This is a genomic window from Acetobacter sp., assembly GCF_052102375.1.
Lineage (GTDB): Bacteria > Pseudomonadota > Alphaproteobacteria > Acetobacterales > Acetobacteraceae > Acetobacter.
The window spans coordinates 1-51,312 of the sequence record NZ_JBQDXI010000019.1 but is presented as its reverse complement, the minus strand read 5'-3'; the positions used below and the strand labels follow the sequence as shown (position 1 = coordinate 51,312).

Sequence of the window (51,312 nt, the reverse complement as noted above, 5' to 3'; positions counted from 1 at the left end):
AAGGCTGGCTCCCGAAGTAGGACTCGAACCTACGACCCAGCGATTAACAGTCGCTTGCTCTACCAACTGAGCTATTCGGGACCAGCGAGGCATCGTATAGCCGCACTCCCCGGCACTCGTAAACCCCCTTTTTTCCTTTTTTTTCATTTTTTTGCGGCATGTCTTTTCCCGGCTGGCGACACCCGGCTCAACAGTGTGTAGAACAGACCCATGAGCACGCACGGACCCTCTACCAGCCCTACATCACGTCGCACGGTTCTTCTCAGCAGCCTTGCTGGTCTGGCCGTGGCTGGCGGTGTTGGTGCGTATCAGGTCCTACGGCACCCACGCCCGCCGCGCAGGCAGCCAGATGGCCAATACAGGCAGATCAAACTGGCATGGCCTGATGCCTCCAGCGCCCCTGTGCTGGCCGTGGCCTACCAGAAAGATTTTTTCACACAATATAGTCTGGACGTTGACATTACCTCGGCCCCACTTAACGGGTCCGGTGCGCTGGCAGCCCTTGCTAATGGCGTGGCAGATTTTGCCGTAGCGCCTGCACTGTCATGGCTGCCAAAACTGCATGATGGTCTGGAAGCCAACCTGATTTTGGGCATTCAGCCGGGTGTGTTTCGGCTTCTGGTCCGGCGCGGTGCTGGCATTACCCGGCTTGACCAGTTACTTGGCCGCACCATTGCCATTCCAGACCAGAACATTGCCGACAAACTATTTTTTGCCATCATGATGCGGCGCAAGGGCATTAACGCCATGGACGGCATTACATGGCGGCCCATGCCTGCCGAAGACATGATAACAGCGGCCGCTGCCAAAACCATTGACGCAATAGCCACCCATGACCCCTTTGCCTGGCAACTGCTTGGCACATCAAACGGGCTCTTTACCGAACTTGTGAGCAGTAACACCGGTCATTATGCAGACCGCACAAATATGATTTTAGGGGTATCCAGCAACAAACTGGCCGCAGACCCGGACGCCGCCACAGCCATGACACTGGCTTTGCGGGATGCCGCCCGTTGGGCCAATGCGCACCGGAACGAAGCCGCCACCCTGATAGCGGACGCTACAGCAGGCATGAACTCAACAGGAGTGCAGGACATGCTCAGCAGCGAACCGCCTATCCACCCTGTAACAGGCCACCCCCTGCGCGAACAAATTGCCCAGTACTATGATGAACTACAGCTCATTGGCCTGCTACCCAGTGAAGAAAGCGCTGCGGATATGGCGCACCGCTACACCCGCAACGTACTGCGGGGATAAGTCTAGCTCTTGGCGCTTGCCGCCCCTTCCGGTTTCCGCCGGGCAGGCAGGCGTAATTCACTGGCCAACACCCCTATCAGAATTAGGGCTGCTCCCACCAAAGCCTGCAATGGCAAATATTCTCCAGCCATACGCCCGAACACACCAGCCCACACCGGCTCACCCGCATAAATAACGGTAGCCCGCGTGGCAGAAATGGTTTTTTGCGCCCAGTTCATGGCAAATTGAATAATAGCGCTCATGGCACCAAGTCCTATGGCTGGTCCTGCCCAACTCCATGAAAAGACCGGCATATGTTCGCCCGTAACCGGCATGGCCAGCAAAGCCAGAATACCGGCCACCATCAACTGCACCACGGTAATGCGGCGGCTATCCACACTGATGGCGAAGCGGCTGATCAAAATAACTTCTGCCGCAATGGACAAAGCACCCAGCAGAGTTGCTATTTCCCCGACACTAAACCCAATTGTTGCAACCGCCTTGGGGTCGGTTAATAAGATAAGCCCAATAAAGGCGAGCGCAATGCCAACCCAACTCATGGCGTGCGGCCTGCGTTTCAGCACGCCCCATTGTAACAGCGGAACAATGGGCACATACAATGCCGTAATAAAGGCGGATTGGGTGCTGGGAATGGTCTTCAGGCCCAATGTCTGCAGGCTGTACCCCATGAACACGGATACCCCGATACATAGACCTGCCTTCAGCTCATGCTTGGTAAGCCCCGCCAGAGCATTGCGAAACAGCACGGCAGACATAAGCCCTGCTGTAATAAACCGCACTCCCACAAAAAACAGCGGCCCGGTATGCTGCATACTGTTATGAATGATGAGGAATGTTCCACCCCACAGCACGGTAATGCCGATGAGAATCAGCTCTTGCCGCGAGAGACCGCTACGAGACCGGGTGTGAGATGATGTGGTATGGGTCATAGGTTTTAGCGTATATGAGCACTATAATGCACAATCAAGCCCCCCGTTCTGATGTTCTGGCGCATGTCGGCACAAATTTGCGCCATTTACGTAAGGAAGCAGGCCTTAGCCAGGAAGCTCTGGCCATCGCGTCCGGCATTAGCCGTCGCATGATTGTTAATCTGGAATCGGGGCATGCCAATATCAGTCTGGGAAGTCTGGACCGGCTGGCAGAAGCGCTTGATACAACCTTCCTCAAGCTGGTCAGCAACCCGGAGCGGGAAAGCCGGAGGCTGGAAGATGTTATGTGGCGTGGCAAAAGTGCCTTGAGCCAAGCCACCCTGCTAGGGGCCGCCCCCGCCAGACAGGACACCCAGCTTTGGATCTGGTCACTTGATGTTGGGGAGCATTACAAGGCAGACCCCGACCCTGAAGGCTGGCACGAGATGATCTTTGTGCTTGAAGGGACGCTCCAGCTCGACTTTGATACGGAACGTCAGACCGTTCAGGCTAACGACTTCACCATTTACAGTAGTGCGCAAAACTACAGCTACACCAATGCAGGAAACTGTGTTTTGCGCTTTTTACGGTCTGTATCCTCTTGAAAAACACGCCTAAGCAGCAAACGGAGCAACGCTTAGACGACCAGACTTTTCCTCTTCAACTGGAGCCAGAAGAGCATAAGGTCCGGCAGCCAAAATTTTTACAGACAAGATCATGAACCCTCTTGTCGCATGGTGCTGAAGAGGCAGAACCGCGCTGCCTCTCGTCCATCGGCCCTCCGTGCTATCCAGATCTGCCCAGCCATCAAGCTCTACAGTTGTGAGATGAGTCTTGACCGGAGTGGAACGTGTTGTGTCCAGAAGCGCTATTTCCCCTACAAGAACGCCCCACTCCCGCCGGTCATCAACAAATGGCCCGATGCTGTCAGATTTCCTGCTGGTGCGCGAACATAGTCTTACGCTCCGTACGTCAGCAGGAAGCATGAACATGACACTGCTGCCAACCTTGCGGGCAACAGTAATCGTCTGCCCGCGGTCTGTCTGCAAAGACAAGTCTGGATCAAAGGTTATATCGAAATTCTGTATTTGGCTCGGAAATTGCTTCGCTTGTGCACGCTCCGCAAGCCGATGATAAATAGGTTCCACCACGCAACGCTCTGTTACACGTGGTGCAGCGCCGTCACGCTCCCATGTCTGCTGACCGCAACGCAGCTTGACGACATCTGTCGTCTCATAAAAAAGGCGCTGGCTTTCTGTGTCCAGAAAACTTTCTGTCAGAGCGCCATCTGCCATGATGACAGAATGCTTTTCCGTTTCAACATGGTAATAGGTGTAAGCGTTAAATGTCCTGTCATAAAAAATTGAATGCCCATTTACCAACATTCTGACGGGCACAAATATTGTCTCAAAAAACAGAGAATGATCTGCCGTCACCAGCATATCTTTATACGGCACACCATCAGCCAGAGCATTTTTCAAAATACGAACAGGGTAGCCTGCTTCATCGTCGGGCAGATCTTTACTGACCTGCGCGCGCACACTGCCAGACCACATAATCTTACGTATAGTCCATGTATTTCCAGAAACATCATAGATGCTGATTTCATCGCCCTGAGTCAGCACTTCTATGGGTATTTCTCCTTTTGGCGTACGCAACAGAGTTCCAGCCAGAAAGCACACTGGCTTGATATAATTGGCCATCTTTCCGTGTTGTTTTTTGGGGTCAAGCTGCTCTATGCCTGCAATGGCCAAGTCAAAGCTCTGACCATTCATAAAATTCAACTTTACATGATCAACGCCTGAATAGTGTACGCTTGTAACATCGGCTGTTCTGATATCTGACAGTGTAATACTGTCATGACTCTCATTACCCAGAAAACCTTTTATCAATAAACTTGATTTTTTATTGCCTGTTAAAGTCAAACCAGAATTTTCAGCACCGCAAAGTTGAATAACGCCTCCTGCCGTTGCGGGTACAACAGCCTGTGAACCTTCTTCTAAGGTCAGGACGTCCTGTATGGTTCCGCCTTCTTCTATCATCAGGCTTTCCCCGCATTTTACGACAGCATGACTAACGCCTGCACCCGATTCAACGTAAAGGGCCGAAGATAAGCCAATTAGCAAGGCATTACCGCCTGGTCCAAAAGTCATGACACCACCAGCAACAACGGTGACATTCACGCCATTCCGCACACTTTGATAAACTTGTGCTGTAGGAGACGCCTGCCCGCCACGCGAGCACGAAGCATCCGCCTGCTTTTGACCGGAAGAAATAGTTTTAATTTTCGTTTGCGAAATATCTTTTCCAAAACTGGCGTTTCCTGACGTAACGCCCTGAATATCAAGCTCAACTGGCATGGCTTCAGGCTTCCCTGAGTTTGTATATGTTTTGTGAAACACAACAAAAGCTATCTGCCAAATCTTAATTTTTAGTTATAGATTTTCTGAAACTTTTACTTTTTTGCCTTATTTTACAAACATAAACATAAGGACATGCTTACCTAATAATTCCGTAATTTCCAGATGTTATTGCGTCGCATCTAAGGAAGATACACCCGCCCTTTCGCTCTGGGCACAAAAAAAGCATGACTAATATCTTAGCCATGCTTCCCAAAGTCTCTTTTTGCTTAGCGGAGATTCTGTATGAACCGTGCCAAGCTGGCGCAAGCCTGCTGTAAAACCATATCGCTTGTTGCACAGGACAGCCGGAGATAGGGGGAGAGGCCAAAGGCGGAACCTGGCACTGTTGCCACGCCTTCTTCTTCCAGAAACGCCACAGCAAAATCGTGGTCAGTTTCAATCCGCGTACCACCGGCTGTTGTTTGCCCAAGACAGCCAGCAATGCCGGGATACGCATAGAAGGCTCCCTCCGGCATTGCACAGGTCAGGCCGGGTATGGCACGCAACGCCTCCACAACCATTTTCCGGCGGCGGCTATAGGTTTGGGCCATATCCCGCACCAGATCCGTTGGGCCATCCAGAGCTGCCGCAGCTGCGGCCTGCGCAATACTGCACACCCCAGATGTTGCGTTCCCCTGTACACCACGCATGGCGGCAATCAGATCCTTCGGGCCACCGGCAAACCCGACACGCCAGCCGGTCATGGCGTAAGCTTTGGAGACACCATTCAGTGTAATGGTGCGCTCTTTTAAATCTGGCGCCACCGCGGCTATGGAAAACGCCTGCGCCCCGTCAAACACAAGATGTTCGTAAATTTCGTCGGATAAAATCCAAACATCCGGATGCTGCCGCAACACCTCAGCAACCGCTTCAATATCCGCTTTTGAGCACACTGCGCCTGTTGGGTTATTGGGAAAGTTTAAAACCACCCACCGTGTGCGTGGCGTAATGGCCTGTACCAACACCTGCGCATTAAGGCGGAAGCCGTCTTCTTCCCGGCAAGGTGCATAAACAGGGACACCCCCAAACATACGGGCAATTAACGGATAACTGACCCAGTAGGGCGTGGGTACCACAACCTCGTCACCCTCATTGAGGGTGGCCATAAACGCGTTGAAAATAACCTGCTTGCCACCATTGGAAACCATAATCTCATCAGCGGCATAGCTCAGGCCGTTATCACGCAGGAACTTGCGTGCCACGGCCTCTTTCAAGGCTGGCGTACCATCGACGGGTGGATATTTGGTCTGTCCCGCCAACGCCGCCTTATTGGCAGCGTCAATAACGGCAGCGGGCGTGGGAAAATCCGGCTCTCCCAATGCAAGGGAGATAACAGGCCTGCCCTCTGCCCGTAACATACGGGCACGACGCGCCATTTCTATGGTGGCGGGAGCAGGAAGCCCTGCAAGCCGATGAGCGAAAGACCGAGCCATAAATTACTGCAACCCGGCACAGAAACGCTGAATACGGGTGCAGGCTTCCCGCAGACTTTCCGTATCCGTTGCGTAAGAAATACGCATATAGCCCGGATACATAAAGGCAGAGCCATGAACGGCGGCAACGCCTTCCTCTTCCAGAAGGGCAGTCACGAAATCTTCGTCTGTCGTAATAGCAAAACCCCCAGCAGATGTTTTGCCCAGACATTTTTCAACGGACGGAAAGACGTAAAACGCCCCTTCTGGCTTATCGCACTGCAAGCCGGGTGCCTGATTGAGCATGGACAGTACGAGGTCCCGACGGCCCTGATATGTGCTGACCATTTCTGCAATAAAGTCCTGCGGGCCTGTCAGGGCCTCCACGGCGGCTGCCTGTGCAATGGAACAGGGGTTGGATGTAGACTGCCCCTGCAACTTGTTCATTGCTTTGGTCAGTTCAACCGGAGAAGCAGAATACCCAATGCGCCAACCGGTCATGGCATAGGCCTTGGAAACACCATTCATGGTTACGGTGCGTGGGCGCAGTCGGGGTTCAACTTCCACAAAGGTTGCCGGGCGGAAACCATCGTAAACCAGTTTGGCATAAATATCGTCTGTAAAGACCCAGACATGCGGATGGCGCAACAGCACATCACACAGCGGGCGTAGGTCTTCTGCTGAATAGGCGGCACCTGTTGGGTTACAGGGTGAGTTCAGGAAAAGCCATTTGGTGCGCGGTGTAATGGCAGCTTCCAGTTCCTGCGCTGTCAGCTTAAAGCCATTTTCGCGTTTGCAGGGCACGATAACAGGAGTGCCTTCCGCCAGTGTCACAATGTCAGGATAGGACACCCAGCATGGTGCCGGAATAATGGCCTCATCACCCGGGTTCAGGGTGGCGGTCATGGCATTATAAATGACCTGCTTGCCCCCAGTGGAGACAATAACTTCCTCTGGCGTATAATCCAGCCCGCTATCCAGACGGAAGCGTTCTGCCACGGCTTTACGCAACTCTGGCGTGCCTGCCACATCCGTATAGCGGGTCTGGCCGTTTTTAATGGCCTTAATGGCCGCATCGGCAATGTTGTCTGGTGTGCGGAAATCTGGCTCACCTGCTGAAAGGCTAATGATATTCCGGCCTGCGGCTTTTAGCGCACGGGCTTTGGTAGAAATAACAATCGTCTGGCTTGGGCTGATTCTGTTCAGACGGTCAGCGACAATGCTCATTACGTTCCACACTTCCTGACTTCAGTGTTTGCATGAAGGTTGTCTTGGCAACCAAAGCGGGCAGAAAAAGACACGATGCGACCGCTCCGGACGCACACTAAAACGCTTCATGCCGTGGCGGAACAGTCCAAACGTAATTTTTGATCAATTTACAAGATATTTAGCATATTCCTGACGGGTCAGGCGTCAAACCCCGCTGCCAAACGCACCGCTTCAGGGCTCATGCCTGCATCCCGCATGGCCCGCACAGCCTTGGCACCGTCTCGCTTGGCTAAACGCTTGCCATCTGCGCCACATAACAAGGCATGAAAAGCATAATGGGGCGTAGGCCAGTCCATAAGCGCCTGCAAAAGGCAATGTAGGTCTGTTGCAGGCCGTAAATCGTCACCGCGAGTCACAAGGGTTATGCCCTGCGCGGCGTCATCATGTGTCACGCAGAGATGATAGGAGGCCGGAACATCCCGCCGTGCCAGCACAACATCTCCAAACAACTCCGGCTGACAAATGACCCTCCCCCGCTGGAGGTCATGATAGTGAAGTGGTTCTTTTTTCTGAGTTGAAGCTAAAAGAACGGCTTTTCCCATATCCAGCCGAAGGACATGCGGCCGACCTGCTGCTAGCCAGTCTTGCCGCTGTGCCGGTGCCATATGCCTGCATGTGCCGGGATAAAGCAGACTGCCATCAGGAGCCGCATGGGGAGCAGAAAACATGTCTGCATTATCCCGCAAAATATCGGACCGCGTGCAAAAGCAGGGATAAATAAGCCCCATATCTGTCAATTTTTGCACTGTATGCGCGTAGTGCGCCATGCGGGCGGATTGGTACAAAACCGGCCCATCAGACTTCAAGCCAAGCCACGCCAGATCTTCCAAAAGTGCCTCTGCGTACGAAGGTTTGCAGCGCTGGGGGTCTATATCCTCTATTCGAACGAGCCACTGACCATCAGGCCGGGCGTATCTCCACCCCGCCACTGCGGATGCAACGTGCCCTAAATGCAAGTACCCTGTTGGACTCGGTGCAAAACGCGTGACCCACATATGGCACATTCCCTCCCTTATGCTGCCCGAACACAGTGGGCCAATAGACGGATAAAGAAATAATACTGTTTTATGAAATACTTACCCCTATTCTTGCCCGTCTTCTGGTAATCTGCAATACTTCTCTCAAGTATTGATCTCGACGACGCACTAACCGCAGGCGTTCCGTTCAGAGTTTTAACGCCCGTGTAGATGGTGCGCCCCTGAGAAAACAAGGAGGCACGCCTTGGCTGACGGCAGTATGCTGAACTTTCCGGCACTGGTTTTGAATGCGGATTTCCGTCCGCTCTCCTACTTTCCATTGTCTCTTTGGTCATGGCAGGACACTATCAAAGCCGTTTGTCTGGATCGTGTTTCCGTGTTGAGCGAATATGATGCGGAGGTTCATTCTCCACAGCGCACGTTCCGCCTGCCTAGCGTCATTGCTCTCAAAGATTATATACCCTCAGCCCGCAAACCAGCCTTTACCCGCTTTAATGTCTTTTTGCGTGATAACTTTTCCTGTCAGTATTGTGGGCAGCATTTTCCCACTCACGACCTGACGTTCGACCACGTCATACCCCGTTGCAAAGGCGGCCGCACCACGTGGGAAAACGTAGTGACGGCCTGTGGTGCCTGCAATTTACGTAAGGGGCCGCACCTACCGCACCGCATTGGCATGGTGCCACGCACCCAGCCCGAGCGCCCCACCTCCTGGCATTTGCAGGAAAACGGGCGCGCCTTTCCGCCCAATTATCTGCATGAAAGCTGGCGCGATTATCTATATTGGGACACAGAACTGGAAAGCTGACCCACCTTATTTGGTATAGCTATACCCGTAATCTTCCGCCTGCTTTTGCAGGTCCGGCGCCCCCTTGAGATCCAGAGGTAGAGGGTGAGCATCTTTTTCACCCAGAATGAAATTATGATTACTCATACGTTGGCAGGTGTTGGCGGCCAACGGGAAGCTCAGAAACATAGGGCCTTTCTGCTGCTTACGCAGGCAGGATACATCTGTATCTGTCAGGGGAACGCGCCCAATTTCAGGGGAGCAGCCACTCACAACTATTAGCCCCACCAGCATAGCCCCAAGGCCAAGCACTCGTTGTGCGCGCATCTTCCCCAACCTAACCTTTAACTGGAACAGAAAAACGGGCTGAGGCCCGGCACGATATGCGCTGCCATTGTGCCACGATCATGCAGGGCAGCATAGAGGATGCGCCAGCACATCGCCCCCGTGCCCATCGCATAGCCCCGTGCCTTACCCTACCAGACCGACAAAAGCCGTCTTAGCTGACATCATATCCTGCGCCACGAATGGCATTTTGCAAAGATGAGGTACCCGCGCGCTGAGGGTCATACTCAATCTTGACCTCACCGCTGGTCAGGTTGACCTCCGTGCTTTGCACGCCATCAACAGCAGCCAAAGCACGCCGGATAGCCGATACGCAGCCTTCGCAAGACATGCCTTCAACAATAAAGCTGGCCGTCGCCATGAATACCAAATCCCTTCGTCACTAAAACAGAGCGCATAGCATATCGCACTTATGCACAGATCTAAAGCGCTCCTGTCACATTTGGTCATAAACAGTGACCTTCACAGTTACCACACAGTGCGCCGGAAGGGCCTCTCGGCAGATGCCACAACACCCGCTATGCTAACGCTATGCAGGACACACCTTCTTCCCTCACACCAGAAAAGCCGACCGGTAAAGCACCGCTGTTATGGCGGAATACGATGCAGCACAGGCGTATGCTGGCAACTCTTATTAACCAGTTGGACCATGCCCTGCTCGTAACGGAAAGCGCCACCAGAACCTTGGAAGACTGGAGCCGCCACCATGCCCTGGCAACAGACCCCACCATTCGCGCTGAGCGTACCCCGGACACCATCCGCCCCTGCCCACCGCACCTGTGTGACCATCTGAACGTGCCGCTCTCTGAGGCCCACCACCTACTCCGATACCGACATGTCAGGCTGATGTGTGGCGCAAACGTACTGTCACAGGCAGACAACTGGTACCGCGCCAACCTTTTGCCCCCCAACATGAATAGAGACCTTGAGACGACAGATATTCCGTTTGGTCGTATTGCAGCCCAACTGGGTTTCACCCGCCATCCTATTGCCACCGAGCCATTATGGACGCCGTTACCAGAAGGGTGGGAAGCACCCCCTATGCCTGAAGAAAATGAGGCCTTGCTGGAAATTCCCCCATTCCTCTTCCGGCATCAGGCTGTTTTACGACAGATGGATGGCACACCATTCAGTGCGGTTATAGAAACCTATACGGCGGACCTTCTACGCTTTGCGCCGCCAGATCCTAAGGCAGGCTAAGCCTTGTCTGTGCTAAAAACACAGCTAAAGCCCCTCTTCCGTCCAGTTCATCATGATCACGCGATAGCTCTTATCTGGTAGCTTCTGCCAGATAGTATACGCACCACCCCGCGTATCCGGTGCCGGAAGATAGGACAGACCTAGAATTGGCACAGCAGATTGAAAAATTTGCTTAGGCACAGCAATGCTTTTGGGATGATAAACCGCAACAACCGAATGTCCATCAGCATAGCGCCAAACGCCAGCCCGCCACTGGCCAGAGACCACGGATACCGCCCCGGAAAAGACTGCGTCAGGCAAACGTGGCGGCGTTCCCTCCTCAGGCAAAGACGGCGGTATTTTCATTTTTCTGGCAAAAAGCCGTCCTGCGGTCACCATCACCGCAACGCTATGGTCGGTTATACCCCAGCCATACGCCACTTTTTGCACAACAACGGCGCATTGCTGTGGCCAGGCAAGACTGTAAGCTGCTGCAATGCGTAGGCCTGTGCCCATAAGCGTCAGACCCAGAGCAGTGGGTTCTGGAGAAAGTGCCTGCACACGTCCCTTTGCCACCAGACTCTCCACCGTTGTGCAACGAGGCGCAGCATGAACCGGCAAGGATATAAGTAAAATAAGGAGACTGAGTATGATGCGATGGATCATGTCACGCTGGCTTATTCTGATAAGGTAGCTAGTCTAACCCATAGTCCACGCGGAATTTTACAAAAACTACCAGCCTGCATGAAATTTTACTCAGGCTCAGTAGGAACAGGACCGAAAAAAATCCTGTTCCTGTGAAATAGCTATTTGGTCGTATAACCACCATTGACCAGAATAGTCTGGCCCGTCATCCACCATCCGTCCGTGACCAGAAAGCGCACGAAAGGTGCTATGTCTTCAATATCAGTCAGGCCAGTTTTGCTGAACGCAGAAAGGGCAGCTGCCGTTTTATGATACGCCACAGCATCTGGCGCTTCCTGACCATAAAAGAAGGCTGTATCCATTGGGCCGGGCCCAATAGCATTTACTGATATGCCACGCGCACCAAATTCCTTGGAAGCCGCGCGTGTAAAATGCTCTACCGCAGCCTTAGAGCCGGCATAGGTAGAATAAAACGGCGTGTAAGCACCCAATAATGACGTAACAAGCGTTACCAGCTTGCCATTGTCGGTCAAATGCAGACCTGCTTCCTTAATAAAGAAGTATGCTGCTTTTGTATTGACCGCGAACATGGAATCAAACTCATCTTCAGATGTCTCGCTGATAGGTTTTTTGAGCACCTTGCCAACGGTATTAATGGCAATATCGGGCTTACCTATCGCAGCAATTGTCTGGGCAAACAAAGCCGCGTTGGCTGCTGCTGTTGTTAAGTCTGCCTGAAACGCCACCGCCTCTGCGCCCAGAGCTTTCAGGTCAGCCAGTGTTTTATTGGCCTCGGGTTTGGAGGCCTCACTGTTATAGTGAATGGCAATGGCTTTGGCCCCTGCCGCTGCCAGATCTCGTGCTATCAGGCCGCCAAGGTTTTTGGCACCCCCGGCAATGAGAACGGTTTTCCCTTTAATGCTGTGATCGACCATGTTGCGGCCTCCCCTGTTACGATCAGAACGTGCCTGCCACGCCATCTGTTCCAGTAGAGTATCGGTCATAATATCTTTATAAAGCACTTACTCCTGACAAGATATGTCGTAAAATACGAACAAACTTATCTGACACGGAAAACGGAAGCTCTTTTTGGACCGCATTGACCTCTTTCGTATCTTCACACGCGTTGTGGAAACTGAAAGCTTCACACGCGCTGCTGATTTGCTGAAGATGCCGCGCTCAACCATTTCCACTGCCATTCAGGAACTGGAAACGCGTGTAGGAACACGACTACTGGCACGGACCACACGCTCGGTTTCGGTTACACCAGATGGTGCTGCCTTTTATGAGCACTGCCTCCGGCTGATTGCGGATGTTGAGGATGTGGAGTCCCTATTCCGGCAGGATACAGTCAGCCCGCAGGGTATAGTGCGCGTCAATGTACCAGAGCGCATTGGCCGTTTGGTTATTGCCCCCGCCCTTCCCGAGTTTCTGCAGCGCTATCCGGGTATTGAAATAGAATTAGGCATGACAGACCGGGCCATAAATCTGGTTGAAGGCGGGGTGGACTGTGTGTTGCGGGTTGGGCCATTGCAAAATTCCGGCCTGATTGGCCGTAGGATTGGCACGCTACCGCTTATCAACGTTGCCAGTCCCGACTACCTGCACCGCTACGGCACGCCCACCCACCCGGATGAACTAGGGCAGCACCACATTGTGCGCTATGCCTCCCCTACATCTGGCCGGGTGGAAGACTGGGAGTGGGTAGAAAACACGATTGTGCAAACAACGCCTGTCAGCGGTCGCATAACTGTCAATAGTGCTGAGGCCTCAATTGCCTGTTGTCTGGCCGGTTTGGGGCTTATTCAAATTCCGGCTTATGATGTCAAAAACCATTTGGCCACAGGCGAGCTTATAAAGGTCATGCCTCATTGGAACGCAGAACCCATGCCCATGACCCTACTTTACCCGCACCGCAAACATCTCTCCCGCAGGCTTCAGGTTTTCATGGAATGGCTCACACCCATTTTGGAGAAAGCTATTCAGTAAGCGGCAGAACCCTGCCGCCTTCCACGTTTTAAGCATCCGCTCCCATGCGGGTTGCATCCACAAAATTTTCAGTCTCTGTATCCAGTGCACGAGTTTTACGGCCGCCGGGACCATGCACATACAAGTCCTTACGGTCCATCTTCTCCACGGCATCCGGTTGAATGGGCATCAGGTACCGGGCGCGGCGCATATGGTCAGCAAGCTGCAACTTGGGATTAAAGACCGAGTTGAATTTCCACAACATTTTCACAAAATTGGTCTGGCCTTTCAAAAGAAGATGGCCAGCAATGCCTGCGGTATCTTTCAGGGCCTGCCAGCCCATATGCTTTGTGTTCAGTACCTGCTGTGTTTTGACCAGTTCTTCATAAAACTCTGGCAATGGCAGTTTGGTTGGCAACACAGCATGTTGGATATCAAACAAACGGTAATCCCGCGTGGTCAGGCGACGTGCCTCCTTGTGCCAGATTTCCGTTCCCGGATACGGCGTTGTGACTGAAATATTCACAATTTCCGGTATTTCCAAACACCACTGGCGCACGGCTTCAAACCGGGCACGGTCCCACGAAGGGTCGGCAATAATATTGATGGCCACAATCAACCCAAGTGAGCGCGCATACTCAAGGGCCTCAAAATTCTTGTCCAAAGAAACACGTTTCCGAAACTGCTTCAGCCCTTCTTCGTCAACAGCTTCTAGCCCAATGAAAATGTAGGAAAGCCCTATCTCACTCCAGACTTTAAAAACCTCTTTGTTACGCAACAGCACATCGGCCCGCGTTTCAAGGTAATATTCTTTTTTAATGCCGCGTTTTTTGATTTCGTTTGCAATGGCCATGCCGTGCTCTTCATGCACAAAGGCCACATCATCCACAATAAAAATGCCCGGTTCTTTAATGTCTTCCAGTTCATCTGCAATAACGCTTGGGCTGGCAGTGCGGTAAGAGCGCCCATAAAACGTCCAGGCGGAACAGAAGGTACAGTCCCACGGGCAGCCACGCGCAAACTCAATGGAAGCTGCCGGGTCCAACGTTCCAATGAAGTATTTATGCCGGTTACGCAGCAGGTCACGCGCTGGGCGGATGTCATCCAGTGATTTTACAAAGATAGGGGGCGGCCCTTCCCCATCCATTGTCACAACGCCGGGTACCGTCAAAATATCCTGTTTGTTCTCCACGGCATCCAGCAACAGGCCGATTGTGGCATCCCCCTCACCTTTCAGAATGCAGTCCACCGCCCCTTCTGAAAGAGCCAGAACATCCCGCGCAATAAAGGAGACCGAATGGCCCCCAATAAACTGAAACACATTAGGATAATGCAGGCGCGTAGCCCGGCATAAATCTATAATTTCCGGCACGTTGGCCAGATAGCTGCCGGAAAAACAGACTGCATCCGGTTTGAACTCTTTCATCAGCGCCCAGTAATCTTTATGTGTCTCAGCTTGCAGATCTATAATCTGCACGTCATGCCCGGCATTTCGCGCAGCGCCAGCCACCAGTTCCAGACCCAACGGCTCCAGTTTGAGAAACACGCGGGTATACATAAGAGCACTAGGGTGAACTGCGAGGACTTTCATGCCATTCCTTTCCATATGACACAGGTCATTCTGTTAGTGACCCACGCCATTGTTTCAGAAAATCATGTGACGCACGCTATAAACTCTTGCTGCCATAGAACATGCTGACAGCCTACCATCTCCCATGCGCCATAGAGACGGCTGCAACAGAGTAGGCTTAAAACCTTTATAAAACATTGAGTTCGGGGAAAAACAGGGCTTACGCCACAAGCCGGGCAAACCTGTCATGCAGGTCCAGACAGATTTTATAACAGTTATGTGCGGGTCTTGTTTAAACGAAAACAGGCCCGCAGATGCATTGTCAGGTTACAAATCCCTGCCAATGCCCTGACCGGCCTGTTTTGTTGGCGCACTTACCTTAACGCGTAAACGTTAGAAGCAAGTCTGCCTAACCGTTATTCTCAACCGAGAATTTCGGTTTCCGCGAAGAAGAAGCGGATTTCGTTGGCAGCGTTTTCTGCGCTGTCAGAACCGTGCACGGAGTTTGCTTCAATGCTTTCAGCAAACTGAGCGCGGATGGTGTGTGCTTCGGCCTTTTTGGGGTCGGTAGCGCCCATCACGTCACGGTTCTTGGCAACGGCGTTTTCACCTTCCAGAACCTGCAGCACAACTGGACCAGAAATCATGAAGGACACCAGATCGTTGTAGAAAGGGCGTTCTTTATGCACTGCGTAGAAAGCACCAGCCTGAGCCGGGGTCAGCTGTACGCGCTTCTGGGCAACAATCTTCAGGCCTGCATCTTCAAACACAGCGTTGATCTTGCCGGTCAGGTTACGACGCGTTGCATCGGGTTTGATGATGGAAAGAGTACGTTCTGTAGCCATGGTAAGGTCTCCTCTCTAGCGTTCAGCCACCTGATAAAGATGGCCTTTCAGCGTGTTCCTCTAGAGCATATTCTCGCGGGCTGGTAGGTACTTCCCTCATGAAAGTCTTGTTGCACTTAAATTGAAGGCATTGCGTTGAGTCTCCTCACCCTCTCCGACCTCACCTTACGCATTGCAGGCCGCACCCTGCTCAATCAGGCTGACCTCTCCGTTGAACCGGGGCGTAAGGTCGGGCTGATTGGCCGCAATGGGGCGGGCAAGTCCACCCTGCTGGCGGCCATTGCGGGGGATATCAGCCCGGATGGGGGGGAAATCCGCCTGTCCTCCCGCGCCCGGATGGCCCGCGTCAAGCAGGAAGCCCCTGCTGACGGAGCCTCCCTGATTGAGACCGTTTTATCAGGCGATACAGAGCGTACGGCCCTGTTAGCAGAGGCAGAAACCGCAACGGACCCTGCCCGTATTGGCGAAATTCATGAACGCCTGCGCGCCATTGGGGCAGAAAGTGCCCCGTCCCGCGCAGCCTCCGTACTGGCAGGGCTCGGGTTTAGTGCGGAAGCTCAGCGCCGCTCGGTTTCAGACTTTTCCGGCGGCTGGCGGATGCGCGTCTCCCTCGCCACTGCTCTGTTTCTTGAACCTGACCTGCTGCTGCTGGATGAGCCCACCAACCATCTCGACCTTGAGGCAACTCTCTGGCTTGAAGGATGGCTTACCCGATTCGCCGGCGCAGCCCTGATTGTCAGCCATGATCGGGGTCTGCTGGATTCGTGCGTGGACGCTATTGCCCATCTGGACCGTGGCAAACTGACTCTGACCCCCGGCGGTTATGAAAATTTTGTACGAATCCGTACCGAGCACATGCTGCAACAAGCACGGCAGGCCGAAAAAATTGCGGCGCAGCGGGCGCATATGCAGTCTTTTGTAGACCGTTTCCGGGCGAAGGCTACTAAAGCCAAGCAGGCACAGGCCCGTATTAAAGCCCTTGAAAAGCTACCTGTTATTGAGGCCGTGGTCGAAGATACCCCGACACGCTTTGCTTTTCCCGAACCAGAGCAACTGCCCCCCCCTATGCTGACCATGAACAAGGTGAGCGTTGGGTATGGCGGGCAACCCGTGCTCTCCAACATCTCCCTCCGTCTGGACATGGAAGACCGGATTGCTCTGCTGGGGGCAAATGGTAACGGGAAATCCACTCTGGCAAAACTGATTGCGGGCCGCCTTGAGCCTTTGTCAGGCCTCATGGAGCGCAACCCTCGGCTCAGAATTGGTTATTTTGCCCAGCATCAGGCGGAAGAACTGGTGTTGAATGACACACCAGTTGACCATATGAGCCGTGCGCTCCCTAAAGCACTGCCGCCTGTGGTGCGTGCCCAGCTTGCCCGGTTTGGGCTGGATGCCGAACGGGCAGAAACGCCGGTACGGGATTTGTCGGGCGGTGAAAAAGCCCGCCTGCTTCTGGCGCTCGCCACACGGGATGCGCCGCAAATGCTCATTCTGGACGAACCCACCAACCATCTGGACCTTGATGCCAGAGACGCACTTGTTCGCGCTTTGTCTGACTTTGAAGGGGCTGTGCTGCTTATCAGTCATGACCCCCATCTGGTTGAACTGGTAGCGGACCGCCTATGGCTGGTGGCGGATGGCAAGGTCACGCCCTTTGAAGGCGACATGGCGGAATATAGAAGCTGGCTGATTGAGCAAAGCCGATCCGCTAACCGATCCGCCAAACAGGACGATACTCCCCAGCAAAGCCGCAAAGATGACCGCCGTGATCGTGCCGAGGCCCGTAAAGCTCAGGCTCCTTTGCGCAAAATCATCAAGGATGCTGAGGCCAAGCTAGCCAAACTGGCCGCCGAACGTGCCACAATTGAAGCCAAGCTGGCAGACCCGGACCTCTACACCAACGGCAAGACCGAGGATGTCACGCGTCTGAACACACGCATGGCTGCAATAGGCAAAACTCAGGCAGAGTTGGAAGAAACATGGCTTGAAGCCGAAGCAGAACTGGAAAGCGCACAAGCGGCTGACGAGTAGTTTTGGGCTATAACCGGCTATAAGCCTCGTCAAAAAACGCCGTATTTCTGGTAACTTTTCCGCCAGATGCGGCGTTTATTTTTACTAACAAAAGTGCTCACACACGCTGTGGTTATGAATTTACACCAGACACCGCGCCACTTTACTGTTTTATTTGTGAGATTTTCAGATTTTCCTAAAAACTTCTGTAACTTTCATCCGTTACAAACTCCGGAAAATTTATGCAGACGTTATGCACCTTTGCGTGCATTCTGCGCCTCCTTACCGCACAAATCCTGACCAACGAGTGTTCTATACATGACGCCTGAGCCATCTCCCTCTTCCGAGGATTCTCTTGCCATCCACACGTCTGATGCCTCCCCAGCTGAATGGCTGGGTAGCATAACCCATATTCTGCGCCTTACCGTCACACTGGCTGTTATGGCACTTGTTGTCTGGCTACTGGGGGATGTGCTGACAGTTGTGTTTGCCGCAACCCTTTTTGCTGTGGTGCTGCACGGGCTCTCCCGCATACTCGTAAAACACTTACACCTCCGCTACGGCTGGGCTCTTTCCGCCGTCACACTTGGGCTGATCTTAGCCGTCGTGCTGCTCGTATGGGGCAGCGGCCCAGCTATCGTGAACGAAGCCTCCCGCCTGCAGGATGCCTTGGGCCAGCAGGAAAAACAGCTCCGTGCCACGCTGGAAGGCAGCCCGACCGGGCAGATGATCCTCAACTATCTTCCCTCTTCCCTCGGGGGCCATCAGGGGGGCGGTAATAGTCTGGCTTCTCTAGGGTCACACATTGCCGGGTCCATGACGGGTATTGTTGGCTCTGCCTTCGGCATTGTGGGGACAATTGTTGTTGTTCTTATCGCCGGTCTCTATTTCGCCATGTCTCCCTCCCTTTACGCGAACGGTGCGCTCCGGTTGGTTCCGGTTACGCAGCGTAAACGCGCACGGGCTCTCATGCTCCGTGCGGGGCACACACTCTGGTCATGGGTTGCAGGACAGGCACTGGACATGTTGGTGGTCGGGGTACTGTCTGGCCTTGGGCTCTGGTTTATTGGGGTTCCGCTGGCGCTCGCTCTTGGTGTGCTGGCCGGGCTTTGTAATTTTATCCCTTATATCGGGGCTATTATGGGGGCGGTGCCAGCCCTTTTGCTCGCCCTGTCGCTCGGTACACGAGAAACGATCATGGTGGCTGCACTCTATAGTGTAATCCAGTTTTTCGAGGGGAATGTTATGGCGCCCATCATTCAGCGTCATGCTGTGCAAATGCCACCAGCCATTACCATCCTCTCCCAAACATTGTTTGGCGCTATTCTTGGTTTTCCCGGCCTTATATTTGCATCCCCCATCACGGCGGCCCTTCTTGCCATCTTCGATGGGCTGACTCCTCAACTCGAAGATGACGAACGTGTATAAAACTTCACCGTGACATCTCGGTAGGAACACCGTAATATTTTGGTAATCCACATGTAGCCCGAGTTTATAGAATGCGCATTCTGCTTGTAGAAGACGATCAGACCGTTAGGAATTTTGTTGCCAAAGGCCTCTCTGAGGCCGGACATCTGGTAGAACAGGTTGACAATGGAAAGGACGGCCTCGCTCTTGCTATCAGCGAAAAGTTCGAAATTGTTATTCTGGACCGGATGCTACCCGGCGGCGTTGACGGCCTTCACATTCTGGAAACGCTCCGCAAGCATGGCAACCTGACACCCGTTCTGCTCCTTTCTGCCTTGTCTGATGTGGATGAAAAGGTATCGGGGCTAAAGGCCGGGGCGGATGACTATGTTGCCAAGCCATTCTCCTTCAGTGAATTGCAAGCCCGTATTGATGCGCTTGTCAGACGCAACCGGAACGAAATTCAGCCCCAAACCCGTCTGACGGTCGGGGATCTGGAAATTGACCTGCTCTCCCGCGGGGTTAAACGCGCAGGGCAGCGCATTGATTTGCAACCGCGTGAATTTCGCCTGCTAGAGTTTTTGATGCGCCACGCTGGTCAGGTTGTAACACGTACCATGCTGCTGGAAGGCGTGTGGGATTATCATTTTGACCCACAGACAAACGTGATTGACGTACATGTCTCCCGCCTGCGGCAGAAAATAGACAAACCCTTTGGTCGTCCTTTAGTGCATACTATCCGCAACGCAGGGTATATCCTTCAGGAATGATCACGGGCCTTCCCGCTTTTTTTACAAAAATAAGGAGCAAATTGCAGTCCATTACCCTGCAATTTGCTCTGGCCTACGGCGTTCTGTTTGTTGTCTCCGCTGTTGTGTTCCTCTCGTTTGTCTGGTGGGGCACGGTAGGACTTCTGGAGCGTCAGACGGAGCACTCCATTACGGCGGATGCTCATAGCATTTTCAGTACTTTTGCCGTTAAAGGCCATTCAGGCGTTGTCAGCCTGATTAATGAACGGCTTGAGCAGGATGTGGATGACAATGCCATCTACCTGCTGGTGTCTTCACAAAATGAATGGATAGCAGGCAACCTGGAAGGGTGGCCCGCTATCGTGCGCCACGCCGGGCGCTGGTACACCCTAGATGTCAACCGCATAGACACGGAAAACATGGCAAAGGTGAAAGCCTTTAATATGCCCGATGGCGACCGGCTGCTGATAGGGCGGGACATGAGCGGGCGAACCCAGCTCTCCCGTATGCTTACCGAAGGACTGCTCTGGACCTTCGTCATGGTCTCTGTTCTAGCCGCAGGTGGTGGGTGGCTGACACGCAGACTACTGCGCCTTATTATTGCGTCTATTAGCAAAACAACACAGGCCATCACACAAGGTGACATGACCCGCCGCCTGCCCGTTCTGGGGCTGGATAAGGAAATGGATGAGGTTGCCTACACCATTAACGAAATGCTGGACCGCATTGCCCGCCTGATGGATGGGGTCAAGCAAGTCTCAAACAGCATTGCCCACGACCTGCGAACCCCTATTACCCGTGCTCGCAACCAGCTGGAAGAAGCCGCAAATCAGGCAAAAAGCCCGGAAGAACTGCACGAAGCCATAGACCAGACAATCCGTAATCTGGACCATCTGACTGATATTTGCGCGGCCCTGCTCCGTATTGCCCAAATTGAGGCAGGCGCTCGCCGCTCCGCCTTTGCTCCCTTTGACTTCATCGTGGCGTTGCGGGATGTGATAGAGCTCTATGATGCCGTGATAGAGGATCAAGGTCTGACCTTGGTGCATACAATGCCTGAAACGCTCCCTTGTGTTGGGGACCGGGCCATGTATCAGCAGGCTTTGGCTAATCTGCTGGATAACGCCATCAAATTTTCGCCGCCTCATGCGCAAATTACTATCACGGTAAAAATCGTCCCACCGCCTACCGGCCCCAAAACAGGGCCGGACCATATGATTCTCACTGTTGAGGACCAAGGTCCCGGCATGACGCCAGAAGATATGGCACGTGCAACAGAGCGCTTTTTCCGGGCTGAACAGGCACGCCACACCTCGGGAGCCGGTCTGGGGCTTGCTCTTGTGCAAGCTATCGTACAGTTACATGGAGGTATTCTTAAATTATCAGCAGGAAACCCTGGACTTATTGTGACTATAGACACACCAATTTCTGTTAGAACCCCCTGAAAACTAAGAACTTTCCAATATTTTATTCTTAAATATTTACTACATTTAAATAATTGCGTCTTAATTGTGAACAAAGGCAGCCTTCAAAAAGCCATTTCACACTCGTTAAAATATCGACATGAGACACTCCATCCCCGTCGCTATTGCTTTGATTGCCGGGAACATCGCCTTATCGGCTTTCATGGAACGGACATCCTATACGACAGCGCCCCCTCCCCCGCCGCACATGGATGGCAGACGTGTTCTCTGCCCCCCAAACTGCGGGCAAAGCCAATTGTCATTACTTCTGAGAGTCGAGTATTCTGTGGTACCCTCATTCAGACAATAGACAGCTATCAAAGCGAGAACCTGTCTCCCCTAATTGTGCAAATGCGCAATGAAGGCACAGCCTTGTGCCGGAAAGGCATGATGCGTGCTGGTATTGTACGGTTGCGCCGCGCATTGGTTGCTTTGAAAAGGACCGAAACTCCATGACTCCTTCCCTCCGTGCCAAACTTGTTGGTTCTGTCGCCTATGCATTAGGCCTGCTGGCTGTTGCCCTGCCTTTTAACCTCACCGCACACGCAGAAGCCCCTCAGAATGAGGGGAATTACACCAAGCTTGATCTGACCGGTAAAGGGAGTGTGCAGGCAGCCCCGGACCAGCTCACAGCCAGTTTCAGTGCTGAAAGCCGCAGCAATAGTGCTGCTGCAGCGCAGCAGGCGGTGAACACCTTAGTGCACAAAGCCACTGAGCAGGCAAAACAGGCTGAAGGGGTGAAGTATGCCGTGCTGCATTACTCCGTCTCGGAACTTAATGATGAGAAAGGTAAACACAACGCCTGGTCTGCCAGCCAGAATTTGACCTTTACAGCTCCGGATGGCCAAAGCCTGCTGCCCCTTACCGGACAGCTACAGGCAAGCGGCTTGCTGCTACAAGGGTTAGACTGGTCTTTATCCGCAGATAAGGAAAAGGCGCTTCAGCTTGAAGCAGAAAAAGCTGCCGTGGTAGATTTGAAGAAACAGGCTGATACTCTAGCAGCAGCCCTTGGCCTTCACGTTGTGCGGTTCACGCATGTCTCAATTTCTGGCCAGCCTTTTCCACGCCCTATCTTTATGGCCGCCATGGCTGCCCGCAGTATGGATAGCGCCCCAGCCCCTTCAAGCACGGCAGAAACCCAAACTGTTTCCGCATCCGTTTCTGGCACAGCGCTCCTTGCACCCTAAGGCGCACATAAACTGTCCAACAAAAAACCCCTGTGCACTATATGCACAGGGGTTTTTTGAAACCTGACACACCGCTTTCTATAAAAGCAGTGTGTCTTAGTCATATTACCGTGGTGCGAGCACCATGATCATCTGACGGTTTTCAAGGCGAGGCATCTGCTCAACCTTGGCAAGCTCTTCCATCTCGGTGCGGACACGCTCAAGAACCTTAATACCCAGTTCCTGATGCGCCATTTCACGACCACGAAAACGCAGCGTGACTTTCACCTTGTCGCCATCATTGATGAAGCTTTTCACAGAGCGCATTTTAACCTGGTAGTCATTTTCGTCGATATTCGGACGAACTTTGACTTCCTTGATTTCAATAACTTTCTGCTTTTTACGAGCTTCGTTTCGCTTCTTCTGCTGCTCGTACTTGAACTTCCCGTAGTCCAGAATCTTGGCAACGGGGGGTTCAGCGTTCGGGCTGATTTCAAGAAGGTCAAGCCCAACACCGTAAGCGCGCGCCAGCGCATCGCGGGTGGTCAATACACCGGCCATCTCGCCGTTTTCGTCAATCAGACGAACCTGCGGTACACGGATTTCTTCATTAACACGTGGTCCCTCGCGGGTGGGCGGCGCGGGAATAGGGGGTCTGGCTATGGTCAGCTCCTGTCGTACATTTCAAAATAGGTAAGGCACCTCATTTAAAGAGGTGCCTGCCCTCATACCTTATTATGTGCGCAATTCCTGCCCGTTTATCAAGCGGCGTTAGGGATAAAACACCGTAACGCAGCCCTGTTGGGAATGCTGCACACACAATTTACGCTTTTTTACGCAGATCCGGCGGAGTCGCTTCTGCGGTGAGTTGCGCCACAACGTCATCAAAGCCCAACATTTCCTGTGCCTGACTGCCCAAGCGGCGGGCGGCAACAGTCCGTTCCTCCGCTTCACGGCGCCCAACCACCAGAATTACCGGTACGCGCGCCACACTGTGCTCACGAATCTTGGCGTTAATCTTGTCGTTACGGGTATCAGCTTCAGCAGCAAGGCCAGCAGCCTTCAGTGCAGCCGCTACTTCCTCTGCATACGGTGCGGCGTCACTGACAATAGATGCCACAACAACCTGAACAGGTGCCAGCCAAAGCGGGAAGCGGCCAGCATGCTGCTCGATCAAGATACCAAGGAAACGCTCGAACGAACCAAGAATGGCGCGATGCAGCATGACCGGGCGATGACGGGCTGAGTCTTCGCCAATATAGCTGGCATCGAGTCGTTCCGGCAGCACAAGGTCAACCTGTAGGGTGCCACACTGCCAGTCACGGCCAATGGCATCACGCAGCACAAATTCCAGTTTGGGGCCATAGAAGGCACCTTCACCGGGGTTATATTCATACGTTACGCCCGCCACTTCGCAGGCCTGCTTCAAAGCGCTTTCGGCCTTGTCCCAGACAGCATCGCTCCCGGCACGCTGCTCCGGACGGTCAGCAAATTTGACGCGCACGTGCTCAAAGCCGAGGTCTTTATACACTTCGTGCAGCATACGGACGAACTGCACGGTTTCATCGGCAATCTGGTCTTCTGTGCAGAAGATATGCGCATCATCCTGCGTAAAGCCACGCACGCGCATCAGACCATGTAAAGCACCTGATGGTTCGTACCGGTGGCACGCACCAAATTCAGCCATACGCAACGGCAGTTCACGGTAAGAGCGGAGGCCATGGCGGAAGATCTGCACATGGCAAGGGCAGTTCATGGGTTTGAGAGCGAGGGTCTTATCCTCATCCTCAATGGTCGCCACAAACATGTGGTGACGGTATTTATCCCAATGGCCGGAAGCTTCCCACAGGCCACGGTCCACCAGTTGCGGGGTGCGTACTTCCTGATAGCCGTGGCGGGTCTGGGCACGGCGCATATAATCCTGCAACGCCGTGTATAAACGCCAGCCTTTATGGTGCCAGAAAATCTGGCCAACGGCTTCTTCCTGAAAATGGAACAGGTCCATTTCCCGGCCAATACGGCGGTGGTCGCGGCGCTCTGCTTCCTCAAGCTGGTGCAGGTGGGCGTCCAATTCTTTCTGGTCGCGCCATGCGGTGCCGTAAATACGTGTCAGCATGGGGTTGCGGTGGTCACCACGCCAGTAAGCACCGGCTACCTTCATCAATTTAAAGGCGGTCCCAACATCCTTCGTATTCCGCAAGTGCGGCCCACGACACAGATCCAGCCACTCACCCTGACGATAAATGGAGATTTCTTCGCTGTCCGGCAGGTCACGGATCAGCTCAGCCTTGAAGCGCTCTCCCTTTTCTTCAAAAAAGGCGATGGCTTTGTCGCGTGGCCACGCTTCCCGTACGAAGGGCTCCGCATTGGCCACAATCTCTTTCATTCGTTTTTCAATGGCTTCAAAATCATCCGGGGTGAACGGCTGATTGCGGTAGAAGTCATAGTAAAAGCCATTTTCAATGGACGGCCCAATGGTCACCTGTGTTCCAGGGAACAGGGACTGCACGGCTTCCGCCAGAACATGCGCTGCGTCATGACGGATCATTTCCAGCGCTTCAGGGTCTTTGCGGGTAATGAACCGCACGGAGGCATCGTCCGCAATGGCGTAGCTGATGTCGCGCTGTTTGCCATCTACTTCCATGGCAAGCGCCGCCTTGGCCAACCCCGGCCCAATAGACTGGGCGATGGTCGTGCCCGTAACCGGCCCGTCAAAACTACGAACGGATCCGTCAGGCAAGGTAATGGCGGGCATGGAAGAACTCCGGAAAATAAAAATTAGTGAGAGTGTTTAATGACGCCAGCAGAGCGCGGCTGCAACCCTATCAACCCCAAGTAAGGCCAAATCTGGCACAGAAAATACACAAACCTGCCCCGGCACACGCCCAAGCGGGCTTGTAAGCGCCGGATTGCTCTGCCCGGAGAACAGAACAACACACCGGCAGCCCATCAAAGCCGCAAGGTGCATTGGCCCCGTATCATTCCCGATGGCAGCCGTGGCACGGGCTAGTAGACCGGCAAGCTCAGGCAAACTTGTCCGCCCGGTATAGTCCTGCGCTTGCGGGCAAATTTGCCGGATTTCTTGCGCGAGCGGTGTATCCGCCCCTGTGCCGACAATAAGAGGGCTTATTCCTTGAGCCACCAGTTTTTGCGCAAGATAGCCATAGCGGCGGGCGGGCCAACGCTTGGCAGGCCTGTGGGGAGCAGCACCCGGCACTAGTACAGCATAGGGGTCAACCACATCCGGCCCCTTACCGGCCAACCAACTGACATCCGGTAGCGGCACCTCTGTCAGCCCTGCCATACGTAACTGGTCACGTTGGCGGGCACGCGTGTGCATGTCGTTCCGCCAAGGGTTGGCATGGCTGAGCGGCGTTGCCGCCACATGCCCGCACCAGCCCTTGGGTTTGCCTGCAAGTAAAAAATAGCGGGCAGTACGACTGGAGGTTTGCAGGTCATACACCCGATCATATCCCCGTAGCTGTTGCCTTAGGGCCAAGAGGCCTTTCAGATCATGCCAAGGGGAACGGGCATCCACTAACACTTGGTCAAACCATGGGGAAAGCTGCGCAAGCTCTACGAATGGCCGTGTTGTAAGCAGGGTAATATGCGCCTGTGGATGGGCGGCGCGTATCGCCTGAAACGGCCCAAAGCTCTGGACGAAATCTCCCAACGCCCCAAGCCGGATAACCAGTATGCGTGAGACAGGCCGCAGAGCCATGCTCACGGAACGTCCGGGTCGGCGGCCTGTACGGCCAGATCCTGCCGGGCCATGTCTGCCTCATGCGTATCTGGCGCAAGGTCCAGCACTTTTTGCCAGTCCTGCCGTGCTCCAACCGCATCCCCTGCCTGACCACGAATAATGCCGCGCTCCAAGAGTGCTGCGGGGCTTTCGGGGGCGCGGTCTATCGCTTTTGCAATATGGACAGCAGCCTGCTGCAACTTGCCCCGACGCCTCTCGGCTGAGGCCAGCAGAACATACGCATCCGTACCCACATCTGGCGCTTGGGCCACAAGCGCACCCACATCCCGGATCACACCCTCCGGGTCATTCATCTCAAGTTGGGCACGCGCTTTTACCAAGGTCAGCCCTTCGCTCCCCGGCTTAAGGGTCAGGCCGTATTCTGCAATACTAATAGCGTTTGTCGGCTGGTTGGCGGCAAGCCATGCCCGTGCTGCCTCTATGGCTATCACCACACGCTGGCTGGGCGTGCTTTCCTGCCCCACAAAAGGCTCCTTGCGCGCAAGATCATCCAGCTCCTGTGCCGCTTCCTGCTCATCCCCCAGCTCTACCAAGGCAAGGGCAAGACAATGCCGGGCCGAGCGGCCACCATCCCGTTTTATCCAGTCCTGCGCGTAGTCTCGCGCCCCAAAGGGGTCATCCCCCACCATGTCCAGACAGTTCTGGTCTGACCATTCGGGCACACCATCAGTTTTTGGGGTAGTCGTAGTTGCACGGGCTGTTGCCGCATGTGCCCCACCACGCGTGGCGCCCTGTGGCTGTGCATAGACCACCGGAGCAACCGTTGAGAGGCCAAAGTACAACGGCACACACAGTGCCGAACCACGCACAAGGGAAACAACAGGGTGTGTCATGTCTTTCATAGGAAGCAACCTGCGCCGGTGGTCAAGATACAAAGTCATGATGCCTCAACACTGTAGCTGTGGTCTGTTACATAAAAACCATGCTAACAGCCGAGCATGAGCAGTGTGCCGTCTTCTCCCGTCATCTTGCAAATCTTACCTGCCCTGAACCAGGGCGGCGTGGAGCGCGGCACCTTGGAAATAGCAGCCGCTATTCAGCAGGCAGGCGGGCAGGCTCTGGTGGTAAGTGCGGGGGGCAGGCTTGTCCCGGCACTGGAGCGCACGGGGGCAAAGCATATTACCCTTCCGGACTGCGGCCGCAAAAACCCTTTTGCCATTCTGCGCAACGCCCGCAGACTGGCTGATATTCTGGCGACCTACAATGTCTCTCTTGTTCATGCGCGTTCACGTGCACCGGCATGGGTAGCCCGTTTTGCGTGCCGTCGTACAAAGACCCCCTTTGTCACCACATGGCACGGCGTTCATGCCGCCAATTTTCCGGGTAAAAAACGCTATAATGCCGTGCTGGCTGCGGGTGACCGGGTTATTGCCATCAGTCGTCACATTGGGGAGCGCCTGAGCACTGAGTACGCAGTTGCGGCAGACAGGTTGCGGATTATTCCACGGGGAGCTGACATACAGCTTTTTAGCCCTGAGGCCGTAACTGGCCAGCGGATGCATAATCTGAGCGAAAGCTGGGCGCTCCCACCCCACACCCCTGTTATTCTGCTGCCCGGCCGCCTGACGGAGTGGAAAGGCCAGCGCTTTTTGCTGGAGGCACTGGCGCAGGTCAAACGGCAGGCCCCTACCCTCCTGTGGCATTGCGTGTTTGTTGGCTCCTGCCCCCAGAAAAGCGACTACGCACAAAATCTGGTCGCTCTGGCCAAGAGCCTTGATATAGCGGATTTCGTACGGTTTGCGGGCCATTGTCAGGATATGCCTGCGGCGTTAGCACTCTCCACTGTGGTTGTTATTCCCTCCCTCAGGCCAGAACCTTTTGGCAGGGTCGTGGTGGAGGCACAGGCCATGTGCAAACCGGTTATTGTGACCGGGCATGGTGCCGCGCTGGAAACCGTACAACATGGCCTGACAGGCATAAGCATTCCGCCCGGAGACGGAGCAGCGCTGGCAGAAGCCCTGATAGCCGTTCTACAAGCCCCACCCGAAAGCCTGCTTGCCATGGGCAATGCCGCGCGGGAGGATGTACTGGCACAGTACACAACCACAACCATGCAACAGGCTACTCTGGCTGTTTATGATGAGCTTTTAGGCACACATCTAGCAGCACAGTTTGCTCAGGCGCTTGCGCAGGCCCAGTGGCAACAGGTTGCTGCTGCAATGGGTGCGCCTTCTCTGCCACCAAAGCCTTTTTGCCCTCCCTGATATGTGATAGAAAAAAGCCACCCGCTCGTGCTCTGTCTGCTTTCAGTGTAAGCCCCTTTCATCATGACATTTCAGCTTCCTACGCCTGCCGCACTTGAGGTCCGGCCTGTCCCCCAACGCATTGCCTTTATGGCCGCCCCCACGGAGGGCGCGCGCCATGAATATGATCGGCTGGCTGAGCGCTATGGCAATGTTCCCCCCGGCGAGGCAGAGGTTATTGTCTGTCTGGGTGGGGACGGCTTTATGCTGGAAACCCTGCGCGTGGTTCTGGAAATGGAACTGGACACCCCGGTTTATGGGATGAATTGCGGGTCAGTCGGGTTTTTGATGAACCCCATGGCCGAAGATGCCCTGCCTGAAAAACTGGCCACAACACAGGCTGCGGAACTCTACCCCTTGCGCATGAGAGCCCAGACAAAGTCTGGCGAGGTGTTTCATGCCTTGGCTCTCAATGATGTCTTTTTATTCCGCCAGACCCGGCAGGCCGCCAAAATTCGGGTGGAAGTCAATGGCATGGTGCGTATGCCCGAATTGATCTGCGACGGTGCGCTGGTCTCCACCCCTGCTGGGTCAACCGCTTATAATCTTTCGGCGCATGGCCCTATTGTGCCACTCTCAGGCAATCTTCTGCCCCTAACGCCTATATGCCCTTTCCGGCCACGCCGCTGGCGGGGGGCGCTTTTGCCCTCAACAGCCTATGTTCGCTTTAGTATCCTTGAAGATGAAAAGCGCCCCGTGGCTGCCGTTGCTGATTCGTTGGAAATTCGGGACGTTGTGACTGTTGAGGTGCAGGAAGACCGGACCCGACACGTCACCGTGCTGTTCGACCCCGGCCAAACCCTCTCTGAACGCATCACGGCGGAACAATTTTCGGCCTGATGCCCCATATTTGCCGCCAGTTTCGCGGAAAATACATTGTTCTGTTCCATACCGCCCATTTTCTGGTTTAGTCTGACGCATAATGCAGAGCACTTCTCTTTCCTCGCAGGCGCTAGCTGCGCTGTGCGCCCTCATCCTGCTGCCCGCAGCCGCTGCGCACGCTCAGGTTCTTACCAACTCACAGGCTCTGGACAGCCTTGGCGGTGCGCCCGATGCGCAACCAAAGCCGCAGGAGGACAAGCATGTGCAGGCGGTTCCGCCACAGCACAGGGCACCTCCTGCTGTGAAAAAGGAGAACGAGTCCTCCAAAAAGCCGGGCACTGCCAAAACCAATGCGAGTTCCGCGCCTGCACAGCCTAAAGCTGAACAGGCTAAAGCGGCAGCAACGCCCGAAAAACCCGCAGCAGCCAGCAAAGCGCCTCCCGCCCACACGCCTCCGGCAGCAACAATTCCGCCAGCACCACCCCCTGTCCCTCAGCTAACAGAACCGCCGTCAGATATTGAACTCCACCCCTTCCCGGTGCCGCCACAACCGACAGTGGAGCTGAAGGCGGTGGGAGAAGTCCAGCCTCTCCCAAACGGTGTGCGTATTACGTTTGCCGCGGGTTCGGCTGATCTCAACCCGACTACGCATCAGGCTATTCTGGGGTTCGGGCAGCGCTTGTCTGACAAACCCCACGTTCGCGCCATGATTGATGCCTATAGTTCCGGCATGACGGATGACCCGTCCCTGCCACGCCGTATGGCGTTGAGCCGAGGCCTTGCCGCACGGAGTGTGCTGATGAATGGCGGCATCCCCTCCACCCGCATTTATCTGCGGATTATCGGTATTCCCAAAGGTCAGAGCGCCAAACCTGACACGGCTCAGGACCACATAGATATTTACCAGTCTGACGCCGCGCCGTCCTGACCTGTTTTTCACCTTTAAGTCGGAACTCACGCCATGACCCGTCCCACCCTTTATCTTCTCAGAATGCTCGGGTTTCTTGTTTTTGTGGCGTTAGGGGCTGCCATGCTCTGGCAGCCCCTCTATGAAGCCTTTCTTGGCAACCCCGTGTTGGATGGGGTGATACTGGGCATTCTGGCTATTGGCATTGCCTGGAATGTTGGCATGGTGCAGCGCCTGTTGCCGGAAGTACGCTGGGTGGAAACCCTCCGGCAGTCCCGCACGGGGCTGGCCAGCTTGCCTGCTCCGCGGCTGCTGGCACCACTGGCCACAGCCCTTGGGTCACGGCCAGACCACCGTGGGCAGCCCGTTGCCCTGTCCACCCCCGCCATGCAGGCTGTTCTTGATTCCGTGTCCGGCCGACTGGACGAGGGGCGCGAGGTTTCGCGCTACATGACCGGACTGCTGATTTTTCTGGGCCTTCTCGGCACCTTTTACGGCCTGCTGCTGACTGTCCATTCCATTGCCGATGTCATTGAAGGCATGTCCGCCGGGTCTGGCGATCTGGATGCCATGTTCGGCCAGCTTAAAACCGGGCTTACGAAACCTTTGCATGGCATGAGCACAGCGTTTTCTGGCTCTCTGTTTGGTCTGGCCAGCGCTCTGGTGCTGGGTTTTCTGGACCTGACAGCGGGACAGGCCCAGAACCGCTTTTTTAATGAGCTGGAAGAATGGTTGGCAGAGCAAACCCGTTTTGCGGCACCTGCACAATCCACTCACAACATGGAGGCCGGAGCACCTGTCCCTGCCTACATTGAAGCCCTGCTGGAACAAACGGCAGAAAACCTCGAATCCCTGCAAAATCTTGTTCGCACCAGCGAAGCCCGGCGCGAGAAGGAAAGCCAGATTCTCAGCAAGCTGTCTGACCGCCTTGAAAATGCTGCCAGCCAGACGGAAAGCCTGCACAACATTGAACGCCTACTTCACACTCTGGTGCAGAGCAATGAGGAAGGCCGCAGCCGCATGACATCTGAATTGCGCAATGACCTGCGTGTGCTGGCCCGTACCATTGCTGCTGCGGCAGAGAACACACCACTCCATAAAGGGAACTGACCCATGGCCCGCCGCCGCAGAAAACTGCATGTCGGGCTTGATGCCTGGCCCGGCTATGTTGATGCCCTCTCCACCCTGCTTATGGTGGTGGTGTTTGTGCTGCTGGTATTTGTTATGGGGCAAACCCTGCTTTCTGCGGCATTAAACCGGCGCGAGCATGTGTTGGAAAAATTGCAAGGTCAGGCAGCAGAACTCTCCCGCCAGCTTGATACAGAACACGCCCGCAACCGCGCCCTGAGTGACAGCGTGAGCGGCCTGCAAAGCCAGCATCAGCAGGATGTTGCTGCTCTATCTGCCCATACAGCAGCAGAGGAAGAAGCCCGCAACACAGCCGATGCCGCAGCAGCCCTGACTGTGGCGGACCGCCTGCGCATGACACAGCTTAACGACCAACTGACAGACCTGAACGCACAGTTGGCAGCACTGGGTCAGGCGCTCACTGTTTCCCAGAAAACAGCTCAGAGCCAGAGTGAAAAAATCACGGATCTTTCAAGCAAGCTGAACGCTGCGCTTGTCAGCAAAGTTAACGAATTAAGCCGTTACCGCTCAGAGTTCTTTGGCCGCCTGCGGGATAGCCTGCATGACCAGAAGGGCGTGCACATAGTAGGCGACCGTTTTGTTTTCCAGAGCGAGGTCCTTTTCCCCGTTGGCAGCGCAGAGCTTTCCCCAGAAGGCCAGAAAGAAATTGTGACGCTGGCACATACCCTTAAAACTGTAACGGCGCATATCCCCAACGATATACCGTGGCTGCTGCGGGTGGATGGCCATGCCGACCGACAGCCAATTCATACAGCCTTTCCCAGCAACTGGGAGCTCTCAAGCGCCCGCGCCATTACGGTTGTCAAACTGCTGGTGGCAGAGGGTATTAGCCCCCGCCGTCTGGCTGCCACGGGGTTTGCAGACTACCAGCCACTGGACAGCCAGAACACGCCAGAAGCCTATGCCCGTAATCGCCGTATCGAATTCCGCCTGACGGACAGGTAAAAGCATAATGCACAACACAGCGACGCAAGGCCGGTCTTGGTTTGCGTTCAATATACTCCTGCCGGTTTTGGTTTTCTGTCTTGTTTTGTTTCCTACCGTGTATCGTATTTCATGCGAGCCAATAGAATTATGGGATGAGGCCCGCCACATTGGCTCGAGCTACGAGATGCTGTTTCGGCATGACTACATCGTTAACTATTGGCAGAACACCCAAGATTACTGGAACCTCAAGCCTACGCTCAGCTTTCTGCCCATTGTGCTCTCTCTCAAAATATTTGGGAAAAGCCTGCTTGCCGCACGGCTGCCTTCTCTGTTGTGCTTCGTTGTTACTCTTATAAGCCTCTACCACGCCCTGTGGCGCAGGTTTTCGGGTGCCACAGGCCTGTATGCCGTGCTTGTCTTTTCGGTCTGGTCTCAGAATGTCTTGATCCACAGCTTTCGCCATGCCGACGCAGATGCCCTGTTTTGTACGCTTTTTCTGGCGTGCATTCTGCTATGCCTCCACCGTACTCAACGCGCTTTTTGTCTGGCCTGCGGCGTAGCAGCCTTATGTTTTTTATCAAAAAGCTGGCATTGCCTTACGCTTTTACCACCGCTGTTTTTAACCTATCTCCTGACCAAACCAAGCCTAAGCCTGTTGCTCAAAGGGGCTGTGGCTTTCAGTGGCCCCATTCTGCTATGGGCTGGCTTGCGTGTGCGGCAGGATGGCTGGCGCTTTCTACATGACATGGTCTGGTATGACCTACTCAAACGCTCAGGCCAACAGATTGAGGGGCACCACAACCCTGCTTTTTTCTATTTTTCCTGTTTTGTGCACGACTACCCTGCCCTGCTCTGGCAAATGCTGGTGCTCGTTGGCTTTACCCTACTTGCCGTGTTTGTTAAGGCATGCCGTGCCCCGGCGTTCCGCTCCCACATACAGCGCCGTTTTATAGCCGATATTGCCGTTCTCGGGCTTGCTGTATGCAGTGTTTTTGGCTTGTTTTCAGCAGCACAAACACGCTTACCCTGGTACACTTACCCAGCCTACCCCCTGCTGTGCGTTCTCATGGCTTATGGATTTGCCTTTATAAGACCATGTTTCAGAATTGTGGCTATGGGGCTCGCAGTTCTTGTTTTTGGTGCGACTTTTCCCCGGACTCTCCAACGCGAAAACGCCATGCAACTTCCGCTGTTTGACCACCAGCTACAAGCTGCAACCTATTTACCAATACAGCATCTTTGGAAGGACGGTAGCACGCCCCAAAACGAATATGCCGCTCTGCTCACCTATCTACCAGTCTTCCCGACTGACATTACCGTAGCAGGAGCCGACACTCTGGCCTCCCGTACACTGGTTATTCGCCCATCGAGTGGTGCAGGGCTTTGTACAGGGTGTTTTCTTGTGTCTAAGGGAAAGCAGTACGACCTGTTATACCGGCCCTAAAAATGGCAGAGACCGAGCAGCTAACGGAGGACCCCGACGCACCACTGGGTCACTGCTCTGTCTGAGTTGCTCTAGGCTGACTGCTCTGGGCCTCTTCCATTACAATGCGGGCCTGTGTTGCCAGCTCGTCCACGCGTTCGTTTTCCGGCACGCCGGAATGGCCTTTCACCCAGTGCCACGACACATCATGTTTTTTGTTGGCATCTAGCAGCCTGCGCCACAAATCCATGTTGGCTACCGGGTCACCTGATGCATTGCGCCAGTTACGCCGGACCCAGCCCGTATGCCAGCGGGTGATGCCATTTTTGACATACTCGCTATCCGTATGCAGCCGCACCACACACGGACGTTTCAGCGCTTCCAGCGCCTCTGCCGCGGCCGTCAGTTCCATACGGTTGTTGGTGGTAGCAGGTTCTCCGCCGGAAAGCTCACGCTCTGTTCCCTTAAAGCGGAGCAGCACACCCCAGCCGCCGGGGCCAGGGTTGGGCCGACAGCCACCATCAGTCCAGATTTCCACAACGTCCTGCTCTACCGCAGGCGTGGGGTCAAACTCCGTATCCATCCAACGTCTCCGTTGCCAGATGGAAGCGGAGGCGCTTCACATAATCTAGCGGGTCTTTGGGGGTAACAAGCGCATCGGCTGGGGTGTTAATCCAGTCATACAGGCGTGTGAGCAGAAAGCGCATGGAGGCACCACGAGCAAGAACCGGCAGGGCTGCCCGCTCCTGCGCACTCAGGGGCCTTACATCATCATATCCCAGCAGAAGCTGCCGTGCGAACGTGACGTTAAAAGAGCCATCTTCTTCAAAGCACCAAGCATTCAGGCAAATGGCAATGTCGTATGCCAGAATATCTGTACAGGCGAAGTAAAAGTCGATCAGGCCAGAAAGCGTGTTTTTCAGGAAAAACACATTATCGGGGAAAAGGTCCGCATGAATTTGTCCACGCGGTAGGTCCGGGTTGCTCCCCTGTCCCGGCCACACAGGTAGGATATGCTCAAAGGCGGCATCCAGCTCCGCTTCTAGACCAGCCACAACGCTGTCCGCCTGCCCCCGGCAGCTTTCCAGCAGGGGTTTCCAAGCGTCTGGTCCCAGACTGTTGGCGCGTACCGGCGCATAGCTCTGCCCGGCAGCGTGCAGCCGTGCCAGAGCCTGACCCAACGGGCGACAATGCGCCGCCTTGACCTTACGGGGCCAAACTCCCGGCAGAAAAGTTGTAATGGCAGCCGGACGCCCTGCCAGAGTGTTGAGCATGGCTGCATTTCTGGCCGCTACAGGCTGCGGGCAGGACACGCCCTGCCCTGCCAGATGTTGCATCAGGCCCAGAAACCATGGAAGTTCCTGCGCATTCACCCGCTTTTCGTACAGGGTGAGGATAAAGTCCCCCTGTGTGGTGCGAAGCTGAAAGTTGCTGTTCTCAACCCCTTCAGCAATACCGCGAAAAGCGACCAGATCCCCTATGTCATAGTCTGTGAGAAAAGACGTAAGGGCCTCATCACTGACATCCGTGTAAACGGCCATGGAAGCAACAGCGCCTTAACCGAGCGGTGCGGGCAGACGGAAGATCACGTTTTCTTCCTTCACTGTCCGCTCATCAATGCACAGCGTGTAGCGCTTGGCCAGCTCTGCCACCATTTCCTGCACCAGTGCTTCCGGAGCGGAGGCACCAGCAGTAATACCCAGCGTTTTCACGCCTTCCAGCACAGACCAGTCAAGCTCGTTCAGGCGGGGCACCAGCAGGGCACGGCGTGCCCCTGAGCGTTCCGCCACTTCCCGCAAGCGCTGTGAGTTGGAAGAGTTGGGAGAACCAATGACAATCACCAGATCACACTCAGGCGCTATGGCCTTTACTGCTTCCTGACGGTTGGTAGTGGCGTAGCAGATATCCTCGCGCTTCGGGCCTTCAATCAGGGGAAAGCGCTCACGCAGGATATCAACAATCTCTGCCGTATCATCAACAGAAAGCGTGGTCTGGGTAATGAAGGCCAGACGGGACGGGTCTGCTGGTTTCACGGTGCGGGCTTCTTCCGCATCGTTAATCAGCGTGACAGCACCCACCGGCAACTGACCCATGGTCCCCACAACTTCCGGATGGCCTGCATGGCCAATCATCAGAATATGGCGGCTTTCCGGGCCACCACCTGCAAAGTGGCGCTCTGCCTCACGGTGCACTTTAGACACCAGCGGGCAGGTTGCATCTAGATACAGCAGGTTGCGGCGCTCTGCCTCAGCAGGCACGGTTTTGGGCACACCATGAGCGGAGAAGACAACGTGGCCATCAGGCGGCACTTCGTCCAGTTCTTCCACAAAAATGGCACCCTGAGCTTCAAGCTCCTCCACAACCGTGCGGTTATGCACAATTTCGTGGCGCACATAGACAGGTGCGCCATAGCGGCGGATGGCTTCCTCAACCACGCGGATGGCGCGGTCTACACCGGCACAGAACCCACGCGGGCCAGCCAGAAGGACTTTCAGAGTCTTGTCGTGCACGGCCTGAGTTGTATCGACCGGGACAATGGTTTGAGTTTGATCGGGCATGGTGTTCCCCAAACTTGCGGCAAACGCTATAGAAGAGACAGAATATGACAAAGCATATAAGAAAGAGGCTATGCCCGAAACCCGGAGAAGGTACGGTAACCGTTGCGCATGGCCTACGCAAAGCGCGGGACGGATGCAAGCCGTTTTAGGGCTTTCCTCCCCGCATCTGGCAGATATACCACTGTTTATGGTTTTGTTCTGGCTTGTTCCACCCTGTTAACTGAAAAACCCGGATTCGCATATGTCGCATGACCTTCCCCGCCCACGCCGCCTTTTACCGCGCCTTGCGCTGTATGGTCTTGTGGGACTTGGCCTGCTCACCCCGCTATCCGGGTGTGGAGATGAAGAAGACCAGTCCATGGCCTTTGCGCCAAGCTGCCCTCTGACACATATTCCGCCAGAAGCGGCCGATTTTTATACCTATGATGGCAAGACAACCACCTTCCCGCACTTGATCACACGCGCCAGCATTCTCAAACTTCAGGGGGACTGTCTGGCTGCGGGCAAGAAAGACCTTAAAACCCGAATCGCGCTGCGCTTTGTGGTCAGCCGTGGCATGGCTGCCCAGAATGGCACCATTACGCTGCCGTGGTTTGTTGCCGTGCTGCATGGGGACAAGATTGTAAACAAACATGTGTTCCACCACACGTTCCAATTCCCCGCCAACCTGTCCAGCTTCACGACGGACACCAAGGTTGTAACGGTGGACCTGCCTATTGTGCCTAAAAATACGGACTCTGATTATCGGTTTGAGGTTGGTTTTCAGTTGACCAAAGAGCAACTGAGCTACAACGAGGCACATCTGAAAAAAGCAGATTATCAGGCATACTAAGCCAGAAGCCCTCCGCGCTCTTCACGCGCGCGGAGGGCGCATCTGAGACAGAGGCAGGCTGATTGTGTGGTGCTTGGTGTATGACCATCACTGGAAAATACCCAGCAACGCTTCCTTCTCAGACTCTGATACCGTTTTGGGACGTTTAGCACTCTGGAATACTGCGCTAATCCGCCTATTACGCAAAAAACCACTCTTGCACAGAATGCACGCTCAATGAGACATCTGCGCAAGAGGGCTTGTAAATGCGTCTTACAAATTAAAAGACGGGTGGCTCCGGAAAACGAGCAACCTCAATAGCGGCTTTCTGGCGGGCTGCCAGTGCGGCCTCATCAAATTCACCAACGATCTCCCGGAAGAGCTGGCACCAGTTCATTTTCACCTTAAGCCGCATAAAGACTGACCCCAACCCAACGGCTGAGCGATCCACCAGCACAAATTCACGCGGGAGCCGCACACCACCTGTGCGTTGCAATCCGTCATGCACCTTGCTGAGCACTTCCCGACCAAAGCCGGGGTTTTCGCTATCCTGAATATAGCGCTCCCGGTCGTCCATCAGGGGGCCGAACAGAAAGCCAGCCCACTCATTCAGCACGTCCACTTTCTCGGGTGTTAGGCCCGTAAAGCCCCATGCGGCATAAGCCTGAGTAGCCAGAGCTTTATCCTTGGTTTCCAGCGCACGGTAGAGGTCAATATTTCCTTTGATAAAGGAAGGGCGGAAAATACGGATCGCACCAAAATCCAGCAGGTTCAGGCCACAGTCTTCCCGCAGGGTAAAGTTCCCCATATGGGGGTCACCATGCACCACCCCGTAGCGATACAGGGGAAGATACCACGCCCGGAACAGAGTGCGCGCAATCTTCTTTTTCTGTTCTTCCGTCAAACCAGCCTCAATGGCGGCATTCAGGTTACGGCCATTCACCCACTCCATTGTCAGCAAACGCTGGGTGGAGAGTTCATCAACCGGTTGTGGCACCGTAATTTCAGGGCATTCGGACAAAATGGTGCGGTAGAGGCGCATGTTTGCGGCCTCACGTTTATAGTCCAGCTCTTCATGCAGGCGCTCGGTCAGTTCCTCCACAACGTCATCCTGCCGGATGGCGTTATCAAGCTTATGGTACACACCAATAGCCATGCGGAACTGCCTGAGGTCAGACTCTACGGCTGCTTTCATATCCGGGTACTGGAGTTTGCAGGCTACGCGGCGGCCATCCGTCAGGATAGCCTGATGCACCTGCCCTAAACTTGCGGCGGCAGACGCTTCACGACCAAAGGAGCGGAAGTTTTTCTCCCACCCGGCACCAAGCTCCGCTGTCATACGGCGGCGCACAAAGTTCCAGCCCATTGGCGGCGCGTTGGACTGAAGCTCCGCCATTTCCTTGGCATATTCTTCCGGCAATGCACCCGGAATTGTGGCAAGAAGCTGGGCTGCTTTCATCAAGGGGCCTTTCAGCCCGCCCAGCACGCCTTTCAGGTCTTCTGCATAAGCACCGCCGCCTGTCCGCAAGCCCATTTTATGGCCAGCAAAGCGTGCGGCAATGCCTCCAACTGTACCGGTGGTCTGCACCATGCGGCGCAGTTCACCCAGCATACCACTGTTATCTAAGTCGCGTTCGGCCATGGGTTAGACCTGTTCCAGTTGGTCAATGAAGCCAGAAATGACATCCAGCCCCTTTTTCCAGAATTGTGGGTCAGACGCATCCAGCCCGAAGGGCGCCAGAAGCTCCTTGTGGCGCAGGGTGCCACCGGCTTCCAGCATGGCGATATATTTGTCCTGAAAACCCGGAGCGCCTTCGCTGAACACACCATACAGTGCATTAACCAGACAATCCCCAAATGCATAGGCATAGACATAGAACGGGGAGTGAATGAAGTGCGGAATATAAGCCCAAAACACATCGTAGTCTGACGTAAAATTAAAGGCTGGGCCAAGGCTTTCCGTCTGCACCTGCTGCCAGATTTCACCAATCCGTTCTGGCAGAAGTTCGCCTTTCTTACGCTCATCATGCACGCGGGTTTCAAATTCGTAAAACGCAATCTGGCGCACAACGGTATTGAGCATGTCCTCCACCTTGCCTGCCAGCAAAGTACGCTTGCGGGCCGGGTCCTGCTCTGCATCCAGAAGGGACTGGAAGGTGAGCATTTCACCAAACACGCTAGCGGTTTCTGCCAGTGTCAACGGTGTGTTGGACAGATAGTAGCCCTGTTTGGCTGCCAGAACCTGATGCACCCCATGCCCCAGCTCATGCGCCAGAGTCATCACATCCCGCGTGCGACCGTGATAGTTGAGCAGAATAAACGGATGAGCAGATGGCACAGTCGGGTGGGCAAATGCGCCGGGGCTTTTTCCGGGTGCTGACGGCACGTCAATCCATGGGCTGGTCAGGAACGTGTTGATCACAGCTCCCATGCGGGGGTCAAACTCAGTGTAAGCCTTCTGCACGATAGACTTGGCTTCATCCCACGCAATTTTGCGGTCTTCCGTGCCGGGCAGCGGGGCGTTGCGGTCCCAATGCTCCAGTTTTTCCAGCCCCATCCATTTGGCTTTCAGGCCATAATAACGATGGGCAAGGCGTGGATAATCCGCTCGCACGGCAGAAACCAGCGCATCCACCACCTCATCTTCAACCATGTTGCTCAGGTTGCGGGAAGACGTAGGCCGTGCAAACTGGCGCAGGTTGTCCGTAATGGCCTTATCTTTAGCCAACGTATTGGTAATAAGCGCAAACAGGCGGATATTATCAGCAAATACAGCACCGACCGCTTTGCCTGCGCGTTCCCGCACACCCCTGTCTGTATCAGACAGACGGTTAAGGGCATCCCCAACGCTTATGCTCTCACCATCCAGCGTGACACGCAGAGCGGCAATGGTCTCATCAAACAGGCGGCACCATGACTGGGCACCTGTTACGGATTTTTCAAGCAACACTTTTTCAACGGCATCAGAAAGCTGATGCGGGCGGAACAGCCGTGTATCCCGCAAAAAGGGAGCCCAATGCGCAAGGGCCGGGTCTTTTAGTTTTTCCTCAAGGTCAGCCTCTTCCAGCCGGTTGATTTCCAGCGTGAAGAACAGCAGATCTCCTGAAATATCTGTCAGGCGTTCGTTAATGGACTGGCTAAACCGGCTGATAGCAGGGTCTGACGAATTGGCTGCAAACAGTAGGGATGCATAAGACCCCGCCTTGCCAAGCTTTTCATCAATCGCTTCGCTCTCCGCAATGGCCTGCGCCAACTGGGCTGCGGACAGGCTGGCCAGCTTGCCCTGATAACGGGCCGAAAAAGCTGAGGCCTGCGTCTGAGCATCTGCCAGATCCTGCGCCAGTGCCGGATCTTCCATCCCACTATAAAGCGCGGAAAGATCCCACCGGGGTAGAGTATCCCCAGCCCCGTGCTGTGCCTGAGACGCTGTAGCAACACCCGCTTCCGCCGCTAAGGCTGGACGCGAGGACGAACGAAGGAAATGCGCTGTATGTTCCATACCCTCACCCTACAGTGCATTTTGAAATGAGGCGAGAGCATCTGCACACAACAGGGCTTCACATCCAGTGCAGTGCTGGGAATGGCGTTAAAGAACGTGTGAGATCTGCCTGCACCGCAGTAAGAGGCATGGATAAACCCCTGAAAAACTGCGGTTTATCGCTGAATTAGCGGTTTGCCCCCATTTTTAGAGCATCAGGCTATCTATTTGATTTTCAGAGAATTTTATTAGCCCTCAAAAAAGAGGGGTAAAGTCTGGCAGTACAGTTTTGGAGAACACGCCAGCCCCGTGAAAAAGCCGCTGTATCGCGGTTTTTTTCGGGGGCTGGCATAGTCCTGTCAGGTTTTACGCCGTTTGTTTGAGGGGCTGTGCCGGGGCTTCAAAGCCGATAATTTTGGCATACTCCGTTGGAACAATCTGCCAGAAGTAGGGCAGGACCTCATCCCACTTGTGCAGCAGCGTTGTGGCATAGGGAGAACCGGTTTCTGCTACATGCCGTTCCACCAGCCCGCGCAGTTTATCTGCCCACTCACCCGGTACCATACGGGTCCAAAGAAGTGTTTCCGGATTAACCTTACGCTCAAAGCTATCGGTTTGGTCCAGCACAAACGCCATGCCGCCGGTAAAGCCTGCGCCAAAGTTGTCCCCAATATCACCCAGAATAACAACCGTACCGCCGGTCATATATTCGCAGGCATTGGAACCACAGCCTTCGACTACGGCAGTTGCGCCAGAGTTACGGACGGCAAAGCGCTCGCCTGCCTGCCCTGAGGCAAACAGTTCACCTGCGGTTGCACCGTACAGCACCGTGTTGCCGATAATGGCATTCTGGTTGCAAACAAGACGTGAGGAAGCAGGCGGGCGCAACGTGATGGTAGCGCCAGACAAGCCTTTGCCAACATAGTCATTGGCATCACCCAGCACTTCCAGCTTCAGGCCCTGCACGGCAAAAGCCCCAAGAGACTGCCCGGCAGACCCGCGCAGGCGTACGGTCAGGTGACCGGGCGCCAGTGTTTTCATGCCGTATTGCCGGACAATGAGTGAGGAAATGCGCGTGCCAATGGCGCGCTGCGTGTTCTGCACATTGTAGTGCAGCTGCATTTTCTCACCGTGGTCAAACAGGGGTTTTGCGTCCCCAATCATCTGGGCGTCCAGCGTGTCGGGCACCTCATTCCGGCCTTCCAGCGTGCAATACCGAGCATACGGGCCGGGGTCTGCCTGTGACAGCAGAGAGTTGAGGTCAAGGTCATCCAGATAATCTGCACCACGTGAAACCTGACGCAGCAGATCTGTCCGGCCAATAACTTCATTCAGTGTCCGGAAGCCCAATTCTGCCAGAATATTACGCACATCTTCCGCAATGAAGGAGAAAAGGTTGATGACCTTTTCCGGTGTGCCTTCAAACTTTTTGCGCAGTTCTTCGTCCTGAGAGCACACGCCAACTGGGCAGGTGTTGGAGTGGCACTGGCGCACCATAATGCAACCCATGGCAACAAGGCTGGCTGTGCCAATACCAAACTCTTCCGCACCCAGCATGGCGGCTATCACTACGTCGCGCCCGGTTTTAATGCCACCATCAGTCCGCAGTTTTACGCGGTGACGCAGCCGGTTAAGCATGAGCACCTGATGCGTTTCCGCCAGCCCCAACTCCCACGGCAGGCCCGCATATTTCACAGATGTCTGAGGGCTTGCACCCGTACCACCGGAATGGCCGGAAATAAGGATGGCATCTGCCTTTGCTTTAGCCACACCGGCTGCAATGGTCCCGATGCCTGAACGGGCCACCAGCTTAACTGTAACCGTTGCATCCGGGTTAATCTGCTTCAGGTCATAAATAAGCTGCGCCAGATCTTCGATGGAATAAATATCGTGGTGCGGCGGCGGAGAAATAAGGGTCACGCCGGGCGTGGCGTGGCGTAGCTTGGCAATAAGTTGCGTCACCTTAAAGCCGGGCAACTGCCCTCCTTCACCCGGCTTAGCACCCTGCGCCATTTTAATTTCAAGCTCGCGGCAGTCATTCAGATACTGCGCGGTCACACCAAAGCGGCCAGATGCCACCTGCTTGATGGCAGAAGAGGCATTGTCGCCGTTGGCGCGTGGTTTGGCGCGGGCCGGGTCTTCCCCGCCCTCACCTGAGTCTGACTTGGCGCCAATACGGTTCATGGCGATAGACAGGGTTTCGTGCGCTTCCGGACTGAGGGCACCAAGGGAAATTGCTGGTGCAATCAGGCGTTTGCGCAACTGCGTAATGCTTTCCACCTCTTCTACCGGAATAGGTGTACGGCCTTCACGGAAGTCCAGCAGGTCACGCAGGGCAACGGGAGGCTGAGCGCGCACGGCATCAGCATAACGCTTATAAATTGTAAAACTGTCGGTTGCCACTGCGGTTTGCAGCATGTGAATGAGCGTACCATCAAAGGCATGCTGCTCCCCACCACGCCGCATTTTATACAGGCCACCAACCGGCAAGGTCAGGCTGGCCGTGTTCCATGCTTCGTCATGGAAAGTTTTCACATTGCGGGCAATACCGGGCAGACCAATACCGGAAATACGGGATGGCATACCGGGGAAGAACTCTGCCGTCAGCGCACGGGACAGGCCCACGGCCTCAAAATTACATCCACCACGATAAGAGGCCATGATGGAAATACCCATCTTGGACATAATCTTGAGCAGGCCTTTATCTACCGCTTTACGGTAGCGTTCCATGCATTCACGCAGACTCAGTTTATCAAACAGACCACGGCGGTGACGGTCTGCAATACATTCCTGCGCCAGATAGGGGTTTACCGTTGTGGCCCCTACGCCAATGGTCACGGCAATAGCGTGAACATCCAGCGCTGTGGAGGTACGTATGTTCAGCGATGTAAATGTACGCAGAGAGTTACGGACCAGATGTGTATGCACCGCAGCCGTAGCCAGAATCATGGGAATATAGGCGCGGTCTGCTGACTGGCCTTCATCACTCAGGAACACATGCGTGCAGCCACCGCGCACGGCATCTTCTGCTTCCCGGCGGATGCGGGTAATGGCATCCCGCAGCCCGGCTTCCCCTTCTGCTACTGCAAAGGTGCAATCCACCACACAGCCGGACGCACCACAGAACGCAACAAGCCCTTCATACTCGCCAGATGTCAGAACCGGGCTGGGCAGTTGCAGCATTTCGCACTGGTCTGCTGACTGGTCCAGAATGTTACCCAGATTACCAAGCCGCGTGACAAGGCTCATCACGCGGGACTCACGCAAGGAGTCAATTGGCGGGTTGGTAACCTGACTGAAGCCCTGCCGGAAATAGTGCGACAACCCACGATAGCGGGGCGAGAGCACGGCCAGCGGCGTGTCGTCCCCCATGGAGCCAATGGCTTCACTGCCGGTTTCCACCATCGGGTGAAGGATGGCTTCAAGTTCTTCCAGCGTGGTGCCAACAGCCAACTGGCGGCGGCGCAGGGTTTCTGTGTCGTAATTGACTGGCTCTGTTACGTCTGAACGGACAATGGAGCCAATTTTCTGGATACGGTCGATCCAGGAGGAGAACTCCTGACGGCTTGCCAGAAGGTCCAGCAACTCTTCATTGCCGTACAGTTTGGGCTCGTGCAGATCAACGCCAATGACATCGCCCGGGCCAAGCCGCCCGCGAGACACCACATTGCTTTCCGGTACGCGCACCATACCGGTTTCAGACCCCACAATAAGCAGGCCATCCGCCGTGACCGTATAACGCAGCGGGCGCAGGCCGGAGCGGTCCAGTCCGGCAACAACCCAGCGGCCATCTGTGGCGCACAGGGCGGCAGGGCCATCCCATGGTTCCATAACGGCGTTGCAGTACGCAAACATGTCCTTATGGCTCTGCTTCATGGAGGAATTACCCCCCACGCTGGCCGGAATCATCAAGGACTTGACGGCTGGCGCATCCCGACCGGCAAATGTCAGCAGTTCAAACACGTTATCCAACACCGCCGTGTCAGACCCACCAGCCTGCACCAGCGGCTTGATATCTGCCATCCATGGGTCAAGATCTGGATGAGACAGCCGGGTCTCATGGCTCTTCATCCAGTTGATGTTGCCAGAAATGGTGTTGATTTCACCATTATGCGCCAAACGCCGGAAAGGCTGCGCCAGCTTCCATGTCGGAAAAGTATTGGTGGAGTAGCGCTGGTGATAAATGGCAAAACGGCTGACAAACCGCTCATCCCGTAGATCGGGATAGAAGATGGTCAAATGTTCAGCCAGAAACATGCCTTTATAGATAATAGACCGGCATGACAGCGAGCAGATATACAGGTCAACCTGTGCTGCAATGGCTGCTTTTTCAATTTTACGACGGATCACATACAGGTCACGTTCAAACGCATCCTCTGCCTTGCCGGGCAGGTTGCGGATCATGATCTGTTCAATTTCCGGCCGTGTTGCATTGGCTTTTTCACCAATGCAGGACGTGTCTATAGGCACCTGACGCCAGCCATAAATGCCGTAGCCAAAGGCCAGAATTTCAGTTTCAATAATCTGGCGGCACTGCTCCTGCGCCACCATATCCGTTTTTGGCAGGAACACCTGACCAACTGCAATAATGGTGCCGTCTTCTGGCTGATCGCCCGTGCTGGTTATGGCATCGGCAAAGAAATCCTGCGGGATTTCAACGTGAATACCAGCACCATCCCCTGTTTTACCGTCAGCATCGACAGCACCTCGGTGCCAGATGGCGCTCAGGGCGGCGATACCAGCTTCAACCACGTCCCGCCGGCGCTTGCCATCAAGGGCAGCAATCAGGCCAACGCCGCAGGAATCTCTTTCGTCCGCAGGATCATAAAGGCCTTCCAAGGCTTCTACGTTTGCATCCCATGCCGTGAAAAATTCTTCTGCGCTTTCACCGCGCCCTGTGTTCTGGAGCTTATCCATGTCCATTATCCCTGCTCCGCCACGGCTTCGGCCGATGCGTGTTCTTGAATCCATGAGTGAATACGGTCTGCGGCGTCTCGACCATCCCGAATAGCCCACACAACAAGGCTGGCCCCGCGCACAATATCACCGGCAGCAAAGACACCGGGCAGGTTGGTCATGAAGCTGCTTTGCCCTACCTTAAGCGTACCCCAACGGGACACTGCCAGATCTTGCTGGCCCCACTGCTCTGGCAGAGGCTCCGGGTCAAAACCCAGCGCTTTGATGACCAGATCTGCCTCAAGCGTAAAAGAGCTGTTTTCCAGCGGCTCAACAGCCTGCCGCCCTGTAGCATCCGCCATACCCAGCTTCATGCGGGTAGCGCGCACACCTGTAACCGTGCCCTCACCCACAAAGGCTTCTGGCGCTGCCAGCCAGACAAATTCCACACCTTCTTCTTCCGCATTTTTTACTTCGCGGGCGGAACCGGGCATGTTGGTCTTGTCGCGGCGGTAAAGGCATTTTACGGATTTTGCACCTTGGCGAATGGCCGTACGGACACAGTCCATAGCGGTGTCACCACCACCCAGCACAACAACGTTTTTCCCGGCAGCGTTCAGGGCTGCTTCATCCTGCTCCGGCAGGGTGTCACCCAGAGAGCGGCGGTTAGAAGCGGTCAGATAATCAAGCGCGCGCTCAATCCCTGCCAGCCCGGCCCCCGGCCCCCCGATCTCGCGGGATTTATAAACGCCGGTTGCAATCAGCACTGCCTGATGCTGCTGGCGCAGGGCGGCAAAAGAAAGCTCGCCTTCACCGTCACCCACAGCCTGCCCCAAATGAAAAATAACGCCGCTTTCTTCCAACAGGGCATGCCTGCGGGCAACAATCTCTTTTTCCAGCTTGAAGCCGGGAATACCATAAACCAGCAGCCCGCCCACCCGGTCATAACGGTCATAAACATGCACTTGATAGCCGTTGGCCCGTAACCGATCGGCCGCAGCAAGCCCGGCGGGACCTGCTCCAATAATGGCAACTGATTCTGTACGCTCACGCACCGGGCGGGTTGGCTTGACCCATCCCTTCTCAAACGCCGTATCCGTAATATAGCGCTCTACCGCACCAATGGTAACGCTCTCGAATCCCGGCTCAATCACGCAGTTACCTTCACACAGGCGATCCTGCGGGCAGATGCGGCCACAAATTTCAGGGAAGGAATTGGTTGCTGACGAGACTTCATACGCCTCTTCCAGCCTGCCATTCGCAGTCAGCATCAACCAGTCGGGAATATTGTTTCCCAATGGGCAATGAACAGAGCAGAATGGCACACCACATTGCGAGCACCGGCTGGCCTGATCCGCCGCATCCGCTGGTCTGAAGTCTTCGTAAATTTCTGCAAAGTCCGCCCGGCGAACCTGTGCGGTCCGCTTGTCAGGCTGCTTTTGCGCAACGGAGATAAATTTCAGCATCGGTGTGGTCATGGAGGCTCTTCCCGGCGAAAGGGCATGGCAAACGGACCACGCCCAAATGTGCTGAAATCAGGTAGCCCGTAGCCTTCCATCTTGAAAAGGCAGCAATGCTGCCCTTTCTGTATTTTTTCAGAATTTCATGCTGGATAATATAATATCCCCCCAATAATTATGTATCAAATCGGACCAATTAACCTGCAACTTATTGTTTTATAACAACAGTTCCAGATCGCCCTCCACCCGGGCGAAATCTGTCCAGATAGAACGGCACGCACTCCTCAACACTCCGGGGCACAATACCCAACTCAGCAAAGCCCGGAGCGCCGGCTGGCACCACATTGTCCCGAGAGAGCATGAGAAGCTGGTCACGCGTAATGAGTTTACCGGGCAAATGCTCAAAAAAGGCTGCCTGCAATTTTGCCAGCCCTGACGGCACCGCAAACAGCGGCTTGCTCCGGTGCGTTGCCTTCAACACCCATTGGTAAATCTCCCGCATGGTCAGGATATCCGGGCCACCCAACGAGAATATCTGCCCGGCCAAGGACGCATCCCACCCCGCACGCGCCACAACCTGCGCAACATCCCCCACAAAAACAGGCTGAAGCCGTGTGTTGGCTCCATAGACCGGCAACACGGGAAGATAGCGAGCCAGTGCCGCGAAGAGATTGAAAAAGCGGTCATCAGGCCCAAAAATCACGGAGGGCCGGATAAGGGTAGCTGTCGGGAAATGCTGTTTAACTGCCTCCTCACCTGCCGCACGGCTGCGCGCATAGGCGGACGGTGCATTGGCTGCCGCACCAAGAGCGGACATATGCACAAAGCTTGGCACACCAGCTTGCGCTGCCATACGCGCCACACGCTCTGCGCCCTGAACATTCACGGCATCCAGCCCCTGCCGCGATGAGGAGCCCAGCACGGCCACCAGATTGATAACGGCATCTGCCCCCTGCACAACAAAGCGAACAGACTCATCATCCAGAACAGATGCATAAAATGGCGCTATCTGCCCTACCCGCCCCAGTGGCCGTAACTGAGCTGCCAGATCAGGGCGACGGCTGGCAACGCGCACCGTATAGCCAGCCTCAGCAAGGTTCTGGACAACATAACGGCCCACAAAACCGTTGCCGCCTAATACAGTCGCAATTTTACCTGTGGTCATGCTTCTCTTCCGTTTGCCTCGCACCCTGCCGCCTTGCAGGCACAGGGTTTTACCGTGAACGCCACACTCCCTCAGACGCTGCATGTATTCTTTATTTCTCTGGGCGGTTTATACGGGAGCAGCCCAGCGCAAACAGGGTGCGCTTTTCCCGCGCAGCCGACCAGACCAACAGAAAACACAAAATTGTCAAAAAAAGTCATTTTCCCCGTTGACGCCCCCTCCGGGTCAGGGTAAACCCCGCTTCACCAACCCGGAACACTCTGGGTTGCCATTTGAGCCCAGATGGCGGAATTGGTAGACGCGCAGGTTTCAGGTACCTGTGACCGAAAGGTTGTGGAAGTTCGAGTCTTCTTCTGGGCACCAAATGTTCTTTTAAAGAACATTCTGGTTTGAAGCTACCTTACAAGTTAAACGATTATACAACACCGCCTCTGGCGGTGTTTGTCGTTTTAGCCCCCCTTTTTACGGCAACTTACACTCCCTTTGGCATATCACAGTTATCCCCAGATTCTGCGGATGGTTGCGTGGATAAGCATGTGGATAGCCGGTACAGCATCTGTGCATTCCCTCTTGATCTACAAGGGGCAGACAACACACCAGAATAAACACCGATCCGTCACTGAGGCTCCAGACCCTGACAGATAACGGAGCCCACGTTCGCTGGCATGATGATCCCAAAATACAAAAAAAAGAGCCCGCCAGACGCAAATCGTCTGACGGGCTCTTACACTGGAATGGCAGTTTGATAGAAAGGTCGAAGCTATTTTTTGCGGAATAGGCTGGCTATCTTAAGAAGAAACCACGCCACAATAACACTGCCAATAACAATAAGATGCGCTACTGGCTTTTGTCGCTCCTGAAAGTCTTTGGATAGTTTTTCCATCTCTTGGGCTCCTTCCCTCATCGAGGGTCTAACGTGTTTTCAAAGTATATGTTCCGCTCTCTTGGTGGCAGACCTACCTTTTTTACGAAATAACACTTCTGTGCACAGTATTGTGACATAATGCCCAATGTTACTTCTGACACTGATACTACAGAGGCCAGATTATTCTTGGCGCGCCAAAAAAAAAACTCACGTTGAGTGAATACAGAGTTGTCCCTGATTTTTATAGAGATTTTCAAACCTGATTTTACGCTTTGCCATCAGGTTCAGGAGTGTGTGAACTGCCTGAGGCTGTCTGTGCCTGCGTGGCGGCGAGATGATTGGCTGCCCATCCGAAATTTAGCCCCACAAAGGCAACACCCTTATAAAGTGCTGACCATACAGACTGAGGCTGCGGCGCAGGAATGGCGGTAGCCAGTGCACCGCACACAATAATAACTGTAGAAACGAGCGTGTCCCACGGTTCCGGAACCTGCGACAGCAGAAGAGGGACAATGGTAATAATGCCACTTATTTTACTACCTGTAATAAGGGCTTGTTTCATGAGTATGTCCTTACATACCAAAACGAATGGCTTTCGTTTGGATTCAGAATTTTTAGTGATCTGTTGTTCAATTTAGCCAGCATGCTTCACTAAAGCGGTTAGGAAATGCCACAGGGCCTCGCCAAGTTGCGACCAACCTAGCACGGCCGTTGCTATGGTGATGAGCGTAGCCGTTATCCAATTTGCTAGCCTGATACCGCCTTCAATACGGGCCAGACGGTCCGAGACAGCGGTGTCTCTCTGCTGCGCCATACGGCCTATCGCTTCAACCCTGCCCATAATTTCATGACGTGTCCGGCTTGCATTTTCATCAACGGACTGCGTTAGATCACGGCGTAAATCTGCAAATTGTCGCAGCAGGGCATCCAACCCTGTTTGCAAATAATCATGAGCACCCTCCACCCGCGCAACACGCTCCCGTAAAAGAGCAACTTCCTCCGCCGTAGCACATCGGTTCTCCTGCATTTTTTCTTACCTAAAACAGAAAAAGCCACCCCAAGGGTGGCTTTAGCTATGGAAGAAACGGGGCAACCCCATCTTCCAGACTGTTCCTGTCTTACGCATGACCACGCAGCAGAACAATGCGGGCGTAGAGAGGAAAAACCCTCCCTACGCGCACATCCTTACAGGTCTGCCGAGACCGAAAACTTGAAAGTGCGCGGCTGCCCCTGGAGCAGGTAGCCATTAAAAGATGAAGCCCAGTAACGGGTATTTGCCAGATTATCTACGCCGAAGCGTAGTGTCATTGGTTTATGCTGGACCGCAAATGTATAACGGGCAGCAAGATCAAACCGGGTCCAGACGGGCAGATGCGCGGTGTTGGCTGTGTTAACCCACTGCTTACCCGTGTTCACCACACGCCCAACCAGTGTTCCCCCCTTAAGGAAGGGCAGATCATATTCCAGATTACCGTTAATGGTATAATTCGGTACACCAATAGCGGTATGGCCATTGTTTATACCACCTGATGTGCGCGTCAGGCTGGCATCAATCAGGGTTGCCCCACCGTTGAAACGCAAACCACGTATAATCTGGCCATTAATGCTCAGCTCAGCACCCCGGTTCCGCTGCATACCGTCATTACGGTATATAAGCGCGCCGGAATTACCGTAAGGCTCCGTATAACTGTTTTGCTGTGAAACCTGAAAAAAGGCGAGTGTGGTACTGAAGCGGCCCACATCATACTTGGCCCCCACTTCATATTGTACGCTCTGATACGGTGGGAAGACCTGACCGACATTGATGACGTTACCACTGGCCGTAGGCGCTTGGGACAAACCTTCAATTCGGTTGAAATAGAGAGACGTCTGACGTGTTGGGTGAATAACAAGACCCACCACAGGTGTTATGGCATCCTGATTGTAATGGCTGGTCATGGCTGTGGTGTTATAGTCATAGCCATTAATCAGCATATTCTGGTAACGGAACCCTGCCGTCAACGCGATACGATCTTTCCAGAACGTCATGGTATCGGAAAAGAATAGACTATAAAGGCGTGTATTGGCAGTGCGTGTTGGATTACTGGTATTGCCGCCAACAAAATTCTGCACCAAAGGCGCGGAATAAACGGGATGATACAGATTACCCGTGGCAGATGTGCCCCACGCCATAGCGTAGGCCGTATCCGTTTCAGACCACAGGGCAGATCCACCAGCATTGACCTCGTGCCGGATTGGCCCTGTGTCAAAATGCGCTCTTACGCCAGCACGCGTACTCTCGTTGGTTTGCACATAGGGCACATACATGCTGCCGTATGTGCCGTTCCCCGTTGCCGCATTATTGACAGTCAGGGATGAATAAGTCCCTTTTTCATTACTGCCCAACCCACCAAAAGCACCATACAGCGTAACGTGCTTAGATAAGTCGTGCTCGACGCGGAAATCTCACAGAAGGGTTGTACATCGGGTTGGATTATGAAAAAGTC

Annotated in this window: 43 protein-coding genes, 2 tRNA genes and 1 pseudogene; 18 read left to right on the top strand and 28 right to left on the bottom strand. The window is 54.4% G+C overall.

The window, feature by feature from the left end; genetic code table 11:
* Positions 1-5: 5 nt before the first annotated feature.
* Positions 6-81: transfer RNA gene (locus ACTIDN_RS09435), tRNA-Asn, on the bottom strand.
* A 129-nt stretch (positions 82-210) separates the two neighbouring features.
* Between ACTIDN_RS09435 and ACTIDN_RS09430 the strand changes: the two genes are divergently transcribed.
* Positions 211-1,257, top strand: coding sequence for an ABC transporter substrate-binding protein (locus ACTIDN_RS09430; protein WP_441376843.1), 1,047 nt, complete (start codon positions 211-213; stop codon positions 1,255-1,257).
* A 2-nt stretch (positions 1,258-1,259) separates the two neighbouring features.
* Here the strand turns inward: ACTIDN_RS09430 and ACTIDN_RS09425 are convergent, their stop codons facing one another.
* Complete coding sequence (locus tag ACTIDN_RS09425) at positions 1,260-2,186, bottom strand: DMT family transporter (RefSeq protein ID WP_441376842.1); 927 nt, start codon at positions 2,184-2,186, stop codon at positions 1,260-1,262.
* A gap of 14 nt (positions 2,187-2,200) precedes the next feature.
* Between ACTIDN_RS09425 and ACTIDN_RS09420 the strand changes: the two genes are divergently transcribed.
* Complete coding sequence (locus ACTIDN_RS09420; protein ID WP_415508534.1) at positions 2,201-2,770, top strand: helix-turn-helix domain-containing protein; 570 nt, start codon at positions 2,201-2,203, stop codon at positions 2,768-2,770.
* Between the two features lie 9 nt (positions 2,771-2,779).
* Here the strand turns inward: ACTIDN_RS09420 and ACTIDN_RS09415 are convergent, their stop codons facing one another.
* The 4 genes from ACTIDN_RS09415 to gluQRS form a co-directional block, all read right to left on the bottom strand.
* The gene (locus ACTIDN_RS09415) at positions 2,780-4,525 is read right to left on the bottom strand and encodes a Hint domain-containing protein (RefSeq protein ID WP_441376841.1); all 1,746 of its coding nucleotides are present in this window, start codon (positions 4,523-4,525) and stop codon (positions 2,780-2,782) included.
* A gap of 269 nt (positions 4,526-4,794) precedes the next feature.
* Positions 4,795-6,000: a pyridoxal phosphate-dependent aminotransferase gene (locus ACTIDN_RS09410; protein ID WP_441376840.1), complete on the bottom strand. Its 1,206-nt coding sequence runs from the start codon at positions 5,998-6,000 to the stop codon at positions 4,795-4,797.
* Between the two features lie 3 nt (positions 6,001-6,003).
* Positions 6,004-7,206 carry a pyridoxal phosphate-dependent aminotransferase gene (locus ACTIDN_RS09405; RefSeq protein WP_441376839.1) on the bottom strand — a complete coding sequence of 401 codons (1,203 nt, stop codon included), beginning with the start codon at positions 7,204-7,206 and terminating at the stop codon, positions 6,004-6,006.
* A gap of 179 nt (positions 7,207-7,385) precedes the next feature.
* Positions 7,386-8,252: a tRNA glutamyl-Q(34) synthetase GluQRS gene (gene gluQRS / locus ACTIDN_RS09400; RefSeq protein ID WP_441376838.1), complete on the bottom strand. Its 867-nt coding sequence runs from the start codon at positions 8,250-8,252 to the stop codon at positions 7,386-7,388.
* 217 nt (positions 8,253-8,469) lie between these two features.
* Between gluQRS and ACTIDN_RS09395 the strand changes: the two genes are divergently transcribed.
* Positions 8,470-9,033, top strand: coding sequence for an HNH endonuclease (locus ACTIDN_RS09395; RefSeq protein WP_181015808.1), 564 nt, complete (start codon positions 8,470-8,472; stop codon positions 9,031-9,033).
* A 6-nt stretch (positions 9,034-9,039) separates the two neighbouring features.
* On the opposite strand, the gene ACTIDN_RS09390 is transcribed toward ACTIDN_RS09395, so the two are convergent.
* Together ACTIDN_RS09390 and ACTIDN_RS09385 are read right to left on the bottom strand one after the other, a co-directional pair.
* A complete protein-coding gene (locus ACTIDN_RS09390; RefSeq protein WP_415508561.1) occupies positions 9,040-9,339 on the bottom strand; it encodes a hypothetical protein in 300 nt (99 codons plus the stop codon).
* A 172-nt stretch (positions 9,340-9,511) separates the two neighbouring features.
* Positions 9,512-9,718, bottom strand: a complete 207-nt coding sequence (locus ACTIDN_RS09385; protein ID WP_415508539.1) for a heavy-metal-associated domain-containing protein — start codon at positions 9,716-9,718, stop codon at positions 9,512-9,514.
* A gap of 170 nt (positions 9,719-9,888) precedes the next feature.
* Here ACTIDN_RS09385 and ACTIDN_RS09380 point away from each other — a divergent pair, with 170 nt between their 5' ends.
* Positions 9,889-10,557, top strand: coding sequence for a hypothetical protein (locus ACTIDN_RS09380; protein ID WP_441376837.1), 669 nt, complete (start codon positions 9,889-9,891; stop codon positions 10,555-10,557).
* Positions 10,558-10,581: 24 nt separating this feature from the next.
* On the opposite strand, the gene ACTIDN_RS09375 is transcribed toward ACTIDN_RS09380, so the two are convergent.
* Entirely contained in the window at positions 10,582-11,112 is a 531-nt protein-coding gene (locus ACTIDN_RS09375) for a hypothetical protein (RefSeq protein ID WP_441376836.1), read from the bottom strand.
* Between the two features lie 230 nt (positions 11,113-11,342).
* Entirely contained in the window at positions 11,343-12,116 is a 774-nt protein-coding gene (locus ACTIDN_RS09370) for an SDR family oxidoreductase (protein ID WP_441376844.1), read from the bottom strand.
* 154 nt (positions 12,117-12,270) lie between these two features.
* On the opposite strand from ACTIDN_RS09370, the gene ACTIDN_RS09365 reads away from it, so the two are divergent.
* Entirely contained in the window at positions 12,271-13,170 is a 900-nt protein-coding gene (locus ACTIDN_RS09365) for a LysR family transcriptional regulator (protein ID WP_441376835.1), read from the top strand.
* A 28-nt stretch (positions 13,171-13,198) separates the two neighbouring features.
* Here the strand turns inward: ACTIDN_RS09365 and hpnR are convergent, their stop codons facing one another.
* Together hpnR and ndk are read right to left on the bottom strand one after the other, a co-directional pair.
* Positions 13,199-14,740 carry a hopanoid C-3 methylase HpnR gene (gene hpnR / locus ACTIDN_RS09360; RefSeq protein ID WP_441376834.1) on the bottom strand — a complete coding sequence of 514 codons (1,542 nt, stop codon included), beginning with the start codon at positions 14,738-14,740 and terminating at the stop codon, positions 13,199-13,201.
* Between the two features lie 401 nt (positions 14,741-15,141).
* Complete coding sequence (gene ndk, locus ACTIDN_RS09355) at positions 15,142-15,564, bottom strand: nucleoside-diphosphate kinase (RefSeq protein ID WP_048837679.1); 423 nt, start codon at positions 15,562-15,564, stop codon at positions 15,142-15,144.
* A 135-nt stretch (positions 15,565-15,699) separates the two neighbouring features.
* Between ndk and ACTIDN_RS09350 the strand changes: the two genes are divergently transcribed.
* The 5 genes from ACTIDN_RS09350 to ACTIDN_RS09330 all read left to right on the top strand — a co-directional run bounded on the left by ACTIDN_RS09350 (position 15,700) and on the right by ACTIDN_RS09330 (position 22,380).
* Complete coding sequence (locus tag ACTIDN_RS09350) at positions 15,700-17,595, top strand: ABC-F family ATP-binding cassette domain-containing protein (RefSeq protein WP_415508544.1); 1,896 nt, start codon at positions 15,700-15,702, stop codon at positions 17,593-17,595.
* A 297-nt stretch (positions 17,596-17,892) separates the two neighbouring features.
* Positions 17,893-19,002 (top strand): AI-2E family transporter, encoded by a 1,110-nt coding sequence (locus ACTIDN_RS09345; protein WP_415508545.1) that lies wholly within the window; start codon positions 17,893-17,895, stop codon positions 19,000-19,002.
* 71 nt (positions 19,003-19,073) lie between these two features.
* Positions 19,074-19,751 carry a winged helix-turn-helix domain-containing protein gene (locus tag ACTIDN_RS09340; RefSeq protein WP_415508546.1) on the top strand — a complete coding sequence of 226 codons (678 nt, stop codon included), beginning with the start codon at positions 19,074-19,076 and terminating at the stop codon, positions 19,749-19,751.
* A gap of 41 nt (positions 19,752-19,792) precedes the next feature.
* Positions 19,793-21,175 carry a sensor histidine kinase gene (locus ACTIDN_RS09335; protein ID WP_415508547.1) on the top strand — a complete coding sequence of 461 codons (1,383 nt, stop codon included), beginning with the start codon at positions 19,793-19,795 and terminating at the stop codon, positions 21,173-21,175.
* Positions 21,176-21,645: 470 nt separating this feature from the next.
* The gene (locus ACTIDN_RS09330) at positions 21,646-22,380 is read left to right on the top strand and encodes an SIMPL domain-containing protein (protein WP_441376833.1); all 735 of its coding nucleotides are present in this window, start codon (positions 21,646-21,648) and stop codon (positions 22,378-22,380) included.
* 105 nt (positions 22,381-22,485) lie between these two features.
* Here ACTIDN_RS09330 and infC read toward each other — a convergent pair whose 3' ends face one another.
* From infC to ACTIDN_RS09310, 4 genes are all read right to left on the bottom strand, one after another.
* Positions 22,486-23,007, bottom strand: coding sequence for a translation initiation factor IF-3 (infC, locus tag ACTIDN_RS09325; RefSeq protein WP_048837672.1), 522 nt, complete (start codon positions 23,005-23,007; stop codon positions 22,486-22,488).
* Between the two features lie 175 nt (positions 23,008-23,182).
* Positions 23,183-25,114 carry a threonine--tRNA ligase gene (gene thrS, locus ACTIDN_RS09320; RefSeq protein ID WP_415508550.1) on the bottom strand — a complete coding sequence of 644 codons (1,932 nt, stop codon included), beginning with the start codon at positions 25,112-25,114 and terminating at the stop codon, positions 23,183-23,185.
* Between the two features lie 36 nt (positions 25,115-25,150).
* Positions 25,151-26,080: a glycosyltransferase family 9 protein gene (locus tag ACTIDN_RS09315; protein ID WP_441376832.1), complete on the bottom strand. Its 930-nt coding sequence runs from the start codon at positions 26,078-26,080 to the stop codon at positions 25,151-25,153.
* 2 nt (positions 26,081-26,082) lie between these two features.
* The gene (locus tag ACTIDN_RS09310; RefSeq protein ID WP_441376831.1) at positions 26,083-26,964 is read right to left on the bottom strand and encodes a tetratricopeptide repeat protein; all 882 of its coding nucleotides are present in this window, start codon (positions 26,962-26,964) and stop codon (positions 26,083-26,085) included.
* A gap of 96 nt (positions 26,965-27,060) precedes the next feature.
* On the opposite strand from ACTIDN_RS09310, the gene ACTIDN_RS09305 reads away from it, so the two are divergent.
* The 6 genes from ACTIDN_RS09305 to ACTIDN_RS09280 all read left to right on the top strand — a co-directional run bounded on the left by ACTIDN_RS09305 (position 27,061) and on the right by ACTIDN_RS09280 (position 33,614).
* Positions 27,061-28,326 (top strand): glycosyltransferase family 4 protein, encoded by a 1,266-nt coding sequence (locus ACTIDN_RS09305; protein WP_441376830.1) that lies wholly within the window; start codon positions 27,061-27,063, stop codon positions 28,324-28,326.
* A 63-nt stretch (positions 28,327-28,389) separates the two neighbouring features.
* Positions 28,390-29,205: an NAD kinase gene (locus tag ACTIDN_RS09300; protein ID WP_441376829.1), complete on the top strand. Its 816-nt coding sequence runs from the start codon at positions 28,390-28,392 to the stop codon at positions 29,203-29,205.
* An 82-nt stretch (positions 29,206-29,287) separates the two neighbouring features.
* Positions 29,288-30,115 carry a hypothetical protein gene (locus tag ACTIDN_RS09295; RefSeq protein ID WP_441376828.1) on the top strand — a complete coding sequence of 276 codons (828 nt, stop codon included), beginning with the start codon at positions 29,288-29,290 and terminating at the stop codon, positions 30,113-30,115.
* 33 nt (positions 30,116-30,148) lie between these two features.
* Positions 30,149-31,204: a flagellar motor protein MotA gene (locus ACTIDN_RS09290; protein WP_441376827.1), complete on the top strand. Its 1,056-nt coding sequence runs from the start codon at positions 30,149-30,151 to the stop codon at positions 31,202-31,204.
* 3 nt (positions 31,205-31,207) lie between these two features.
* Positions 31,208-32,188, top strand: coding sequence for a peptidoglycan -binding protein (locus ACTIDN_RS09285; RefSeq protein ID WP_441376826.1), 981 nt, complete (start codon positions 31,208-31,210; stop codon positions 32,186-32,188).
* 7 nt (positions 32,189-32,195) lie between these two features.
* Complete coding sequence (locus ACTIDN_RS09280) at positions 32,196-33,614, top strand: ArnT family glycosyltransferase (protein WP_441376825.1); 1,419 nt, start codon at positions 32,196-32,198, stop codon at positions 33,612-33,614.
* A 49-nt stretch (positions 33,615-33,663) separates the two neighbouring features.
* On the opposite strand, the gene rnhA is transcribed toward ACTIDN_RS09280, so the two are convergent.
* The 3 genes from rnhA to ispH are packed head-to-tail and all read right to left on the bottom strand — an operon-like array spanning position 33,664 to position 36,151.
* A complete protein-coding gene (rnhA, locus tag ACTIDN_RS09275) occupies positions 33,664-34,176 on the bottom strand; it encodes a ribonuclease HI (RefSeq protein WP_441376824.1) in 513 nt (170 codons plus the stop codon).
* On the bottom strand, positions 34,160-35,134 hold the full coding sequence (locus ACTIDN_RS09270; protein ID WP_441376823.1) for a homoserine kinase: 975 nt from the start codon (positions 35,132-35,134) through the stop codon (positions 34,160-34,162). Before ACTIDN_RS09270 ends, rnhA begins: the two co-directional genes overlap by 17 nt.
* Before the next feature lie 15 nt (positions 35,135-35,149).
* A complete protein-coding gene (ispH, locus tag ACTIDN_RS09265; protein ID WP_048837662.1) occupies positions 35,150-36,151 on the bottom strand; it encodes a 4-hydroxy-3-methylbut-2-enyl diphosphate reductase in 1,002 nt (333 codons plus the stop codon).
* Positions 36,152-36,392: 241 nt separating this feature from the next.
* On the opposite strand from ispH, the gene ACTIDN_RS09260 reads away from it, so the two are divergent.
* Positions 36,393-36,983, top strand: a complete 591-nt coding sequence (locus ACTIDN_RS09260; RefSeq protein WP_415509113.1) for a hypothetical protein — start codon at positions 36,393-36,395, stop codon at positions 36,981-36,983.
* A gap of 259 nt (positions 36,984-37,242) precedes the next feature.
* Here the strand turns inward: ACTIDN_RS09260 and ACTIDN_RS09255 are convergent, their stop codons facing one another.
* From ACTIDN_RS09255 to ACTIDN_RS09235, 5 genes are all read right to left on the bottom strand, one after another.
* Positions 37,243-38,604 carry an ABC1 kinase family protein gene (locus tag ACTIDN_RS09255; protein WP_441376822.1) on the bottom strand — a complete coding sequence of 454 codons (1,362 nt, stop codon included), beginning with the start codon at positions 38,602-38,604 and terminating at the stop codon, positions 37,243-37,245.
* Between the two features lie 3 nt (positions 38,605-38,607).
* The gene (locus ACTIDN_RS09250; protein WP_441376821.1) at positions 38,608-40,461 is read right to left on the bottom strand and encodes a M3 family oligoendopeptidase; all 1,854 of its coding nucleotides are present in this window, start codon (positions 40,459-40,461) and stop codon (positions 38,608-38,610) included.
* A 345-nt stretch (positions 40,462-40,806) separates the two neighbouring features.
* A complete protein-coding gene (gene gltB / locus ACTIDN_RS09245; protein ID WP_441376820.1) occupies positions 40,807-45,357 on the bottom strand; it encodes a glutamate synthase large subunit in 4,551 nt (1,516 codons plus the stop codon).
* 5 nt (positions 45,358-45,362) lie between these two features.
* The gene (locus ACTIDN_RS09240) at positions 45,363-46,814 is read right to left on the bottom strand and encodes an NAD(P)-dependent oxidoreductase (RefSeq protein WP_441376819.1); all 1,452 of its coding nucleotides are present in this window, start codon (positions 46,812-46,814) and stop codon (positions 45,363-45,365) included.
* A 190-nt stretch (positions 46,815-47,004) separates the two neighbouring features.
* Positions 47,005-47,961: a complex I NDUFA9 subunit family protein gene (locus tag ACTIDN_RS09235; protein WP_441376818.1), complete on the bottom strand. Its 957-nt coding sequence runs from the start codon at positions 47,959-47,961 to the stop codon at positions 47,005-47,007.
* 276 nt (positions 47,962-48,237) lie between these two features.
* Between ACTIDN_RS09235 and ACTIDN_RS09230 the strand changes: the two genes are divergently transcribed.
* A tRNA-Leu gene (locus ACTIDN_RS09230) sits at positions 48,238-48,324 on the top strand.
* 397 nt (positions 48,325-48,721) lie between these two features.
* Here ACTIDN_RS09230 and ACTIDN_RS09225 read toward each other — a convergent pair.
* The 4 genes and pseudogenes from ACTIDN_RS09225 to ACTIDN_RS09210 form a co-directional block, all read right to left on the bottom strand.
* Positions 48,722-48,844 (bottom strand): hypothetical protein, encoded by a 123-nt coding sequence (locus ACTIDN_RS09225; protein ID WP_415508971.1) that lies wholly within the window; start codon positions 48,842-48,844, stop codon positions 48,722-48,724.
* A gap of 247 nt (positions 48,845-49,091) precedes the next feature.
* Positions 49,092-49,388 carry a hypothetical protein gene (locus ACTIDN_RS09220; protein WP_441376817.1) on the bottom strand — a complete coding sequence of 99 codons (297 nt, stop codon included), beginning with the start codon at positions 49,386-49,388 and terminating at the stop codon, positions 49,092-49,094.
* Positions 49,389-49,460: 72 nt separating this feature from the next.
* Positions 49,461-49,853, bottom strand: coding sequence for a hypothetical protein (locus tag ACTIDN_RS09215; RefSeq protein WP_441376816.1), 393 nt, complete (start codon positions 49,851-49,853; stop codon positions 49,461-49,463).
* A gap of 158 nt (positions 49,854-50,011) precedes the next feature.
* A pseudogene (locus ACTIDN_RS09210) lies at positions 50,012-51,262 on the bottom strand (TonB-dependent receptor); the annotation flags it as partial.
* Between the last annotated feature and the right edge of the window lie 50 nt (positions 51,263-51,312).

Excerpts from the sequence above, each read along its gene's own strand:
- ACTIDN_RS09430 (WP_441376843.1), top strand. The coding sequence starts at position 211 with ATGAGCACGCACGGACCCTCTACCAGCCCTACATCACGTCGCACGGTT.
- ACTIDN_RS09425 (WP_441376842.1), bottom strand. The coding sequence starts at position 2,186 with ATGACCCATACCACATCATCTCACACCCGGTCTCGTAGCGGTCTCTCG.
- ACTIDN_RS09420 (WP_415508534.1), top strand. The coding sequence starts at position 2,201 with ATGAGCACTATAATGCACAATCAAGCCCCCCGTTCTGATGTTCTGGCG.
- ACTIDN_RS09415 (WP_441376841.1), bottom strand. The coding sequence starts at position 4,525 with ATGCCAGTTGAGCTTGATATTCAGGGCGTTACGTCAGGAAACGCCAGT.
- ACTIDN_RS09410 (WP_441376840.1), bottom strand. The coding sequence starts at position 6,000 with ATGGCTCGGTCTTTCGCTCATCGGCTTGCAGGGCTTCCTGCTCCCGCC.
- ACTIDN_RS09405 (WP_441376839.1), bottom strand. The coding sequence starts at position 7,206 with ATGAGCATTGTCGCTGACCGTCTGAACAGAATCAGCCCAAGCCAGACG.
- gluQRS (WP_441376838.1), bottom strand. The coding sequence starts at position 8,252 with ATGTGCCATATGTGGGTCACGCGTTTTGCACCGAGTCCAACAGGGTAC.
- ACTIDN_RS09390 (WP_415508561.1), bottom strand. The coding sequence starts at position 9,339 with ATGCGCGCACAACGAGTGCTTGGCCTTGGGGCTATGCTGGTGGGGCTA.
- ACTIDN_RS09385 (WP_415508539.1), bottom strand. The coding sequence starts at position 9,718 with ATGGCGACGGCCAGCTTTATTGTTGAAGGCATGTCTTGCGAAGGCTGC.
- ACTIDN_RS09380 (WP_441376837.1), top strand. The coding sequence starts at position 9,889 with ATGCAGGACACACCTTCTTCCCTCACACCAGAAAAGCCGACCGGTAAA.
- ACTIDN_RS09370 (WP_441376844.1), bottom strand. The coding sequence starts at position 12,116 with ATGGTCGATCACAGCATTAAAGGGAAAACCGTTCTCATTGCCGGGGGT.
- hpnR (WP_441376834.1), bottom strand. The coding sequence starts at position 14,740 with ATGAAAGTCCTCGCAGTTCACCCTAGTGCTCTTATGTATACCCGCGTG.
- ndk (WP_048837679.1), bottom strand. The coding sequence starts at position 15,564 with ATGGCTACAGAACGTACTCTTTCCATCATCAAACCCGATGCAACGCGT.
- ACTIDN_RS09345 (WP_415508545.1), top strand. The coding sequence starts at position 17,893 with ATGACGCCTGAGCCATCTCCCTCTTCCGAGGATTCTCTTGCCATCCAC.
- ACTIDN_RS09340 (WP_415508546.1), top strand. The coding sequence starts at position 19,074 with ATGCGCATTCTGCTTGTAGAAGACGATCAGACCGTTAGGAATTTTGTT.
- ACTIDN_RS09330 (WP_441376833.1), top strand. The coding sequence starts at position 21,646 with ATGACTCCTTCCCTCCGTGCCAAACTTGTTGGTTCTGTCGCCTATGCA.
- thrS (WP_415508550.1), bottom strand. The coding sequence starts at position 25,114 with ATGCCCGCCATTACCTTGCCTGACGGATCCGTTCGTAGTTTTGACGGG.
- ACTIDN_RS09315 (WP_441376832.1), bottom strand. The coding sequence starts at position 26,080 with ATGGCTCTGCGGCCTGTCTCACGCATACTGGTTATCCGGCTTGGGGCG.
- ACTIDN_RS09310 (WP_441376831.1), bottom strand. The coding sequence starts at position 26,964 with ATGAAAGACATGACACACCCTGTTGTTTCCCTTGTGCGTGGTTCGGCA.
- ACTIDN_RS09305 (WP_441376830.1), top strand. The coding sequence starts at position 27,061 with ATGAGCAGTGTGCCGTCTTCTCCCGTCATCTTGCAAATCTTACCTGCC.
- ACTIDN_RS09300 (WP_441376829.1), top strand. The coding sequence starts at position 28,390 with ATGACATTTCAGCTTCCTACGCCTGCCGCACTTGAGGTCCGGCCTGTC.
- ACTIDN_RS09295 (WP_441376828.1), top strand. The coding sequence starts at position 29,288 with ATGCAGAGCACTTCTCTTTCCTCGCAGGCGCTAGCTGCGCTGTGCGCC.
- ACTIDN_RS09290 (WP_441376827.1), top strand. The coding sequence starts at position 30,149 with ATGACCCGTCCCACCCTTTATCTTCTCAGAATGCTCGGGTTTCTTGTT.
- ACTIDN_RS09285 (WP_441376826.1), top strand. The coding sequence starts at position 31,208 with ATGGCCCGCCGCCGCAGAAAACTGCATGTCGGGCTTGATGCCTGGCCC.
- ACTIDN_RS09280 (WP_441376825.1), top strand. The coding sequence starts at position 32,196 with ATGCACAACACAGCGACGCAAGGCCGGTCTTGGTTTGCGTTCAATATA.
- rnhA (WP_441376824.1), bottom strand. The coding sequence starts at position 34,176 with ATGGATACGGAGTTTGACCCCACGCCTGCGGTAGAGCAGGACGTTGTG.
- ACTIDN_RS09270 (WP_441376823.1), bottom strand. The coding sequence starts at position 35,134 with ATGGCCGTTTACACGGATGTCAGTGATGAGGCCCTTACGTCTTTTCTC.
- ispH (WP_048837662.1), bottom strand. The coding sequence starts at position 36,151 with ATGCCCGATCAAACTCAAACCATTGTCCCGGTCGATACAACTCAGGCC.
- ACTIDN_RS09260 (WP_415509113.1), top strand. The coding sequence starts at position 36,393 with ATGTCGCATGACCTTCCCCGCCCACGCCGCCTTTTACCGCGCCTTGCG.
- ACTIDN_RS09255 (WP_441376822.1), bottom strand. The coding sequence starts at position 38,604 with ATGGCCGAACGCGACTTAGATAACAGTGGTATGCTGGGTGAACTGCGC.
- ACTIDN_RS09250 (WP_441376821.1), bottom strand. The coding sequence starts at position 40,461 with ATGGAACATACAGCGCATTTCCTTCGTTCGTCCTCGCGTCCAGCCTTA.
- gltB (WP_441376820.1), bottom strand. The coding sequence starts at position 45,357 with ATGGATAAGCTCCAGAACACAGGGCGCGGTGAAAGCGCAGAAGAATTT.
- ACTIDN_RS09240 (WP_441376819.1), bottom strand. The coding sequence starts at position 46,814 with ATGACCACACCGATGCTGAAATTTATCTCCGTTGCGCAAAAGCAGCCT.
- ACTIDN_RS09235 (WP_441376818.1), bottom strand. The coding sequence starts at position 47,961 with ATGACCACAGGTAAAATTGCGACTGTATTAGGCGGCAACGGTTTTGTG.
- ACTIDN_RS09225 (WP_415508971.1), bottom strand. The coding sequence starts at position 48,844 with ATGGAAAAACTATCCAAAGACTTTCAGGAGCGACAAAAGCCAGTAGCG.
- ACTIDN_RS09220 (WP_441376817.1), bottom strand. The coding sequence starts at position 49,388 with ATGAAACAAGCCCTTATTACAGGTAGTAAAATAAGTGGCATTATTACC.
- ACTIDN_RS09215 (WP_441376816.1), bottom strand. The coding sequence starts at position 49,853 with ATGCAGGAGAACCGATGTGCTACGGCGGAGGAAGTTGCTCTTTTACGG.